The sequence below is a fragment of the Jingyaoa shaoxingensis genome (assembly GCF_014385005.1).
GTDB lineage: Bacteria > Bacillota > Clostridia > Lachnospirales > Lachnospiraceae > Marvinbryantia > Marvinbryantia shaoxingensis.
The window spans coordinates 1-57671 of the sequence record NZ_JACRSZ010000004.1; the positions used below are offsets into that span (position 1 = coordinate 1).

At 44.5% G+C, this 57671-nt stretch carries 56 protein-coding genes, 1 tRNA gene, 1 rRNA gene, 1 other RNA gene and 1 pseudogene (1 of these 60 running past the window's edge); 17 read left to right on the forward strand and 43 right to left on the reverse strand.

Annotated features, from left to right (window positions below; translation table 11 throughout):
• The 4 genes from H8716_RS05425 to H8716_RS05440 form a co-directional block, all read right to left on the reverse strand.
• Window positions 1–222, reverse strand: a 16S ribosomal RNA gene (locus tag H8716_RS05425); the annotation flags it as partial.
• Window positions 223–605: 383 nt separating this feature from the next.
• On the reverse strand, window positions 606–1388 hold the full coding sequence (locus tag H8716_RS05430) for a CvpA family protein (RefSeq protein ID WP_249307549.1): 783 nt from the start codon (window positions 1386–1388) through the stop codon (window positions 606–608).
• A 7-nt stretch (window positions 1389–1395) separates the two neighbouring features.
• Complete coding sequence (locus H8716_RS05435; RefSeq protein WP_249307550.1) at window positions 1396–2739, reverse strand: DUF5711 family protein; 1344 nt, start codon at window positions 2737–2739, stop codon at window positions 1396–1398.
• Between the two features lie 54 nt (window positions 2740–2793).
• Window positions 2794–3972 carry a LysM peptidoglycan-binding domain-containing protein gene (locus H8716_RS05440; RefSeq protein ID WP_249307551.1) on the reverse strand — a complete coding sequence of 393 codons (1179 nt, stop codon included), beginning with the start codon at window positions 3970–3972 and terminating at the stop codon, window positions 2794–2796.
• 162 nt (window positions 3973–4134) lie between these two features.
• On the opposite strand from H8716_RS05440, the gene yyaC reads away from it, so the two are divergent.
• Window positions 4135–4695 carry a spore protease YyaC gene (gene yyaC, locus H8716_RS05445; protein WP_249307552.1) on the forward strand — a complete coding sequence of 187 codons (561 nt, stop codon included), beginning with the start codon at window positions 4135–4137 and terminating at the stop codon, window positions 4693–4695.
• 40 nt (window positions 4696–4735) lie between these two features.
• Here the strand turns inward: yyaC and H8716_RS05450 are convergent, their stop codons facing one another.
• The 9 genes from H8716_RS05450 to H8716_RS05490 all read right to left on the reverse strand — a co-directional run bounded on the left by H8716_RS05450 (window position 4736) and on the right by H8716_RS05490 (window position 13952).
• Window positions 4736–5674: a transketolase family protein gene (locus H8716_RS05450; protein WP_249307554.1), complete on the reverse strand. Its 939-nt coding sequence runs from the start codon at window positions 5672–5674 to the stop codon at window positions 4736–4738.
• The gene (locus H8716_RS05455) at window positions 5662–6501 is read right to left on the reverse strand and encodes a transketolase (protein ID WP_249307556.1); all 840 of its coding nucleotides are present in this window, start codon (window positions 6499–6501) and stop codon (window positions 5662–5664) included. Before H8716_RS05455 ends, H8716_RS05450 begins: the two co-directional genes overlap by 13 nt.
• Before the next feature lie 142 nt (window positions 6502–6643).
• A complete protein-coding gene (gene recR, locus H8716_RS05460; protein ID WP_249307557.1) occupies window positions 6644–7240 on the reverse strand; it encodes a recombination mediator RecR in 597 nt (198 codons plus the stop codon).
• Window positions 7240–7584, reverse strand: coding sequence for a YbaB/EbfC family nucleoid-associated protein (locus tag H8716_RS05465; RefSeq protein WP_249307558.1), 345 nt, complete (start codon window positions 7582–7584; stop codon window positions 7240–7242). Before H8716_RS05465 ends, recR begins: the two co-directional genes overlap by 1 nt.
• Window positions 7585–7596: 12 nt before the next feature.
• Complete coding sequence (gene dnaX / locus H8716_RS05470; protein ID WP_249307559.1) at window positions 7597–9261, reverse strand: DNA polymerase III subunit gamma/tau; 1665 nt, start codon at window positions 9259–9261, stop codon at window positions 7597–7599.
• Between the two features lie 120 nt (window positions 9262–9381).
• Window positions 9382–10455, reverse strand: a complete 1074-nt coding sequence (locus H8716_RS05475; RefSeq protein WP_249307561.1) for a 6-phosphofructokinase — start codon at window positions 10453–10455, stop codon at window positions 9382–9384.
• Window positions 10456–10733: 278 nt separating this feature from the next.
• On the reverse strand, window positions 10734–11909 hold the full coding sequence (locus H8716_RS05480; RefSeq protein WP_249307562.1) for an NAD(P)-dependent malic enzyme: 1176 nt from the start codon (window positions 11907–11909) through the stop codon (window positions 10734–10736).
• Between the two features lie 77 nt (window positions 11910–11986).
• Window positions 11987–13117, reverse strand: coding sequence for an Ldh family oxidoreductase (locus H8716_RS05485; protein ID WP_249307563.1), 1131 nt, complete (start codon window positions 13115–13117; stop codon window positions 11987–11989).
• A gap of 124 nt (window positions 13118–13241) precedes the next feature.
• On the reverse strand, window positions 13242–13952 hold the full coding sequence (locus tag H8716_RS05490; RefSeq protein WP_249307564.1) for a FadR/GntR family transcriptional regulator: 711 nt from the start codon (window positions 13950–13952) through the stop codon (window positions 13242–13244).
• 172 nt (window positions 13953–14124) lie between these two features.
• On the opposite strand from H8716_RS05490, the gene H8716_RS05495 reads away from it, so the two are divergent.
• Window positions 14125–14210, forward strand: a tRNA-Ser gene (locus tag H8716_RS05495).
• A gap of 66 nt (window positions 14211–14276) precedes the next feature.
• Window positions 14277–14912 carry an HAD family hydrolase gene (locus H8716_RS05500; RefSeq protein WP_249307565.1) on the forward strand — a complete coding sequence of 212 codons (636 nt, stop codon included), beginning with the start codon at window positions 14277–14279 and terminating at the stop codon, window positions 14910–14912.
• A 40-nt stretch (window positions 14913–14952) separates the two neighbouring features.
• Here the strand turns inward: H8716_RS05500 and H8716_RS05505 are convergent, their stop codons facing one another.
• The 5 genes from H8716_RS05505 to H8716_RS05525 form a co-directional block, all read right to left on the reverse strand.
• A complete protein-coding gene (locus H8716_RS05505; RefSeq protein ID WP_249307566.1) occupies window positions 14953–15810 on the reverse strand; it encodes a putative manganese transporter in 858 nt (285 codons plus the stop codon).
• 116 nt (window positions 15811–15926) lie between these two features.
• Window positions 15927–16188: signal recognition particle sRNA large type (gene ffs / locus H8716_RS05510), an RNA gene on the reverse strand.
• Between the two features lie 107 nt (window positions 16189–16295).
• Entirely contained in the window at window positions 16296–16787 is a 492-nt protein-coding gene (gene tadA, locus H8716_RS05515) for a tRNA adenosine(34) deaminase TadA (protein ID WP_249307567.1), read from the reverse strand.
• Complete coding sequence (gene pepT, locus H8716_RS05520) at window positions 16784–18010, reverse strand: peptidase T (protein WP_249307568.1); 1227 nt, start codon at window positions 18008–18010, stop codon at window positions 16784–16786. Before pepT ends, tadA begins: the two co-directional genes overlap by 4 nt.
• Window positions 18011–18028: 18 nt before the next feature.
• Window positions 18029–18559 (reverse strand): cob(I)yrinic acid a,c-diamide adenosyltransferase, encoded by a 531-nt coding sequence (locus H8716_RS05525; RefSeq protein ID WP_249307570.1) that lies wholly within the window; start codon window positions 18557–18559, stop codon window positions 18029–18031.
• Window positions 18560–18724: 165 nt separating this feature from the next.
• Between H8716_RS05525 and H8716_RS05530 the strand changes: the two genes are divergently transcribed.
• Both H8716_RS05530 and H8716_RS05535 read left to right on the forward strand, forming a co-directional pair.
• A complete protein-coding gene (locus tag H8716_RS05530; RefSeq protein ID WP_249307571.1) occupies window positions 18725–19879 on the forward strand; it encodes a serine hydrolase in 1155 nt (384 codons plus the stop codon).
• Between the two features lie 25 nt (window positions 19880–19904).
• On the forward strand, window positions 19905–20168 hold the full coding sequence (locus tag H8716_RS05535; RefSeq protein WP_249307572.1) for a hypothetical protein: 264 nt from the start codon (window positions 19905–19907) through the stop codon (window positions 20166–20168).
• 65 nt (window positions 20169–20233) lie between these two features.
• Here H8716_RS05535 and H8716_RS05540 read toward each other — a convergent pair whose 3' ends face one another.
• From H8716_RS05540 to H8716_RS05610, 15 genes are all read right to left on the reverse strand, one after another.
• The gene (locus tag H8716_RS05540; RefSeq protein ID WP_249307574.1) at window positions 20234–21190 is read right to left on the reverse strand and encodes a D-2-hydroxyacid dehydrogenase; all 957 of its coding nucleotides are present in this window, start codon (window positions 21188–21190) and stop codon (window positions 20234–20236) included.
• A gap of 126 nt (window positions 21191–21316) precedes the next feature.
• Window positions 21317–22666 (reverse strand): glucose-6-phosphate isomerase, encoded by a 1350-nt coding sequence (locus tag H8716_RS05545; RefSeq protein ID WP_249307575.1) that lies wholly within the window; start codon window positions 22664–22666, stop codon window positions 21317–21319.
• Between the two features lie 86 nt (window positions 22667–22752).
• Window positions 22753–23541 (reverse strand): hypothetical protein, encoded by a 789-nt coding sequence (locus tag H8716_RS05550; protein WP_249307576.1) that lies wholly within the window; start codon window positions 23539–23541, stop codon window positions 22753–22755.
• 188 nt (window positions 23542–23729) lie between these two features.
• The gene (locus H8716_RS05555) at window positions 23730–24434 is read right to left on the reverse strand and encodes a 5'-methylthioadenosine/adenosylhomocysteine nucleosidase (RefSeq protein ID WP_249307577.1); all 705 of its coding nucleotides are present in this window, start codon (window positions 24432–24434) and stop codon (window positions 23730–23732) included.
• Window positions 24435–24563: 129 nt separating this feature from the next.
• Window positions 24564–26084 carry a DUF6382 domain-containing protein gene (locus H8716_RS17695; protein WP_249307578.1) on the reverse strand — a complete coding sequence of 507 codons (1521 nt, stop codon included), beginning with the start codon at window positions 26082–26084 and terminating at the stop codon, window positions 24564–24566.
• A 5-nt stretch (window positions 26085–26089) separates the two neighbouring features.
• Window positions 26090–26536, reverse strand: a complete 447-nt coding sequence (locus H8716_RS05565; RefSeq protein ID WP_249307579.1) for a TadE family protein — start codon at window positions 26534–26536, stop codon at window positions 26090–26092.
• A 23-nt stretch (window positions 26537–26559) separates the two neighbouring features.
• Window positions 26560–26997, reverse strand: coding sequence for an A24 family peptidase (locus tag H8716_RS05570; protein ID WP_249307581.1), 438 nt, complete (start codon window positions 26995–26997; stop codon window positions 26560–26562).
• A gap of 12 nt (window positions 26998–27009) precedes the next feature.
• Complete coding sequence (locus H8716_RS05575) at window positions 27010–27966, reverse strand: TadE family protein (protein WP_249307583.1); 957 nt, start codon at window positions 27964–27966, stop codon at window positions 27010–27012.
• Window positions 27967–27992: 26 nt separating this feature from the next.
• On the reverse strand, window positions 27993–29549 hold the full coding sequence (locus H8716_RS05580; protein ID WP_249307584.1) for a DUF5702 domain-containing protein: 1557 nt from the start codon (window positions 29547–29549) through the stop codon (window positions 27993–27995).
• A gap of 10 nt (window positions 29550–29559) precedes the next feature.
• On the reverse strand, window positions 29560–29730 hold the full coding sequence (locus H8716_RS05585) for a Flp1 family type IVb pilin (RefSeq protein ID WP_249307586.1): 171 nt from the start codon (window positions 29728–29730) through the stop codon (window positions 29560–29562).
• A 62-nt stretch (window positions 29731–29792) separates the two neighbouring features.
• Window positions 29793–31181, reverse strand: a complete 1389-nt coding sequence (locus tag H8716_RS05590; RefSeq protein WP_249307587.1) for a type II secretion system F family protein — start codon at window positions 31179–31181, stop codon at window positions 29793–29795.
• Window positions 31182–31183: 2 nt separating this feature from the next.
• Window positions 31184–31921, reverse strand: a complete 738-nt coding sequence (locus H8716_RS05595; RefSeq protein WP_249307589.1) for a type II secretion system F family protein — start codon at window positions 31919–31921, stop codon at window positions 31184–31186.
• Window positions 31922–33145 carry a CpaF family protein gene (locus H8716_RS05600; protein WP_249307590.1) on the reverse strand — a complete coding sequence of 408 codons (1224 nt, stop codon included), beginning with the start codon at window positions 33143–33145 and terminating at the stop codon, window positions 31922–31924.
• Window positions 33142–34155 carry a P-loop NTPase family protein gene (locus H8716_RS05605; protein WP_249307591.1) on the reverse strand — a complete coding sequence of 338 codons (1014 nt, stop codon included), beginning with the start codon at window positions 34153–34155 and terminating at the stop codon, window positions 33142–33144. The genes H8716_RS05600 and H8716_RS05605 overlap by 4 nt, the downstream gene beginning before the upstream one ends.
• Complete coding sequence (locus tag H8716_RS05610) at window positions 34152–34655, reverse strand: prepilin peptidase (protein WP_249307593.1); 504 nt, start codon at window positions 34653–34655, stop codon at window positions 34152–34154. The genes H8716_RS05605 and H8716_RS05610 overlap by 4 nt, the downstream gene beginning before the upstream one ends.
• Before the next feature lie 324 nt (window positions 34656–34979).
• Here H8716_RS05610 and H8716_RS05615 point away from each other — a divergent pair, with 324 nt between their 5' ends.
• A complete protein-coding gene (locus H8716_RS05615) occupies window positions 34980–35690 on the forward strand; it encodes a FadR/GntR family transcriptional regulator (RefSeq protein WP_249307594.1) in 711 nt (236 codons plus the stop codon).
• Between the two features lie 80 nt (window positions 35691–35770).
• Here the strand turns inward: H8716_RS05615 and rpe are convergent, their stop codons facing one another.
• The 10 genes from rpe to H8716_RS05665 all read right to left on the reverse strand — a co-directional run bounded on the left by rpe (window position 35771) and on the right by H8716_RS05665 (window position 46927).
• On the reverse strand, window positions 35771–36445 hold the full coding sequence (rpe, locus tag H8716_RS05620; protein ID WP_249307595.1) for a ribulose-phosphate 3-epimerase: 675 nt from the start codon (window positions 36443–36445) through the stop codon (window positions 35771–35773).
• Between the two features lie 52 nt (window positions 36446–36497).
• A complete protein-coding gene (gene rpiB, locus H8716_RS05625) occupies window positions 36498–36968 on the reverse strand; it encodes a ribose 5-phosphate isomerase B (protein WP_249307597.1) in 471 nt (156 codons plus the stop codon).
• A gap of 177 nt (window positions 36969–37145) precedes the next feature.
• Window positions 37146–37904 carry an SDR family NAD(P)-dependent oxidoreductase gene (locus H8716_RS05630; RefSeq protein WP_249307600.1) on the reverse strand — a complete coding sequence of 253 codons (759 nt, stop codon included), beginning with the start codon at window positions 37902–37904 and terminating at the stop codon, window positions 37146–37148.
• A 30-nt stretch (window positions 37905–37934) separates the two neighbouring features.
• On the reverse strand, window positions 37935–38894 hold the full coding sequence (locus H8716_RS05635) for a transketolase family protein (RefSeq protein ID WP_249307601.1): 960 nt from the start codon (window positions 38892–38894) through the stop codon (window positions 37935–37937).
• Window positions 38895–38920: 26 nt separating this feature from the next.
• Complete coding sequence (locus H8716_RS05640; RefSeq protein WP_249307602.1) at window positions 38921–39754, reverse strand: transketolase; 834 nt, start codon at window positions 39752–39754, stop codon at window positions 38921–38923.
• A 101-nt stretch (window positions 39755–39855) separates the two neighbouring features.
• Window positions 39856–41139, reverse strand: a complete 1284-nt coding sequence (locus H8716_RS05645) for a TRAP transporter large permease (protein WP_249307603.1) — start codon at window positions 41137–41139, stop codon at window positions 39856–39858.
• Between the two features lies 1 nt (window position 41140).
• Window positions 41141–41602, reverse strand: a complete 462-nt coding sequence (locus tag H8716_RS05650; RefSeq protein ID WP_249307604.1) for a TRAP transporter small permease — start codon at window positions 41600–41602, stop codon at window positions 41141–41143.
• 12 nt (window positions 41603–41614) lie between these two features.
• Window positions 41615–42670, reverse strand: a complete 1056-nt coding sequence (locus H8716_RS05655) for a DctP family TRAP transporter solute-binding subunit (RefSeq protein ID WP_249307605.1) — start codon at window positions 42668–42670, stop codon at window positions 41615–41617.
• A gap of 324 nt (window positions 42671–42994) precedes the next feature.
• On the reverse strand, window positions 42995–44149 hold the full coding sequence (locus H8716_RS05660; protein ID WP_249307606.1) for an alanyl-tRNA editing protein: 1155 nt from the start codon (window positions 44147–44149) through the stop codon (window positions 42995–42997).
• 18 nt (window positions 44150–44167) lie between these two features.
• Entirely contained in the window at window positions 44168–46927 is a 2760-nt protein-coding gene (locus H8716_RS05665; RefSeq protein ID WP_249307607.1) for a glycoside hydrolase family 3 protein, read from the reverse strand.
• A 260-nt stretch (window positions 46928–47187) separates the two neighbouring features.
• Between H8716_RS05665 and H8716_RS05670 the strand changes: the two genes are divergently transcribed.
• The 11 genes and pseudogenes from H8716_RS05670 to H8716_RS05720 all read left to right on the forward strand — a co-directional run.
• Window positions 47188–48411, forward strand: coding sequence for an ABC transporter substrate-binding protein (locus tag H8716_RS05670; RefSeq protein ID WP_249307608.1), 1224 nt, complete (start codon window positions 47188–47190; stop codon window positions 48409–48411).
• A 100-nt stretch (window positions 48412–48511) separates the two neighbouring features.
• Window positions 48512–49390: a carbohydrate ABC transporter permease gene (locus H8716_RS05675; RefSeq protein ID WP_249307609.1), complete on the forward strand. Its 879-nt coding sequence runs from the start codon at window positions 48512–48514 to the stop codon at window positions 49388–49390.
• A 1-nt stretch (window position 49391) separates the two neighbouring features.
• Window positions 49392–50237, forward strand: coding sequence for a carbohydrate ABC transporter permease (locus H8716_RS05680; RefSeq protein ID WP_249307610.1), 846 nt, complete (start codon window positions 49392–49394; stop codon window positions 50235–50237).
• A 21-nt stretch (window positions 50238–50258) separates the two neighbouring features.
• Window positions 50259–51377: a phosphotransferase enzyme family protein gene (locus tag H8716_RS05685; protein ID WP_249307611.1), complete on the forward strand. Its 1119-nt coding sequence runs from the start codon at window positions 50259–50261 to the stop codon at window positions 51375–51377.
• Window positions 51378–51583: 206 nt separating this feature from the next.
• Window positions 51584–52507, forward strand: coding sequence for a nucleotidyltransferase family protein (locus H8716_RS05690; protein ID WP_249307612.1), 924 nt, complete (start codon window positions 51584–51586; stop codon window positions 52505–52507).
• Window positions 52508–53620, forward strand: coding sequence for a phosphotransferase enzyme family protein (locus tag H8716_RS05695; protein ID WP_249307613.1), 1113 nt, complete (start codon window positions 52508–52510; stop codon window positions 53618–53620).
• A gap of 163 nt (window positions 53621–53783) precedes the next feature.
• A pseudogene (gene dnaK / locus H8716_RS05700) lies at window positions 53784–55292 on the forward strand (molecular chaperone DnaK); the annotation flags it as partial.
• 51 nt (window positions 55293–55343) lie between these two features.
• Entirely contained in the window at window positions 55344–56159 is an 816-nt protein-coding gene (locus H8716_RS05705) for a DUF5685 family protein (protein ID WP_249307614.1), read from the forward strand.
• Window positions 56156–57046: a DnaJ domain-containing protein gene (locus H8716_RS17595; RefSeq protein WP_283242988.1), complete on the forward strand. Its 891-nt coding sequence runs from the start codon at window positions 56156–56158 to the stop codon at window positions 57044–57046. Before H8716_RS05705 ends, H8716_RS17595 begins: the two co-directional genes overlap by 4 nt.
• Before the next feature lie 17 nt (window positions 57047–57063).
• A complete protein-coding gene (locus tag H8716_RS05715) occupies window positions 57064–57468 on the forward strand; it encodes a hypothetical protein (protein WP_249307615.1) in 405 nt (134 codons plus the stop codon).
• Window positions 57469–57542: 74 nt separating this feature from the next.
• On the forward strand, window positions 57543–57671 hold the 5' portion of the coding sequence (locus H8716_RS05720; protein ID WP_249307616.1) for a LysR family transcriptional regulator. It continues 777 nt past the right edge of the window; only the first 129 of its 906 coding nucleotides appear in the window; its start codon is at window positions 57543–57545; its stop codon lies off the right edge, out of view.

Sequence of the window (57671 nt, forward strand, 5' to 3'; positions counted from 1 at the left end):
TCACACGGTGCCATGCGGCACTGTGCGCTTATGCGGTATTAGCAGTCATTTCTAACTGTTATCCCCCTGTATGAGGCAGGTTATCCACGCGTTACTCACCCGTCCGCCGCTCAGTCACAAAAGAATTCATCCGAAGAATCTTTCTTAAGTGCTTCGCTCGACTTGCATGTGTTAAGCACGCCGCCAGCGTTCATCCTGAGCCAGGATCAAACTCTCAAAATAAATGTTTGATTCCGGGATCAAAATTAACGTCTAGCTAATTTTTGCTAATTGAACTGCTAATGTTCAATTAGATATCCCTTTTACTGTTTTATAAGGTCAGTTCCTTGAATTAACTTTTAGAATCTTTCAAGGTTGTTTCACTGTTCAATTATCAAGGTTCTTGCTGTTCTCTCTCACGAATCAGCTTCATTATTTTACCAAAGCTTTTTTCATTTGTCAAGAACTTTTTTTATTTTTTTGAATTTCTTTTTTCAAAGAATTCAAACTGCTTTGCTCTGTTTTCAAGAAGTTTTGTTCTCTCAAACAGCTTGTTTATAATAGCATTCTATTTTCACTTTGTCAACAGCTTTTTTGATTTTTTTTATTTTTTTCTATCAGAGTTTTCACTTCATCTGAAGCAGCTTCAGGAATACATTTCCATTATAGATCTGACTGAGCAATATGCTCTTTTCGATCATCTCCATAAGCTGTTTTCCAATTGCTGTGCTTGCAATTACTGTAATTGCAAGAAATATAATCCAGACAATCACCAGCGCCTGACCTGCGCCCAGAACCAGCCCAAGCATCTGATTCACGCCATGAATAATTGGAAGATTGGCAATCACATCCAATGTCATTACTGCCAGCCAGATAAAGCTTGCCACTATAATCCATGTTACAATAAAAGAGATGATATTCATAATCAGATTAGCCATGAACTTGGGCACGTAATCATTAAAGCTGTTCACGGCCAGTTCTTTATAAGTTTTTTCTGTGTTATTACGAATCAGCAGATTTTTGAGAACATTTGGCAACGGAAGTTCCTCAATTGCACTTTTCTGTATCTGACTGCTAATTGTACCTGCCGCATTTCCGACTGTATCATTGTTCTTTTCTGTTTTCAGGGTAACATCCCCCTCTTCTGTCTCTGTTCCGGCTTCTGTTACATTCTCATTTACTTCATCCTGTGTTACTGTAAAGGACTCCTGACATTTTTCCATAACATATGTGTACACCGGAGTCTGTTCCTGCAGAAACTGAGATACATATGGTGTCACAAAGGATACCAGCGCCAGAGACGCAACAAGAGATATCACAGAAGCCAGACTCTTTATCAATCCTCTTCGATATCCTCTTATCATAAACAATAAAAATATTATAATTACAATTCCTGTCAAAATATTCATACTGTACCTATCCGATCTTTATAATATCTACGCTGTCCGGAGTGATAATCATGTATTTCCCCAGTCCCTCTGCCGGTATTACCTCTGAAATCTGTTTATCATATGCTGCAGAATATTTTAATTTGCCGGCTGTTGTATAAATCATGGTTTCTGAACTGTTGTACAAAAATACTTCTTCTCCATGAATCTTTACTTCTGAATATTCCATATCAAAATATGTCTGGAAACATTTTGTCCCATTTTTCCGATACAGTTCCATCTTATACCTATGGGTCTGTTCTTCCTCATCGCTCTCTGTAATGATGCCAAAGTAATCATCATCATAAAATGTACTGACAATTTCCTGCCCTACAGCGATATTCTTCTTTTCCTCCGGTACATGTTTTCCGCTAAAAACAGTCACGCCGTCATCTCTGAAGGCTACCGCATAGTCTCCTCCCAGAAACTGTACCTGAGGGATAACACTGTTCTCATACTCCACTTCTTTCACCAGATTGTTTTCCTGATCTTTTCCCACAGAAGAGAAATTGTAAAAATCAACTTTAAAATTCAGCATCTGATTCTGAATTCCTGCAAAGGATACTGCCATCTTCAGTCCATCGGAGGAAATATCCATATCCAGCGGATATCCTGCTTTACCAATGGATGTCTTGTTCTTTACAATAATATTCCCCTGTGAATCATATACATTGATCCAGGTAACATCACCATCTTCCAAAACTGCAGCCACTACTCCCTGCTTTGCCACTCTAATTTTGGTCAGCGTATATTCTACTTTGAAGTTCCCTACAAGGCCATTTTCATTAAAAATATAGACCTCATTGCCTCTCTGGTCAGCAACTGCCACAGTGGTTCCGCAGATATCCAGAATTGGATTCTGCATGGTAAATGTTGTATTCCACTGTACCTCATTGGACTTGTTCACACATGTCACACCGTTTGGGTTACATTTTAGTATACATCCCTTTTTCAGAAATACATATTGCGTAGCATTATCATCGGAACGTTCCTCACCGGAAACCAGTGTATAATGCCGATATACCTTTACATGATGATATACCCCATATCCCACAGATGCCACCAGTACAATAGTCAGGATCACTGCCGTTCTGATCCTGACTTTATTCTTATGCAGACGAAGCTTAGACGACAGATCCAGCATTTCATCACTCTGCATATTCTGATCCGCTTTCTTTTTATACAGTTCTTTGATATTTACTGCTTTTCCAAAGACAGCCGATCTCAGATTCCCAAGTGCATCCTGGAAAGAAAATTTACGTTCAGAATGTATCGGTTTTACTTTTTCTGCGTCTGTCTCTTTTTCTTTTTTTAATTTATTTAAAAAATTCATCTCTTGTTCCTCATTCAGACATCATTATTCTTCATCATAACATGCCAGAAAATATTATGGAAGAAGAATTTTCTGCCCTGGCAGGATCGGATCTTCGTCGGTAATGCCATTCAGACTGCAGATCTCCTGCACTTTTTCTGTCGTTCCATAATACATCTGGCTGATTCCTGCCAGAGTATCTCCCATCTTCACAGTATAAGATGCCCGCGCTGTCACATTCCCTATGGTGTTTTGTGCATCCTGCGATTCTGTCTCTGCTGCTGTTTCCTTTTCTGATACTGCTTCTGTCTCAGGCTCTGTTTTTTCCTGCTCTGTCTGATTCCAAAATGTAGCTCCTGTAAAAGTCTCTTCTTCCACTGTTATATCTTCCAGAGAAACGGTTTCTGTCTCTTCTGTCACATCTTTTATATGAGAGATCACCTCTTCTGCTGATTCTGGCTGATCCGTCACATACTCTTTCTGGCTGTCTACGTGATTGGACAGAATTGCCAGACTCTGTTCCACCTGCTTCATCCGGTCATAACTGTATATAATAGTAACTCCCAGCGCAAGTATGGTCATAACCAGAAAACCGCTGGCTATGTAGCTCAGCCAGCCATTCTTTTTCTCCTCTTCTGTTTCTTTTTCTGTCTTTTTCAGCTTCACCAGTTCCCTGAATCGATGAATGGCATCATCCTTGTTTTCCGCTCCTTTTTCCCGGGATTTTCCTATATTCTTCTCAATCAGCCTGTTCTGCATTGGCAGATTCTTCTCATAATAGATCTGATATCCCGGCTGTTCTGTCAGCATCTCGTCTTCCATAAAAAACGCATTCAATTCTTCTTCCAGTGGATCTGATACCAGCAATACCTGATTTTCTTCTGCAAAATACTGGCGGTAAGTATCTAATACCTCCTGATTATAGATCACCGGCCCTTCCTTCGAGGAAAGGAACCAGCCCATAATCTTGCGTATGCCAAATTCCATCTCGATCTTTTTCTCAAATTCCTCCCTCTGTTTCTCATCCATATGGTAGTCTTCCACCTCTACTGCTCCATCTATAAAAATATAGGGATACAGGTTCTGTTCTTTTACCGTACCGATCAGGATCGCTCTGGCCACATCCTTCTCATTTGCCAGCCGGTTTAAGTATGTCACAACATAGTCTTCTACATAGAGTCTTTTTTCTCCGATTTCTTCTCCTATCTGCCTCGTATTCTTGGGCAGTTTCCATTCTTTTTCTGTTTCTGACATATCTGTGCTCACTCCTTTTTGGATTCAGAGTAGCATTTTTTCTGCGCAAATTTTATCAAAATGTTTTGCAAAATAACAGATTTTCGTCGACAAATTCTGTCGTATACTTTTCCGTTTTCTGGATAGACTGTACAAAAAAACAGTGATTCAGAAAGGATTTTTATGAGCATATCCTTATCCTCTAAAACACGTTATATTGATGGTCACTCTGATCTCGCTCCTTATCTTCTGTCCAGACAGCTTACACAGCTTCTGGGAGCATGCTGCCCGGATGCTTCTGCGCCGGTATTCGTCTGCATCGGAACAGATCTGGTAACCGGTGACAGCCTCGGTCCTATGGTAGGCAGTGTTCTTCGCTGTTCTCCCGATTTTCCCTACACAGTCTATGGGACACTTTCACGCCCGGTTCATGCCGTGAACCTGTCAGACACCATGGCCGAAATTGCCAGCCGTCACCCTGGCAGTCCGGTGATTGCCATTGACGCTTCTCTGGGAACCAAAAAACATCTTCATTATATAACAATAGCTCCTGGAGCGCTTTCTCCCGGAGCCGGTGTGAATAAATTCCTTGGGACGGTAGGTGATATCTCTATCACAGGTATTATTAATATATCCGGAGAATACGCACACATGATTCTCCAGTCCACCCGTCCTTCTACCGTCATGAATATGGCACAGTGTATTGCCAAAGGAATCCTTCTGGCATGCTGCCAAATGTCATAACGTTAAAAAGTGCGCGGATCTCTCCGCGCACTGTAATATCTTAAAGAAAAGCTTTGATTTTATTGTAGATACCTTCTGCATCCAGACCATATTTGTGAAGCAGATCTTTTGCAGGACCTGATTCTCCAAATACATCATTGATACCGATTCTCAGCATCTGTGTTGGTGCTTTTTCGCAGAGGCATTCTGCTACTGCTCCGCCCAGTCCACCGATTACGGAATGTTCTTCTACTGTTACGACTTTTCCGGTCTTCTTAGCTGATGCTACAACCAGATCTTCATCCAGTGGTTTGATTGTGTGGATATTGATCACTTCAGCATCCACTCCGTCTTTTTCCAACATCTCTGCCGCTTCCAGACACTCTGCTACAGGAAGTCCTGTTGCAATAATCGTAAGGTCTTTGCCCTCTTTTAAGGTAACACCCTTGCCGATCTCGAACTTATAATCTGGTCTGTCGTTGATTACAGGCACTGCAAGACGTCCAAAACGCAGGTAAACCGGTCCTTCGTATTCTACTGCTGCTTTTACGGCTGCCTTTGCTTCTACATCATCAGACGGACAGATCACTGTCATACCAGGGATGGTTCTCATCAGTGCGATATCTTCGTTGCACTGGTGGGTAGCACCATCTTCACCTACAGAGATACCTGCATGTGTCGCGCCGATCTTTACATTCAGATGCGGATATCCGATGGAGTTACGGATCTGTTCGAAGTTACGTCCTGCTGCAAACATAGCAAAGGAGCTGATGAACGGGATCTTTCCGGTGGTGGCAATACCTGCTGCGATACCGGTCATGTTACATTCTGCAATACCACAGTCGAAATGACGTTCCGGAAATGCTTTTTTGAATACACCTGTCTTGGTAGCTGCTGCAAGGTCTGCATCCAGTACTACTACATTCGGATTCTCTTTTCCAACTTCTACGAGAGCGTTACCGTAACTTTCTCTGGTTGCGATCTTCTTTACTTCTGACATAATGCTTCACCTGCTTTCTCTAATTCTGCCATAGCGATTGCGTATTCTTCATCATTCGGAGCTTTTCCGTGCCATCCTACCTGGCCTTCCATGTAGGAAACCCCTTTTCCTTTTACAGTCTTGGCAATAATAGCTGTCGGCATACCCTTTGTCGCTTTTGCTTCATCAAATGCAGCTTTTAACTGATCGAAGTCATTACCATCTTCTACGTTAATTACATGGAAATTGAATGCTTCAAACTTCTTGTCGATCGGGTATGGAGTATTTACTTCTGCAACCGGTCCGTCAATCTGTAAGCCGTTGTTGTCTACGATAACAACCAGGTTGTCCAGCTTCTTGGCACCTGCGAACATAGCTGCTTCCCATACCTGTCCTTCCTGGATCTCTCCATCTCCAAGGAGTGTATAAGTTCTGTAGCTGTCACCACTGATCTTTGCAGATAATGCCATACCAACTGCTGCTGAGATACCCTGTCCCAGTGATCCGCTGGACATATCAATTCCAGGAGTATGCTGCATACATGGATGTCCCTGAAGATGAGAACCAATCTTACGTAAAGTCTTCAGATCTTCTACCGGGAAATATCCTCTTTGTGCCAGAGCAGAATACAGACCTGGTGCTGTATGTCCCTTAGATAATACAAATCTGTCTCTGTCAGCCTTCTTCGGGTCTTTCGGATCCACATTCATCTCTTCGAAATATAAATATGTAAATATTTCTGTTGCAGACAGGGATCCGCCCGGATGACCTGCTTTTGCACTGTGAACTGCCGTGACGATACCTTTACGGATCTCATTAGCAGTTTTTTGTAACTCTAATTTGTTCATGATGCCCTCCATATTTCTTTATTTGTGCGTATCTGTTCAATATCTTCACAGATACATCCGTCTTTTAGTATACCACACTTTAATGCATTACCTCAAGGTGTGATTGTCCTCAGAAAAAAACATTTTTGCATATCTCATCCGGCTACAGTTCCACTCTTCCTTCCAGTGCACGCAGAAGTGTAACCTGGTCGATATATTCCAGATCACCGCCCACCGGCACACCACTGGCTATTCTGCTGACTTTGATACCGGTTGGCTTAATCAGTTTGCTGATATACATAGCCGTAGTCTCCCCTTCCAGGCTGGAATTCGTGGCAATAATCACTTCTTTGACATCTCCCTGCAGACGCTGGATCAGTTCTTTTAGCTTGATATCATTCGGTCCGATTCCCAGCATCGGAGATATGGCTCCGTGCAGTACATGATAAACTCCATCGTATTTTCCTGTTTTCTCATAAGCCGCCAGATCTCTGGTATTCTCTACTACCATAATGGTAGACGCATCCCGCTCAGGATTGCTGCAGATTGGGCATAATTCGCTGTCTGTCAGTGTATAACACTGCTTACAGTATCTCACATGTTCTTTTGCCTCTATAATGGCATCTGACAGACTTTTTACCTCCTCAATCGGACGGTTGATAATATGAAAAGCCAGTCTCTGTGCGGACTTCGGTCCGATACCGGGCAGCTTAGAAAATTCTTCAATCAGTCTGCTGATTTGACTGCTATAGTAATCCATTAGAACGGGAATCCTCCGCCAAGTCCACCTGTGAGTTTGGACATCACTGCACTGGACTCTTCTTCAACTTTACGAAGTGCTTCATTGGTAGCTGCCACAATCAGGTCTTCCAGCATCTCGATATCATCCGGATCTACCACTTCTTCTTTCAGTGTTACCTTTGTCACTTCTCTTTTACCGCTGACTGTTACTTCTACAGCTCCACCGCCTGCCGCTGCGGTGAACTCTTTTTCCTCAAGCTGCTTCTGGTTCTCTTCCATCTGCTTCTGCATTCTCTGTGCCTGCTTCATCAGATTATTCATGTTTCCCGGCATTCCTCCAGGGAATCCTCCTCTTTTTGCCATATCCTTTTCCTCCTAATCTTCAATCTCTATATTGTCAAAATGTACCTGCTGCCGGATCTTCTCTTCTATTGAGACATTTGTGAGTCTCACCTGAGATACCTGTGCCTCCTGCTGCAGCATCATTTTCACTTCCACTTTTTTGCCGATCTGATCGGCAATCACTCTCTCCAGCAGTTCCTTGGTTGCCGGATCATTCACATAACGTTCTCCCAGAAAATCCTGAAAAACCACATAAAGACGCGCATCTTCCCCAGATGCATTATACTGCACTCTGGCGCTGACCAGAACACTTTTCAGCCGTCCACTGGTGGCATTGACGATATTCCGCCACTTACTGACTACCTGCTGCAGATCTTCCGGTGCCGCACTTTCTGCCACCATTCCCGTCATTCCTGCCCCCGGCTCTGTCTGATCCGCATCACCTCCCGCTGATAGCTCCGGAACTTTTCCAGGTTGGAAGTTCTGTTTCTCGCCGCCGGAAGCGGAGCCATAACCGAAATTGTCTGTCCTTACCGCCACAGTACCTTCCTGTACTATCTGTTCCAGCCGTCGTATCCGGTCCAAAAGCGATGTCTCATCCCGCTCCATCTCCGGTCTGCACAGCTTGATCAGTGCTACTTCCAGTGCAATCCGCTTAGACGATTCATACTTAATCTGGCCGGACAATTCCGAAAAGATCCGGATATAACGGATCAGCGTATCTTCCCTGACCATGCCAGCTTCTTCCTGCAAGAGCTTCAGATTGTCTGATGACACATCCAGCACATCTTCCAGATCATCCGATGCCTTCAAAAGCAGAAGATTACGCATATACCAGGTGAAATCGGTCACAAACTGTCCCAGTTCACGCCCCTGCATTACCAGTTCTTCCAGCATCTTCAGAAGTTCTGCCACATCATTTTTCAGGATCAGCCGGAGCATTCTGCTGAAGATCTCTGTGTCTACTGCACCCAGCACATCCAGAACGTTATCATAGGTCAGCTTCTTTCCAAGATAAAAGGCAATACACTGATCCATCAGGCTCAGAGCATCTCGCATGGATCCGTCCGCTTTTCTGGCGATATAACGAATTGCTTTTTCCTCTACGTCTACCTGTTCTTCTTTCATTAACTGAGTCAGCCGGTCCGCTATAGTGAGAATCGAGATTCTCTTAAAATCATACCGCTGACATCTGGATAGAATCGTGATCGGTATCTTATGTGCTTCTGTGGTAGCCAGAATGAAAATAACATAAGATGGCGGCTCTTCCAGTGTTTTCAACAATGCATTAAATGCACCGATGGAAAGCATATGCACCTCATCGATGATATATACTTTGTATTTTCCTTCCGTCGGAGAATAGGTAGTCTCCTCCCGGATCTCACGAATGTTGTCCACACCATTATTAGATGCCGCATCAATCTCGATCACATTCATGGAACTTCCCGCAGCAATTGCCCTGCAGGTCGCACATTCGTTACAGGGATTGCCGTCTACAGGATGTTCACAGTTCACCGCTTTGGCCAGAATCTTCGCCACGGTTGTCTTACCGGTTCCCCTGGTTCCGCAGAACAGATAGGCATGACCGATTCTGTCTGCGTTAATCTGATTTTTTAATGTCTGTACAATGGCATCCTGCCCCTTTACATCCGCAAATGTATCCGGCCGGAACTTTCGATACAGAGCTGTATATCCCATTTTCCAATCTCCTGTCAGTTTTCATGTTATCACGGCATCTGCGTTCCATTTCGATCGCTGCCCGCGTAAAAGATGCGGCCGAATCTGTCTCCAGGCTCTGCCGCTTCTTCTTATTTACTCTTAATCACCAAAACTGATACCGATCAGTTTTGCTTCTTTGATAATCTGATCATCTGGTGATACGGACTTTAACTTTCCTGCCACATCTTCCAGTGGTACCTTCTTGACTTTGCCGTTCACAATACCGATCATGTATCCATATTCGTTATGAAGGATCGCATCAGCACCTGCCGCTCCCAGTCTGGTAGAAAGCACACGGTCATACGGACATGGACTTCCTCCACGCTGTGTATGTCCCGGCACCGTCACGCGCACTTCTGTTCCGCTCTTTTCCTGAATGGCTACTGCCAGCTCATAGGAAACAGAAGGATGCTTCTTGTTCTCCATATATTTTTTCTGTTCTTTTTTGCTCATGGCCGCCACTTCCTTGGAAATGGCTCCTTCTGCTACGGCAAGCACGGTAAAGCCCTTGCCTTGCTGGGTACGCTTGTCGATTGCTTCAATCACCTTATCAATATCATACGGGATCTCAGGAATCAGAATGATATCTGCACCACCTGCAATACCGGCATACAGACAAAGCTGTCCAACCTTGTGCCCCATAATTTCAACAATGAACACACGGTTATGGGAAGATGCCGTGGTGTGAATACAGTCAATTGCCTCTGTAGCAATATTCACCGCACTGTAAAATCCAAAGGTCATATCCGTTCCATATATATCGTTGTCAATGGTCTTCGGAAGATGAATGATATTCAATCCTTCCTCACGAAGCAGGTTTGCTGTTTTTTGTGTACCGTTGCCACCGAGAATCACCAGGCAGTCCAGGCGCAGCTTGTAGTAATTCTGCTTCATGGCCTCTACCTTGTCCAGTCCGTTCTCATCCGGTACACGCATCAGCTTAAATGGCTGTCTGGATGATCCGATAATCGTGCCGCCCTTGGTCAGGATACCTGAAAAATCCTTTGCTGTCAGCAGCCTGTAATCTCCATAGATCAGTCCCTTATATCCGTTTATAAATCCGTATACTTCCAAATCCTGTACATTGGACGATAATGCCTTTACCACGCCTCGCATGGTTGCATTCAGTGCCTGACAGTCACCGCCACTGGTAAGCATGCCCACTCTCAACATATTCCATACCTTCTTTCATCATTCTTACAGATTCCAGTCAAAATCTGCACGTACAAATTTACTATACTACATTTTTTTTTGTATCACAAGAAAAAAGAATCCGCCGGGAATGACGGATTCTGTTCACTCCGTTCACAGCAGTCCGCTTCGCGATGCACAGAAATCATGCATTGTATGATTTCTGTGCAGTATGTCTCGGGTTTTCTGTGACCTTCGCTCACAAAAAACACCTCGCGGGATACTGGCTATGAACAGTATCTTTTATATATATGGCATAATTAGATGCGTGCTACACCTGTCTTCTTTGCAGCTTCTGCAACGGCTTTTGCAACGGCTGCTCCTACTCTCTTGTCGAATGCCTTCGGGATGATGTAATCCGGTGAGAGTTCTTCGTCTGTGATCAGACCTGCCAGTGCTTCGGATGCAGCGATCTTCATTTCATCATTGATATCTTTTGCTCTGACATCAAATGCTCCGCGGAATACTCCAGGGAATGCAAGTACGTTGTTGATCTGGTTCGGGAAGTCACTTCTTCCGGTTGCGATTACTTTTGCTCCGCCTGCCTTGGCATCATCCGGGAAGATCTCAGGTGTCGGGTTTGCACATGCAAAGATAATGGCATCCTTTGCCATGGTCTTAACCATATCTATGGTAACAGCACCCGGTGCAGACACACCGATGAATACGTCTGCGCCCACCAGCATATCAGCCAGGGAACCGGACTTTTTCTCCAGGTTGGTGATCTTACTCATCTCATCTTTTACCGGATTCATGCCTTCCTTACGTCCTTCGTAAATGGCACCCTTACGGTCGCAGAGTGTGATATTCTTTACTCCTGCTTTTAATAACAGACGTGCGATAGAGATGGCTGCTGCTCCGGCTCCGTTCATAACCACACGTACTTCTTCTTTTTTCTTTCCGACTACCTTCAGTGCATTGGTCAGACCTGCCAGTGTGATGATAGCAGTTCCATGCTGGTCATCATGGAAAATCGGAATATCACACTTTTCTTTTAATTTCTTTTCGATCTCAAAACATCTCGGTGCAGAGATATCTTCCAGATTGACTCCGCCAAAAGATCCTGAAATCATATAGATGGTATTGACAATCTCATCCACATCATGGCTCTTGATGCACAGCGGGAAAGCGTCTACATCACCAAATGCTTTAAACAGTACACATTTTCCTTCCATAACCGGCATACCTGCTTCCGGTCCAATATCTCCCAGTCCCAGTACAGCGGAACCGTCTGTAACAACCAGACACATATTCCATCTTCTGGTCAGTTCGTAAGACTTATTCACATCCTTCTGAATTTCCAGACAAGGCTGTGCAACACCTGGTGTATATGCAAGGGAAAGGTCGTCCTTATTTTCAACCGGCACTCTGGTTACTACTTCGATCTTACCTTTCCATTCTCCATGTAACTTTAATGATTCTTTTGCGTAATCCATCCTGTTCTCCTCCCTGAGATCCTCAAATTTCATTTGATATGAATTCTATCACTGTATGATGATAACTGTCAAAGTTTTTAATAATTTCCGGTAAAGAACTTGCTGTCTGACGGCAGTTTGTAACCTGGGAAATACTTCTGGAAATCCAGCTTCAGATAGCTGCACAGATTGCCAAGCTCTACCATAGTATTATCATTTACCGGAATGCCATGTTCCATACGCTCTTTTTCCGCCAGCACTTCTTTTTCCCCATGGGTGTAAATACGTTCCTGACCTTCTGCTTTCGGGCTTTCCCGAAGTGCTTCCAGATAATCTGAAAAATGCTTACGGATTTCATCCGGATTGCCAAAGACAGCCGGGTTGATCGCGATAAATCCGTGGCAGATTCCTGTCTTATCCGGGAAGGTACAACAGTGGTCTGATGTTACACCCATGGATAAAATGGAGCTGAATAATTCACAAAGCATACCATAGCCATATCCTTTGTGGCTTCCGGTTACTTCTTTATTTCCTCCGAGCGGCATGATTCCTCCGCCCTTTTTGGCAACAATATTAGATAAAACATCCGGGGCATCTGTGCTGGCGTGTCCATCTTTATCCAGTGCCCATCCTTCCGGGAGCGGCTTATCCATCTTGTTGTACATCTCCAGTTTTCCTCTTGTAACTACTGTAGTAGAGCAGTCAAAGAAAAATGGATATGGATCTGCCGGCATTGCCACTGCAATCGGATTGGAGCCGAGCATGGCTTTGCGTCCGAAAGTCGGCACCATGATGGCTTCTGAATTTGTGCATGCCATACCAAGAAGTCCTTCTTCACTCGCCATCTTTGCATAATACCCTGCAATTCCAAAATGATTGGATTCTCTTACACTTACCATACCCACACCAGTCTGTTTTGCCTTCTCGATTGCCTTTTTCATAGCAAAAATGCTGATGAGCTGTCCCATTCCGTTATGTCCGTCTATCACTGCTGAAACAGGTGTCTCGAATACGACTTCCGGCACTGCATGAGGATGAATCGTTCCTTTTTCAATTCCTTTATGGTAACGAACCATTCTCTGCATTCCGTGACTCTCAATGCCATACAGATCTGCTGTCAGAAGCACGTCTTTGATCTCACTGCTCTCTGTCTCTGAAAATCCGAATGCCTGAAATACATCTTTGCAAAACTGATTTAAAATATCATATGACCATGTAACATATCCCATTGTAAAAGTCCCCCTTCATCCTGGTCTTCCAATTTGTTTTGTTGGTATTACCAATTTCAAAATTGATTATACCATTGGTCTTACCAAATTTCAAGAGAACATACATACGTTAATTTTTTATCTTTTATCCCTGTTCTTTCTGCATCTCTTCCATGTATTTTTCAATGGTTTCCATATGTTCTGACATGCACATTTCTGCTTCTGTCACATTGCCGGCCACAATTGCTTCCACCAGGCGCTGATGCTGGTCATCCACTTCTCTGGCAGACTGCTTTTTCTTCATAATATAGCTGCGTGTCCCGGAAATTATACTTTCGGTCAGCTGATCAGCGGCTGTCAGCACACTGTACAGCATTGGATTGTCTGCAATCTGGGCAATTTTCTGATGAAGCTGCTTGTCCAGTTCCCCGCGGTCACTCTCCTGTTCTGCCGCATCAAGCCTTGCCAGAATCATCCTCAGTTCTGCCACATCCAGCGGTGTACATTTCTTTGCAGCCAGAATCGCGGTCTCTCGTTCCAGTGCCGCACGGAGCTGCTGATTCTGCTTCAGATAACCATTATTTAAACGAAACATCAGGGACAATGGTCCAATCAGCCAGGTATCCAGCCTGTCCGTAATATAATTACCGCCTCCCGGAACTGACTTCACAATTCCCAGAAGCTCCAGTGCACGGAGTACTTCTCTTACCGCTGGTCTGGATACTCCCATACTCTCTGCCATGGACCGTTCTGCGGGGAGTGCGCCCCCTGCTTTCAACTCTCCTGTCTGAATATTCTCTATGATCTGTCCGAGGATGGCATCAAATGCCCTTTCCTCTCCTATCTTCGTAAACATCTCTTTTCCTCCACATCCTGCCGTATTTTCGGCTTACTTTTCATAGTATCATTTCCACATGACTTCATCAATGGGCTTTTTGATTGTTTTTCTTTACAGACATTCGTAAATCTGGTATACTGAAATACGCAAATTGCTGTTCACCAAGTGATCAGTCATATGCGCAATCTGTGGAGAGTTGTCCGAGTGGTTTAAGGTGCGGCTCTCGAAAAGCCGTGTGGCTAATACCCACCGAGGGTTCGAATCCCTTGCTCTCCGTTTTGCTGTCGGTTGGAATGTACTTGTTTCAACCGGCTTTTTCATATACTTTAACTGGAGGTACTTATGATTTCAAATACAGACAGTATTATCTTTGATGTGGATGGAACTCTGTGGGATTCCACTGAGATCGTTGCCATCGGCTATAACCGGGCACTTGAAGCTTACACTGATCTTCCCATCCGTGTAGACGGGGCCCGCCTGATGACTTTATTCGGAAAACCTATGGATCAGATCTTTGCAGAACTTCTGCCTGAGTTATCCGGGGAACAGCAGCATTTTATTTCCGAAAAATGTGTCATTCTGGAAGAAGAAGAACTGGAAAAAGCAGACCCGGCATCTTTACTGTATCCGGGCATTGAAGAAATGTTTCAGAAGCTGTCCAAAAAGCTTCCGCTTTTTATTGTCAGCAACTGTCAGTGTGGTTATATTGAACAGTTTCTGCGTAAAAATCACTTTGAATCTTATATCACCGATCATCTCTGTTTTGGTCAGACCGGTACTTCCAAGGGACAGACTATCCTGCGTCTGATGAAAGAAAATCATCTGAAAAATCCGGTTTATGTGGGTGATACACAGGGTGATGCCAATGCCTGCCGGGAAGCCGGAATTCCTTTTATTCTGGCTGAATATGGCTTCGGTGACGTCCCGGATCCGGATGCACGTATTCAGAAGCCTCTGGATCTGATATCTATGTTTTAATGTGAAAATCTCGCAGGTGCGATCCCTGCGAGATTTTTTATTAAAACAATATTCCACTCATTTCAATGACAATTCCCCAGAACACACCAAGTGCATACAGCATTCCGACAATACACAGATTCTTTTTCCAATGACGGTTCAGACGGAAGAGAATCAGAAGCCCAACACCTGCATTGACCAACAACCCACTCATTAAGGCACCTGCGCTGATGATATTCTGCAGATAAAGCTGTGTGATCACTACGGAAGATGCACAGTTCGGAATCAGCCCCACCAGTGCCGCTACCGCCTCGCCAACTATCGGAGTGCTCTGGAATACTGCCGCAATGCTTTCTTCTCCCACGAATCCGATCAGCAGATTCAAAGCTGCCGAGATCAGGAAAATAAAGAAAAAGATCTTTATTGTATGCTTCATTGCAGACTGCAGGACACCATCTTCACAGCTACAGTGTTCTTCCTCGCACACTGTGTGTATATCCAGATCTTTTTCTCTGTGATGGATCAGATGCAGATAGGCAAATTCCACTGCAAATCCTGAGATCACAGCTATCACCACTTTGACGGCCAGTATTTTGAATATTGTCTCCATCGGTACTTTCTCTGACAGAAAAATGGGCAGCATTTCGTCAGATGTGGACAGATATACCGAAAAAAGTGTTCCAATAGTAATGACTCTTCCTGCATAGAGACTGGACGCAGCTGCTGAGAAGCCACACTGGGGCAGTATTCCCAAAACACCTCCCCAGAGAGGTCCCAGATTGCCTGCCTTACGGATTCTCTGCTGTGCCTTTCCTCCGGTATGATGCTCCAGTTCTTCCATGATAAAATAGGTCAGAAGCAAAAACGGAACCAGTTTCATGCTGTCCTGCAGGGCATCCAGTAAACTGTCTATGATCATTTTTTACCATTCCTTTCTACGATTGTTCATATGTTCATAATTCCCATTGCTAAGAAAAACAGAGCTTATGTATGACCCTTCTCTTACGAATCATACATAAACTCTGTTCTTTTTTACCACGCACCGCACTTCGAATTCCGGCCATGGACGTTACCTCTACAGTTAACTCGATCCAGGCACCCTCGCATCACACAAGAGCTTCTGCTTAGTGCTGCTCCATTCCTGACCTGACACGGTTCACAGATTCCTGTTGTGCAAGACCCAGACGTCAACGCCACTTATAAAGGGCAGCTCCACAGCCAAGAACCCTCGGATTGGTATCACCCCTGCTGTAGCGGATTGCAGGTGCAGGGCACCGCTATCTCCCCGGCTGCGTGGATAGTTCATACTATACCTTGTTTCCTTGATTTTGTCAATGAGAGATTATCACCTGATTTGTTACTGTTCACTCCGTGACCAGCAACACGCTTCGCGATGCACAGAAATCATGCATTTTCCTGAACAGTTTCACGCATTGCTTTCTTCTTTTCCCGGAGTTCCCGGAAAAACTGACTCATCATCTGGCTGCACTCTTCCTCCAGAACGCCTCTGGTAACCTGAACTTTGTGATTGAAACCGTCCATCTCCAGGATATTCAACACGGATCCGGCACAGCCTGCTTTGGGATTCATACACCCAATCACCGCCTCCGTCAGCCTGGCCTGCATCATGGCTCCTGCACACATCTGACATGGCTCCAGCGTCACATACATGGTGCACTCTTCCAGTCGCCAGTCTCCCAGCTTTTTGGACGCCTTTTTTATGGCAGTCATTTCCGCATGAGCCAGGGTGTTCTTATCTGTATTTCTCCGGTTGTATCCTCTGGCAATGATCTTTCCGTCGTGTACAATCACACATCCAATAGGCACTTCTTCCAGCAGATATGCCTTTTTCGCCTGCCGTATGGCTTCTCTCATGAACTTTTCCTGATCGGTCATGCCTTCTGTTCTCCGAATGCCTTTATGATACCTTTTAAAATATTCACGGTATAATCCATGCCTTCTGTCGTGATATGCTCAAACGGTCCGTGGAATGCATAACCGCCGGTTCCCAGATTCGGGCACGGCAGTCCCATAAAGGAAAGACGTGCTCCGTCTGTTCCTCCGCGGATTGCCACTTCCTTCGGCTGCAGCCCTGCTTCCTGCACTGCCTGTTTTGCATAGTCAATTAAAAACATACAGTCTTCAATCTTCTCTCTCATATTGCGGTACTGATCCTTGATGGCCAGCTTCACTGTTCCCTGTCCGTATTTTTCATTCAACAGATCTGCAATATGCTGCATCTGTTCCTTGCGGACCTCAAAATGTGCTGCACTGTGGTCACGAATAATATAAGATAATTTTGCTTCTGAAACATCCCCGCTCATATCCGTCAGATGAAAAAATCCTTCATATCCGCTGGTTCCCCGTGGTGTCTCACCGGATGGCAGCATCTGATTGAATTCCATTGCCACCAGGGCCGCATTGATCATAGTATCCTTGCTGTCACCTGGATGCACAGACAAACCGGTAATCTCGATCTGGGCTCCTGCCGCATTAAAGTTCTCATACTCGATCTCATTTTCAGCACCGCCATCTACGGTATAGGCGTATTTTGCTCCGAATCCTTCCACGTCAAAATGATCTGCACCTTCTCCGATCTCTTCATCCGGAGTAAATGCGACACAGATTTTTCCATGAGGAGTTTTTTCCCGAATGAGCTGCTCTGCCATCGTCATGATCTCTGCCAAGCCCGCTTTGTCGTCGGCACCCAGAAGTGTAGTGCCATCTGTGGTAATCAGTGTTCTTCCCTTTAATTCACACAGATCCGGGAAAGCCTTACAGCTCAGCACTCTTCCGCTCTGTCCAAGCTGAATATCATTTCCGTCATAGTCTCCGATGATCTGTGGTTTTACGCCTTCCCCGCAAAAGTCCGGTGCAGTATCCATATGGGCTATAAAGCCCAACGCCGGTACCTGTTCATATCCTTGAGTTGCCGGGATCTCTCCATATACATAACACTGCTCTGTGATCCGTACATTCTCCACACCGATTTCTTTCAGTTCTTCTGCCAGAAGATTGCCAAGATCAAATTCTCTCTGTGCAGATGGTGTGTTTCCGCTCTCTTCATCACTGGTGGTATAGATTTTTACATATTTTAAAAGTCTCTCGTATGCCCGCATGTTTTCTTCTCCTGCTCTTTATCGTTCAATTCCCGGTCTTGCCGGAATTCCTTTCTCGTATGGATGCTTTCTCATACAGATCTCTGATACATAGTCTGCACGTTTTATCAGTTCTTCATCCGGTCCCTGGCCGGTTAAGATCACTTCCAGCTTTTCCGGCTTGTGATCCAGAAAATCCAGTAAGAGCTGCTCATCCAGGAGACCTGCGCGGATGGTATAGATGCTCTCATCCAAAAACAGTACATCATAGTCTCCATCTACCGCTTCTTTTGTCACTTTTTTGAGCTGTTCGCCGTAAAAAACACGTCTTTCTGCCTTTTCTTCTTCTGTCATCTGAAAACTGAATTTTTCCTGATCCAGTCCGTTGATCCAGGTAATGTTATCTACCACTTCCAGAATCTTTCTTTCGCTGGTCTTATTATTCTTCATAAACTGATAAATCAATACACTGTATCCATATCCGGCAGCTCTGGTACAAAGTCCCATCCCCGTCGTCGTCTTTCCTTTTCCGTTTCCACAATAAATGTGAACTAATCCTGTTGTCATCATGGAATCTCTCATTCCTCCTTTTTTCGTCAGCCGGAGATCTTCCCTCCTTTACTGATACACTTATCTTTTTTATTTTACAACGAAAAGTTACCAGTTTACAATCTTTTTTCTTTCGTGTAAGATGAAATGGATAAAAAGGATATTTTCCGGAAGGATAAAATGAAAATGATGAAAAAAAGAATCGTTCCACTGTTTGTTGGTGGTTTGTTTACAATAATATCCTGCCTGGGCTGTGGCACCGGCGTGGATGCCAGTGAAATACTCACCTGGCCTGAGTTCCCGGTCTCTTCCGAAGCGGAATCTGAGACAGAGTTTTCTTCTGAAACAGAGACAGAGTCCCTGAACTCAGACTGGCACAGACTGTCCGAGTCTGAACTGGATCAGATATTCGGAGATCTTCCACGATATCTGGATCTTGGATCCTTTACTCTAAATCAGTTGAATAATGTACCAATTCCACAGCTCACTCCAGACGGCATGATTATCCGTGACCGTTTCGGTCATGCTTACCGCATCCGCATGACCTGGAATTCCCTGGAGGATAAAATCACTTCCATACTTTCTGGTTATCAGGGGGACTGGAGTGTCTATCTGAAGGATCTGAAAAGCGGCAATACGATGGAGATCAATGAACATGCCATGCAGTCTGCCAGCCTGATTAAGCTGTATATTGCCGGAGCTACCCTGGAACTGATTGAAAATGGTGAACTTACTGAGACAGACACGATTACTCATGCCCTTCACGAAATGATTACGGTAAGTGACAATGAGTCTTCCAATGTTCTGGTACGCAGTTTCTGTGATGAATCAGACGACTTCCAAACAGGTCTGGCAAAAGTCAATGATTTCATCCAGCGCATGGGCTTTACGAACACTGTACAGGTTAACGGTATTGCCGATCCCAGCCTGTGGGTATCGGATGGACGCATCAACGAAACCTCTGCAGCAGACTGTGGAAAATTGCTGGAAATGATCTACAATCGGGAACTGATCTCACATTATGCTTCTTATCGATTTGAAAATCTTTTGAATAACCAGGAAGTAAATTATAAGATTCCGGCAGGTTTGCCAGAGGGAACGCATATTTCCCACAAGACCGGGGAAGTAGATAACACTGAAAATGATGCAGCGATTATTTATACGCCATATGGAGATTATATCTTCTGTATTCTGTCCACTGATCTGAGTGATACCGGATCTGCCGTAGACCATATTCATGAAATTACCACTATGGTTTATGACTGGTTCACCAGCCCGATTATGGAAGTAGACAGCGATACACTGCTTCCACTGGGAACTTCGGAAAGCGAAGCTTCCTGATTTTAAAATAAAAAGGGGGTATTCTATGCGTATCTGGGGAAAAATATGGAAAAATAACCATCTTCTGAGAGATACTACCATCGAAGATTTTTCAGACGATACCAGAACTCACAAGGTCTTCCATGCATTGGATGAGATCTGTCTGGAGTTTGATCTCGGGAAACCCATCTGGCTGGATTCCAATATCAGGGAATTCCAGAAGCACAGTTCTACCAAGTTTCGTCAGGATAATTTTATTGAAGAAATTGAATTTGATTTTCTGGAGCTGCATGTCATCGAGGAAGATTAATCGGGGCATGCAGCTCCTTCCTTTTTCGTATCTGTTCAGTACCTTCACAAATACTCTTTTTCTTACTATGGAATCAGATTTCTCTTTTCACCTTTTAAGAACGCTTCAATATTCAGGTATGTCTCATCTGCCACACGCTGCCTTGCTTCCCCTGTTGCCCATGCAATATGCGGAGTCACAATCAGTTTGCCGCTGTCCTGTATCTCGAGCAGCGGATTATCTGACTTCATTGGTTCTACTGAGATCACGTCCAGTCCGGCACCGGCAATCATACCTTCTTTCAATGCCGTTACCAGATCTTTTTCATTCACCACAGGACCTCTTGCCACATTGATCAGAATGGCTGTGGATTTCATCTTTTCAAACTTCTCCAGATTCATAAAGTTCTCTGTTGCAGCATTCAGCGGTGCGTGAAGAGATATCATATCAGATGTGGAAAGCAGGGTATCCAGATCCACACTGGTATACTCTGTGTTATGATTTTTACCTGATGTAGAATAATAGATCACCCGACATCCAAAGCTTTTTGCTATCTCGGCTACTTTTCTGCCAATTGCCCCCAGACCTACAATTCCCCAGGTCTTTCCTGCCAGTTCAAAAATCTTTTTGTCAAAATGGCTGAAAATATCAGATTTTACATATTCGCCGCTCTTGACATACCGGTCATAATAAGCAAGCTGATTTATCAAATACAGTGCCAGTGCGAAGGTATGCTGTGCTACGGAATCTGTAGAATATCCCCTGACATTTGCCACAGCAATCTTTCTGCTGTCTGTATACGCCTTGTCCACAATATTGTAGCCGGTTGCTGTCAGAGCAATCATTTTCAGATTCTCTGCTCCGGCAAGGGTCTGTTCATTCATCGGCACTTTGTTTACCACAATAATATCTGCGTCTTTTATTTTCTCCGGGGTATCCTGCATATTGGACTGACCATATACTGCGACCTCCCCCAGCTTTTCAAAAGCACTCAGATCCACATCTGCTCCCAGTGAATTGGCTTCCAGTATCACAATCTTCATTCGTTTTCTCCTCCTGTTGTAAAAACGGCTGCACCACGGCATTCCCGCCGCAGCACAGCCGCTGAACTTTTTATTTTGCTGCTGCCTTACTTCGTTCACAGCAACAGTCTGATTATAAACATCTCATTACAGACGTTTCATTAATTCTTCTCTCTCTGCTTCATATCCCGGTTTGCCAAGCAATGCAAACATATTCTTCTTGTAACTCTCTACACCTGGCTGGTTGAATGGATTCACACCCAGTGTGTATCCGCTGACACCGCAGGCAAATTCAAAGAAATAGAAAAGCTGTCCAAGAGAATATTCATCCTGTCCCGGAACAGTGATCATCAGATTCGGCACATTTCCGTCTGTATGTGCAAGAATGGTTCCGTTCATGGCGCTCTTATTTACAAAGTCCATGTTCTTTCCAGCAAGATAGTTCAGGCCATCCAGATCTACCGGTTCTTCACCGATCACGATCTCAGCTTCAGAATCAGTCACATTCAATACTGTCTCAAACAGATTACGTGATCCGTCCTGAATAAACTGACCCATAGAATGAAGGTCTGTGGTCAGATCTACAGATGCAGGGAAGATACCCTTCTGGTCTTTTCCTTCGCTTTCACCATAAAGCTGTTTCCACCATTCAGATACATAATGCAGACTCGGTTCATAGTTTGCCAAAACTTCAATCTGTTTACCTTTTCTGAGCAGGATGTTACGAACTGCTGCATACTGCATTGGGCCATTTTCTGCGAATGGTTTTTCCAATGCATCTTTTCTTGCATCAGCCGCACCTTCCATTAACTTTATAATATCTGCACCGCTTACAGCGATCGGAAGCAGTCCTACTGCAGTCAGTACGGAGAAACGTCCACCCACATCATCCGGTACTACAAAAGTCTCGTATCCTTCTTCTGTAGCCAGCTTCTTTAAAGCTCCTCTGGACTTGTCAGTTGTTGCATAGATTCTCTTTGCAGCTTCTGCTTTTCCGTATTTCTTTTCCAGCATTTCCTTGAATACACGGAAAGCAATCGCAGGTTCTGTGGTAGTTCCTGACTTGGAGATTACATTTACAGAGAAATCTCTGTCACCGATTACCTGAATCAGGTCGCTTAAATATCTGCCACTGATACTGTTACCTGCAAAGTAGATCTCCGGAGTCTTGCGAACTTCCTTTGATACCACATTATAAAAACTGTGACGAAGGAATTCTACTGCCGCACGTGCCCCAAGATAAGATCCGCCGATACCGATCACTACCAGCACTTCACTGTCAGAAGTGATCTTCTCTGCTGCCTTCTGGATTCTTGCAAACTCTTCTTTGTCATATGCGACCGGAAGATCAATCCATCCAAGGAAATCATTGCCGGCACCGCTCTTGGATACCAGAACTTCCTTAGACTGTTCTACGATTCTTTCCATAGATTTTACTTCGTCAGCACTGATGAATTTTGCTGCCTTTGAATAGTCAAACGTAACTTTGTTTCCCATACCAATTGCTCCTTTGTTATCCGTTTTTTCCTTGTTTTATGTCCAAAAACTTATCGTATTTATTCTACCAAGTAAGCGGTTCCTTTTCAAGCCAAAAATTCCGCCAGCACCTCTCGGATTATTCGTTCCTGCTCCTTCGCATCCATCTGTTTCAGAATCTCCCGGTTTCGTTCCCGTCCCCAGTCTTTTTCCGTTCCCGCCGCAGTCTCCCGTTCTCCGGATTTCATGCGGGCCAGACTCTCCTGAAGCTGCCGCTTGTCCCGCTCTGCCCTTGAATCTCCTTTTGCAGCCTTTTTCTTTCCTGTTTCTGCAAGCATGGCAGCCTGTGTTCCCTCTTCTTTCCACTCATCCAGACCGGTATTGCTTATATCTGCTGAGATTCCGGAATGGCACAGATAATCCTGCATCTGCACTGTCAGCCTGCTCTCCTTATAACGGCTGTCACACCATAAAACTGTCAGAGCCGTGACAACTGTCACTGCAGCTGCCATTCGAAGCATAAGCATCAGATCTGCCTGGTTATGCTGTGCCTGGTTATACCAACAGCCCAGTGCCGCAATTGCCATGCTTCCAAGATACCATCCGGCCGCCATTCTTCTCCACTGGTGCAGTGTCAGCTTCCGGTATCTGTAGTCCAACAGCATTCTCTGCACAAATACCGGTATATTTACATTTCCCTGACAGCACCGGCTGTCAATCTGATACCGGTATCTCATCCGCTTCATAAATTCACCTTTTTCCGGCTGTGTATCTGCAGCCTCCCGTATGAGCTGTCTGCAGCATCTGTTGCTGATTATCTGGCAAAGTATTCCGAGCAATCCTGTTGCTGTCATCAAAGAGAGTAACACTTTTGACTGTAACAAAATATGTAACATAGTGATCCCCTTTCTTTTTTCTCAGACGCAGTTTCCTCTCCCCGGGCACGGTCCCTGCTCCTGTTAATTGCAGAGTATAAATCAAATTTTCCAGTTTGCAAAGTAAAATCGTTCGACAGAAAAAGCCCATAAACGGCATATTTACGGGCTTTTGGGGTTCATGTTCTTTGTAAGCATCTCCCTTTATGTTACTTCTGAATTCTCTTTAAGAATCCACGAGTCAGGCGCACACTGTGCTCTACTGCCTGCTTTTCAAAGGTCGGATAATCCATAGTGGCACTGTCATCTGCCTTATCAGATATCGCACGAATAATGACGAACGGAATCCGGTTCAGATACGCAGTCTGAGCGATTGCTGCTCCTTCCATCTCAGTGCAGTATCCATCAAAATTACTCTTAATGCGGTCTTTCACTTCTCTGCTTGAAATAAACTGATCTCCACTGACGATTCTGCCTTCAAATACCTGAATCTCAGGATTCACAGCTTCACACACTTCTTTTGCGATGGTACGCATCCTTTCATCTGCTTCAAATGAGAATACATTCATCTGTGGAATCTGACCCAGATCATATCCAAATCCAGTCGCATCCATATCATGATGCAGCACATCGGTAGATAACACAATATCTCCAATATTGATCTCTGCCTTTAAGGAACCTGCAATACCGGTATTAATGACTCCGTCTACCCCAAATTCATCTACCAGAATCTGCGTGCAGACTGCTGCATTCACCTTTCCGATTCCGCTTCTGACTACTACTGCCTGACAGCCTTCCAGTTCTCCTTCCAGGAATTCCATCTGGGCTTTATTCAGCATTCTGCTGACCTTCATGGCACTTTTCAATGCCGCCACTTCCACTTCCATTGCTCCGATAATACCTATTTTCTTCATATATAAATGCTCCTGTTCCTGTCTTTTTGTATCTGTTCAGTGCCTTCACAGATACAGCGGGTTCTGAACAGTTACTGTTTTTTCATCATAACATCATAATTTTTAACAGGCAAGAGCTTTTCCGTAATCTCAGCAGTTCCCGATATAATATTCCGTCCTTGCAAATGCAATTTCATCTGACACATGAAGTGGTACTTTTTCATTCACTCCCAGTCTTCTTCCGTTGATAAATGTCCCATTCGTGGAATTCATATCACACAGATAATATTCCTCTCCCTCTTTCTGAATTTTTGCATGAATCCTGCTAATTTCCTCTTCTTCCAGGCAAATATCTGCTTTTGTCTTCAATTTACCAATCAAGTAACTGTCTTTCACCAACACAATACTGTTTCTTTCTCTCGGATTCATACTGATCAGTGTCAGATGTGGCTCATATTCCTCCTCCCCTTTCCAAAGAAGCGTAGTTGCTCCCACATTTTCTTCTTCCTGCTGTGACAGATTCTGGCTATTCGTCTGCACTTTTGCCATCTTCTGCATGGATTTTCCCCCTGATACTGCCTCCGTGTTTTGTTTCCGTTCATCTGTCTGATGGATTTCTGCATTCTCATTTCTGTCTTTCATCAGCCATGGTTCTTCTTCGCTCTCTGGCAATTCCCATCGAATTCCTGTTTCTTTTTTCTTTTTTTCCCGGCCGTTATTCTTTTCTCTGGCCTTTTCCCAGGAGAGCACATACGCCAGTGCCGCAGTTATCAGGAACGTGATTCCGCCCGCCTGTGTAACAGTGAGAAAATCCATCCACGCTGCTATTCCTGTGATCCCCATTACCACAAGATATACCATACCCGTCAGCATCTGCATCTTTCTCTCTGAATGCTCCTTCCGGGTCTCTATTTTCTTTGTTTTCTGATTTTTCTCTTTTTGCGTCTGCTTCTTTTTTGTTTCTCTTTTCCACTCACTTTTGGATTCTTTTTTGTCTTTCTCTGTACGCAATTCTGCATTCTTGTCTTCTGCCAGAAAATCGGTCTGCACATCCACCGGCTTCTTCCTCTCCCTGTCAGGACTCTGCCCAACAGTTTTTCCAGGTTCTTCTGATGTCTCCGGTTCTTCCTGCAGAATCTCAAGCAATGCATAATTCTTCTCCTGTACCTTACGGTTGATCTCATATACCCGCAGAACAGCCTCTGTATCTGCCTGGTTCAGATGATAAAGAAGATAAGATGCAAAACTGCGAAAACTCTCCTGTATATTTTTCTTATAAGATGGAAGATAACAGAATTCCGCATCTCTGCTTTCAATATCCAGATAGATCAGCATAGGATCCAGTACCATCTTATTGCCATCCAGAAGATATTGCTCCATCTGCTGCATGGCGCCATGCAGGCATCCCAGAATCTTCTGAATATCCCCACAGCGCAGTGCATCTGTCTCACAGATCTGTGCCAGCGAGTGTTTGGAAGTAATCTCATAGTAATACTGCGTTTCTCCATTGATCCTTTTTCTGATACACCTCATAAATCCCCGAATCTGATTTTCTTCCAGCATATGAACTTCATAATCCATCTCACTTTCTTCTGAAAGATTCTCTTCCTCATTCTCCGGTTCCGGTATCATATAATTATGGGATATGTCATGTTCAAATCTGATCTTCACAGTGCTCACCCCCTGTTTCTTTCAAATATATGGTGCCCTATCTTTACCAACTGACGCACCTTCTGTATTCTGCTCGACGGACGCTGCGTGGATATCTCACAGCTCTCCTTCATTTTCAATTGATTTTCCTGAAAAAACGCTTCCATCATCCCGGGAATCCGAAAGGTTCCACGATAAAAGACAGATGCTTCTTTTTCTGTAGTCTGACATTCTGCGGATAACCCCGTCGTGCCAAGCAATCTTCCTTCTGTAAGACTCCTGGCTGCACCGCTGATTTGATAGCTCTCATCATCTGCTCTCAGGCTGGCTGTACAAGCCGCCTCATATGCCGCATTTTGCAAAAAATTCCTGTCATGATACCAGAATCCCAGATAAATCACTGAAACCAGAATCGACAGCAAAACGCCCATCAGTAAAGATGCCTCTACCGTATAACTTCCTTTCTGTCTCATTATTAATCCTCCCTTATTCACAACTATTTCTGCATCAGCCAACACAGATATGCCGCCAGCAAAAAAGGAGCAAATGGCAGTTCTGCCCTACGATCTGACTTTCCTGACAATAACAGTATCAGGGATACCGGAAACATCAGAAACAAACCCGACATGAACAGAAGTATGGCATTTTTCCCGCCCAGGCACAGCCCGCATACCAAAAGCAATATTCCGTCTCCATATCCTATCTCCTGCCTGGTTATTTTCCCGATCAGCAGCAATACACAGCCCGGCAGTATGGCTGTCAGGAGAAACTGTACTGCATCTGCCTGTGGTCTTAACAGTCCCATTGCAATTCTCAGTAAAAGGGCAGCACTTCCACAGATAAAAGAACTTATCACTGATATTTCTTTTTTTCGGATATCACTGCCGGTTTCCACACTCAGATATCCCAACAGCCACACATATAATTTCCACATCTACTGTCCCTGTCACTTTCCGCATTTGCTGCATGGTCTTAGTTTCTCTGCTTCTGATAATGGTACTTTATTCACGGTTCTTTTCAGCCCACTGCAGCTCAATGAAGAATGGTATTTATCACCATAAGGGGAAACATACACTCTGTCACCGCATCCTCCCCTGCACCGCTCACAGGCATGATATTTTCCACCGTTTACGTTACGAATTCCTTTTAACTGATTCTTCGATACACTGCGAATGGACAGCCGGATATGAGTACAGTCCGGATCTTTGTGATAGACCGTTCCTGTCTCTGTCACATATACCTCTTCTGCCTCTTCATCGTTTTCTTCCTCTGCGTCCTCTCCTGCTCCGGCTCCACCACCGGTTCTTCCTGTCCACGCCCGCACTCTTGCCCGAAAAATGCTTTTCACTTTTTTCACCGGAAGTATGGTCCAGGTATGAGCCGGCTGAAATGTCCCTGTCAGATCCAGAATCTCACTGCCAGTAAACCTGGACTGCAGGAGACTAAAAGTTCCTATATCTTTTCCAACCCCTGATCTCTGCCTGATCTGGCTTCTGGCATATCCTGCCGACAGACCGCCTTTTAACAGTTCTGACGAAATCCCTGCTTTTTCTGCTGCTCCCATATTCTGTATGTAGGCATACGCCGCCATCTCCTTCGCTGTATCCTGTGCACCTGCCAGCAGTGCGGAAGATGCATTCTCTACCGTTGCAAACTGCAGCATGGCAAGCATTGCAAACAGAAACAGCGGTAAAACGATTGCCATTTCCAGTGTAAGACTGCCCTTATTAAATTTGTGAAATGAGATAAATTGAAATATTCCTTCCAGGTCAGACTGCTCCTGATATCTCGCCGCCGGGAATAACATCCTTCCTTTCTTCGCTAATATATATGTTTTTTGAATAACTCTTTTATAACCTTTATAAATCTGAATGACAAAGCGGTCTGTTCCAGGAAAGAACATTTCACGCCACCTCCTTATTGCCTGCCTTAATAGGCAAACGTTCCTTTTGTTTCGTAACTTATCTTCTTCTGCCCTGTTTTGAGAAAAGCTCCTGTCACTCTCAGAAAAACAGGCGGAATCAGATACTCTGCTTTTACTGCCATTTTGACAATTGCATGATCCACACGGAACTTTACGTTGTCTGTTGTTTTCCGTATATCTCCTTCTATCAGATCCAGTGCCCTCATAGAATAGGACGACGTATTCCCCATAGTGAACAGAATCTGAAGATATCCCTGATAATCCAGTCCTTCTTTCCCTGCCGTGTCGGGAGATTCCAGCATCTCCAGAAGTGACGGAATATTTTTCAGATCCAGCCTCCATGTAGCCTGTGACTTCCATACCGGCACCTTTCCACCTGCCAGAAGGCTGTGCAGATCCAGAAGGCTCTCTCCATAGGCCCATACCAGAAGCAGTGCATAGGACGTAGCCACCTGTAACCCCGGGACCGGTATTGCACCGGTAATCAGTGCTGCCAGACTGTCTGCCTGTGCTTTCTTCGCCGGATCACTGGCAAGATACATAAAATTTGCACCTTCTCGCAATGCCAGAAGCCTTTTTACCACACTTTTCAGATTCTTTACATCTGAATTCTTACCGCAGAGAATATATTCCAGTCCATAATTCAGCACCTGGTCTTCAGCCTCACTGTCCGTATAACATGGAAATCTTTCAAACAGATATTCCTGAAACAGCAGATTATCTGTCAGACCCGCATATTTCTTTTTGATCTCCAGATTCCCTTTGCGGCAGCTTCTTCTGGATGGCACATCGGAAGAAAGTACTTTATCTGACGCTTTCTTTTCACCGAGTACCAGTCCCAGAAGACCTTTTCTCTTAATTGCTTTGATGGTTTCCAGAGGATTCTTCGCTGCCGGATATTCTTTTTTCTCCGGCTGTATCTCCATCGGGAGGTTACCCGCTTCCTCTGCTGCTTTCTCTTGTTCTTTTCTTCGTTCTTCTTCCTGCTTTCTGAGTGTTTCCTGCTGTTGCTGCAGAGATTTCAGATTCGCTGCATTGCTACTCTGACGGTTCTGATAATCCTGCCCTGCACTATCCAGCTTCTGAGCATCTTCCTTTCTTTTCAGCCATGCTGATACCGCTTCCGTTGCCAGATTGTCATGCATAAAACCAACTGCCTGCTGATAAAATGCATTGCCCTTCTGATCTGTTGCCAGTGCAACTCCGGTGATCCCGGCTTTCTGTAAGGTAAGAGGGTACGGATCAAATCCTTTTAGCAAAATTCCTTTATTTGGAGAAACATTATATTCCATATAGGTCCGCAGTTTCTCTTCCAGTGCCTTTTGACTGTAGTTGCCTGTTCCACTGGCTCCATCCAGAAAAAACACATCATATTGTTCTAACACACGATTTTCAAATTCCCCAAATACCGAAAACAGCCCCATATCCAGTGCCGCTGCTGCTTTTGCCCTTGCCCCCTGTATTCTGGCTGATTCCATGGTTGTACAGAGAAGGGACAGAAACAGAACGCTGATCAGGCTTAAGAACACTGTAATTGTCCCTTTGCATCTGTACGTTTTCATGTTGTCTCCTTTAAATACTGTTACTCTGACTTACAATTTTCTTGAAGATTTTATTGACCAGACTGGTCAGCTGACTCTTGAAGATGATGACCAGACCAATCAGAACTACCAGAATCAGTATAATCTCCACCGTTCCAATGCCGTCTTCTTCTTCATACAGCCGTCTCAGAAACTTTCGCATTTTCCTCACCTCCTTTCAAATGACATCTCGTGTTCCAGCCTGTTGCTTCTTTCCTAAATTATTTAAAATGACAGTACTGCCGGTACAATCAGAATGACCAGCACAACCAGCAGCATCAGAATCATGGGAAACAACAGTCTTGTTCCTGCTTCTTCCCCCATCTTTTTGGCGAGCTGTCTGCGGTCTTCCATGGCTTCTTCTGCTTCATTCAACAGAAGCTCCGTCATACCTTCTGAACTTTTCTGCAATCCTCCGGACAGAATCGTGCCAAGCCGTACATAACAGGTCTGTTCACATCTTCTGCCAAATCTCTCATAGGCACGTGCCTCTGCAATTCCACTTCTCATTTCATTACAGGCTGCTACCATCTCTTCATACGCCCATCGTATCCCGCTCTGTTCTTTCATCTCCTGATATTCTCCTGCAATCCTGACAAATGCATTCTGTATCGTCAGTCCTGCATTTAGCAGCATTCCAAGCTTAAATACTACATCCGGATAATCCAAAATCAGCTGCCTTCGGCGCTGTTCTTCCATCTTTTTGTGTTCTTGCGCTTTCCCCAGGTATCCTGCTGCCGCCAGAATCAGAATTCCGGCAAGACAGATCCCTGTCAGAGATACCTGACTCTGCGTCCATACCACATCTCTTCCATCCACTTCCTGTGGAAGCTCCAGTGTCTTTTTCTCCCTGCTATTTTCCTGAGCATTTTTCAGTGCCTGGTTCAGATCATACTTCAGTTGTTCTTCTTCCGTACGGATCTGTGGAAATAAGTGCAGTGCCGTCTCATAGATCTGTTCCCGCTCTCCGCAGGACAACATAGCCGTCAATGTCAGTATCTGTCCTTTCTCCGGGAGATCTGCCACAATATTTCCGTCTCCATCCAAATACCCCTGTGGATTCTGTATCCACTGAACCGTTACCTCACCATTTTGCAGTTCCGAAGGCAGTTCTACTCTTCCCCTCACTTCATCTGCGGAAGCGTTCTCTCCCAGTATGATCTGATCGATCTCCTCCTCTGCCAGCTTTAATAATTGCAATTCTTCCTGCTCTGTATACTGCCGCTCCTGAAGTTCCACCTTCACCTGCTCTGCATCTTCCTGGTTCTGGATCTCTGCCTGCAGCGTATAAGAACTGTTTCCTTCTCCCTTTTCCGGACGTTCCAGTCTCTGAATCGCTGCCAGTTGTTTCTCTCCGCTTAAAGCACTTTCTGCAATCGGAAATAGCAGTAGTCCCAATGCAAAACACAACAGCATAGTTTCCAGTTTCTCTTTTTCTTTTTTATTCTCTTTCCTGTCCCTGTTTTTTCTCCATCTGGAACTTCTTTCCAGCAGATATTCTGCGCCTTTGTGAAACGGCTTCCGATACCACTTCACTTCAGGCTCTGTCTCCACTCCTGCTGAGAGAATCATCAGCATTCCAAATACTGCCACCAGTCCCCAGTACATCCACATCCCTACACCTCAATATCCACAATTTTTCTTCCCCAGAATACTGCACCTGCATACACTGCTAAAGATACTGTCATAATCACTATGCCTGTGGGATTGTGATACATCCCATCAAGGAATCCCGGCGATACCGTCTGCACATAGAATAAAATCAGACATGGAATGATACTCATCATATTCTGCTCCATCTTCTTGGCTGCCAGTACCACCTGTATCTCTTTTCTGGTCTCATTCTTCTGCCCTATGCTCTGTATAGTATTCCTTATAATTGCAATGAGATTCCCGCCTGAACGTTTCGCTATGGCAAAGATCTCTGCGAAATTTCTTACATCCTCGATTCCACTGCGCACGGCAAGCGACTGCAAGAGTTCTTCCAGATTCTGATTCATCTGAAGCTTGCTCACTATACCTCGAAATTCCTGAACTATCATGTCATCTTCCCGATAGATCAACGGCAATTCCTTCAGCGTATCCTCAAAAGCAGTCTCAACGGAATATCCAGCCGTCAGGGACGTGGTTACGGTCTGCATTGCCATAAGAAATTGTTCTTCCAGTTCCTGTTTTCTCTTCCGACACAGTGACTGCTTCCTCATCTTCAAGAATCTTCTCAGTAACAGAAGTCCCAGGAAAAATACCGGCACTGATCTGTAAAACAGATAGCTGATCATGGCATCTCCCAGAAGAAACAGCAGACAGTTTGCCACATATTCTTTTCTGGAAAAACGATATTCTCTGTAATCCATTTACAACAATCCTGCCCTTTCCAGTTTTCTGGTCTGCATAAGATCGCCCTTACGCACCAGTGTGCCCGCTACTTTTTCTCCCCCTTTCCCATTCTCCTCAAATTCATAGAGTGTATGGGTCTGAATCTCCTCTTTCTCATAACTGTACCCGGTAATCTCCAGAATCTCTAACACTTTTCTGGATCGGTCACGCATTCTGCCAAGATGCACCATGATATCGATTCCGGAAGCAATCTGTCTGCGGACTGCTGACACCGGCAGCTCCATTCCCATAAGTACCATGGTCTCAAGTCTTGCCAGCATATCCCTTGGACTATTTCCATGACCGGTAGAGAGACTTCCGTCATGACCATTATTCATGGCCTGTATCATATCAATGGTCTCTTCCCCTCGGACTTCCCCTACAATTACTCTATCCGGCCGCATTCGAAGACTCGCCCGGATCAGGTCACGAATGGTAATCTCATGATCTCCCTGCGTATTTCCTTTTCTGGCTTCCAGCCGCACCAGATTGGCAACACCCCTGATCTGCAGTTCCGCATTGTCTTCAATAGTTATGATCCGCTCGTCCTTCGGAATATAATTGGACAATGCATTCAGAAATGTGGTCTTCCCTGACCCGGTACCGCCGCTGATAAAAATGTTATATCCGGCAATTACCAGCTTTTTCAGGAACTGTACCGCTTCTTCCGTCACTGCTCCCCATTCTATGAGCTGCTGCATCTCTATGGGATGTACTGGGAACTGCCTTATGGTAATGATCGGTCCATTTAAGGCAATCGGTGGCAGAACCATGCTGACTCTGGCGCCATTTTCCAGTCTGGCATCCACAATCGGAACCGTAGCATTGACAATCCGGTTACTTTTCGCTGCAATCCCCTGCACCAGATCTTCAATTTTATCTCTGCTGTGAAAGCCTTTCTCCCACTTCCGTATTCGCCCGTTCTCTTCTATGAAGATTCCGTCCAAACCATTTACCATAATCTCTGTTACCTGATCGTCATCTACCAGTTCCTGCAGAATATCCAGCTTCCTTACTGAATTGAACAGCTCTGTCCGAAGCTGTGCACGCCTTCTCAAACTGTAATAATGCCCGCTGTTCTTCTCCATCAGCAGCTTATCAATCTGTTCACAGATTACCTCATCCGGTAATTCCTGCGAGGTGTCCAGCCGGTCCATCAGTTTTCTCTGTAACTCTAAAAATTCATTCTGTTCCCTGTTCATTTCTTCCATTCCTCACTGCACAGTAATGTACGCACAAAGTTCCCCATCTCACTGTTTACCAGCTGTTCCAGCGCATATTCCCCCACTGCTGCAGGCTCTGCATAAGGAAGGTGCAGACAGGATGTTTCTTTCAGAATCTCTTCCGCATCGAGCTCCGTCAGCAGCTTCTTATACTGTTCCATCCGGGCTTTGGCGATAACCCCATCACAGACCGGGGTATAGATATGTGTACATGCTGCCAGTAGCCCCAGTTGTTCTTCCACCGTTCCCTCCAGATCCAGAATCACCGTTTCATATCCTCCGATGGAAGTCACTGCATCCAGAAGCTTCATCCATTCTTCCTGGGTCACTTCCCTTAAATCTGCTGCTGAATACGCCGGCGGTATGTATGCCATCTCCCCCAGATGCTGTACAATTGCCTGCACCTTAAAAATCACATTCCCCTTATTCTGACGGACAAAGTACATCACATCCGAGATATCTGCACTGTATGTTTTCCCGGTCATCATACTGAATCCGGCACATTCTTCCAGATTCAGGTATAATACAGACTGACGTTTTGCCAGAATCTGCCCCAGTGTCAGTGCAAAACATGTCTTTCCACAGCGCTTCACCGGTGAGTATACTCCGATAACATTTGCCTTCTGCTTCATAAAATATGGCGTATGTTCACTCATATCTGCCGCATAATAATTCATGACTTCTGCTACCAGATGATCCGAAGACTGGTACTTATATACCGTGGGATACTCCACGTATTCCGGTCTTACTTCCCCCTCTGACAGAATCACGGTTCGGTTAATGTCCATCATACGAACTTCCTCGCACATCATCCGTGCTGAGATCAACAGCAGCTCAATCCGATGTTCCCTGGTAAATTCTCTCAGGCTTTCCACACCTGAAAATACCAGTATCTCGAAGGGAATTCTCTGTTTTTCGGTAATATAATTCATCAGTCTGCAGGCATAGACTGTCTCCAGATCGCATATTGCAAAATTAAGTTTTTTCATATCCAACCTCCTGTAATCAGCATACTTCCCAGAAATATCGGCAACGACAGGTGCAGATAGGCAGGGTTATCCTCCTGCACAATGTATGGGTGCCATATTCCTGTGCTGAAAAATTCTTTTAAATACTGTATGAATAGAATCAGACGTTTCCATAAAATGTGATATTTGATAACTGCTGTCAGTGAAAATACCGCAGCAATCAGAAATGAATAGCAGATACACTTCAAACTCAGTGACGGTCCGAAAAATCCTCCAACCATCATAAAATACTTCAGATCACCGGCTCCCATCATCTTAAAATAATGAAGGACGCCAAGCACCAGAAGCGGCAGTAATGCTCCTGCCAGAAAATTCCCTGTTCCAGGTGGTCCATTGGCACTCCACTGCCATCCCAGTGCTGCCAGAAGTCCTGCTCCAATCAGTACATTGGGGATCCTTCCGGAATAAAAATCCCAGAAGACCGCTAGTACTCCTATACTGAACAAAAATAAAAATCTCATATTCTCTATCCTCTTTTTAAAAACAGATGCTAGGTGCAAATCATCTATCACACGGACATGAATCGTCTGTTACCCCTGTCACCCTATACACTTGTTATCTTTGAAATAGATGTCGATACGACCGATGCTTATCAGAATTGGTAAGTGATGTTATTATATATAATATGTTTCTGTTTGTCAATAGTATATTGCATAATTCTTCTTGCAATATTTATATCCTGTATTTTATCAGAAATAACTGTTGCTTTTCTGATAAAATACAGGATATAATAAAAAGAAGAACATCCAATGTTCGACCAAATGGAGAGAGAAGGAGTAAGTAAGATGCCGGAATATTTAAAGAAAATTAACAGATCATCTGTGGTGCAGCGTGTTATTGACCGGCTGACGGAAGCAATGCTGAGTGGGGAACTCAAACCGGGAGATAAGATTCCCACAGAAATGGAATTGTCAGAACAGCTCGGAGTCGCGCGCAATTCCATAAGAGAAGCAATTAAGATCCTGGTATATATTGGAGTCCTGGAGATTAAGCGTGCAGACGGAACCTTCGTCTGCAACGGATTTTCAGAGAGTCTTATTGATCCTATGATATATGGTATTATTCTGAACCAGCAGAATTCACAGGATCTGAACGAACTGAGAGCTATGGTAGAGACTGGTGTAATGCGTCTTGCCGTGGAAAAAAGCAGTGAAGAAGAGATCCGGCAGTTACACGAAAAAATGCTGGTTTTAAAAGACGCCATTTTTGCACAGACACCCGATGTGGATCAGGTTTTTGAAGCAGATAATGCATTCCATGACTGTATTACAGAGATGGGACATAATGCCATGGTGTCCAAGATCAATGCCATCACCAGAGTACTGACTTATTCCACCCGTTACGATTCCGTAAAAGGCATGCTGGAGACCGGTCGTGGAGAAGAACTATATAGTGCACATGAAAGAGTCTATCAGCTCATTGCCAGCCGTCAGCTGGAAGGACTGCACGAATCCGTAGAAGGCACCTATTTCCTGAATGTAGGAAAAAAATCCTGAAAATATAACCATGAAAAAGCATACAGCACAGAATCCAAAGAATGAATGTATATTCTGTGTCTGTATGCTTTTTATCACATCTAATAATTCTGATACTCTTTCATAATGTTCAGGTAACGTTTCACCTTCTCTGCCAGTTCACCCTTGAATACTGCGGAACCTGCAACCAGAATGTTGGCACCTGCATCCAGAACCGTATGAATAGTCTGGTCATTTACGCCGCCATCCACCTGAATATCAATATTTCTTCCAGATTCCTGAATCTTTTTCCGCAGTTCAAGAATCTTTTCTGTCATCTGCGGAATATAGCTCTGACCGCCAAATCCCGGATTCACCGTCATAATCAGAACCATGTCCAGATCATCCATTACATAATCTAACACATTCAGTGGTGTAGAAGGATTTAACGCAACAGCAGCACGGACGCCCTTCGATTTGATACTCTGAACAACGCGGTGAAGATGGGTGCATGCTTCAGCGTGAACCGTGATACTGTCAGCTCCGCAGGAAACAAAATCATCAATATAACGTCCCGGATCCTGAACCATCAGATGCACATCAAAAAAGCAGTTCTGTTCTTTTCGAATAGACTTAATCACCGGCATACCAAACGAAATACTTGGTACAAACATTCCATCCATGACATCAATATGCAGGTACTCAGCTCCTGCAGATATAACTGTCTGGATATCCTCCCCTAGATGATTAAAATTAGCAGACAAAATAGATGGTGCAAGTATATTATGTCTTGACATGGCAATCTCCTTTCATGTTATTTTATTTCGTATCTGTGAAGATACTGAACAGTTACTTTATTTCGGCATCTGAGTATCCGTAATCTTCCTCAATTTTACTAATCAGATCCACGCGTCTCTGATGACGTCCACCCTGAAATTCTGCATCAAAGAACGCATCACAGATCATTTTAGCCAATTCTTCTCCTACTACACGGGCGCCCATGGCAACGATCTGACAATTGTTATGTTCTGCAATCATTTTAGCAGTAAATGGTTCGCTGCACACACCTGCACGGATTCCAGGTACTTTATTCGCTGCAAGAGAGATACCAACACCCGTCCCACATACCAGAACCCCTTTATCGATATCGCCTCTGCGGATTGCTTCTGCAACCGTACGTCCCGGTATCGGGTAATCTACCTTCTCATCCAGACTGTATGCACCGTAATCTACACATTCAAATCCGCGTGCTTCCATATGTTCAAAAAGGCAGCGTTTTAATTCAATCGCTGCGTGGTCACTTCCAAAACCGATTTTCATAATCATTCACCTTTCTATATTCTAACAAATACTTCATTTTCTTTCAATTGTAAAAAGAACCGGTTCACCAGGTTCTTTTACAAGTTCTGATGAACCGACTCTTCCGATGCAATGGCAGCTGCATCAATGGATATTGAGAGAGATCTGAGGATCGCAAACAATACGCATGGAGGGGGCTTAGTCCATGTGGGATCCTCCGTTAATATCAATTTCTTCTCCTGTAATATAGGAGGCTTCTTTGGATGCCAGGAATACGATTGCATTGGCAACTTCCTGTGTTTCTCCAGGACGTCCCATCGGGATACCTGCGATAACAGCATCTGCCTGTTCCTTCGGCATAGATTTCCAGATTTCTGTATTAATCAGTCCAGGGCATACACAGTTTGTTGTGATACCATACTGAGATACCTCACGGGCAAGGTTCTTGGAGAAGCCCAGAACTGCTGCTTTGGATGCGGAATAATGAGCACCACCGAATACTCCGCCGCCACGTTTTCCGGAAACAGAAGACAGATGTACGATACGTCCGTATTTCTGTTTCTTCATGACTTCGCAGACTGCCTGAGTAATCAGGAACAGACCAAACATATTTACGCTGAAGATGCGCTTGATATCATCCAGAGTCATATCTGCTACCGTTACTTTCTGAGAAATTCCGGCATTGTTTACCAGAACATCGATGCGTCCGTATTTTTCTACAATCTTATTTACCAGTTCTTTTACTGCATCCGGATCTGTCAGGTTCGCTGCATATCCTGCTGCTTCAATTCCCATCTTTTTCATTTCTTCCACATTTGCATCACAGCCTGCCTGATTGATATCACAGATCACAACCTTTGCGCCCTGTTTTCCAAATGTCTGAGCGATGGTACGTCCGATTCCTTTTGGTGAACCTGCTCCTGTTACGAGAACTACCTGATTTGTAAAATCTAACATGATATTTTTCCTCCTGAATACTATATTTCATTATTTCTGCATTTCCTCTGCAGTTTTTACGATTTCCTCTACTGTTACACCATTGATTTCCAACAGTCTTTCATACGGAGCTGACTGTCCGAACTGATCCTGGATACCGATACGTTTTACAATACCTTTTCCAAGTTCTGCTGCTACTTCGCAGACTGCAGAACCAAGTCCGTTGAGAATATTGTGGTCTTCTACTGTAATGATCTTGCCGATATCATTCACACATGCAGTAACTGCTTCCACATCCAGTGGCTTAATTGTATGCATATCCAGTACACGGGCTGAAATACCTTTCTCTTCCAGAACCTTTGCAGCTTCTACTGCCAGGCGTACTGTATCTCCATTGGCAATGATAGCCACATCTTTTCCATCCTGAATCTGATGTGCTTTTCCGATTACAAATTCCACATTTTCATCATAGATCTGAGGCACCGCATCTCTTGTAAAACGCAGATACATCGGACCATAGGTTTCTGCTGCTGCTTTCGTCAGTTTCTTTGCGGAATTGTAATCTGCCGGCATCACAACTGTCATGTTCGGGATGGTACGAAGTACTCCCATGTCTTCAATTGCCTGGTGGGAAGCACCGTCATTTGCCGGTGTCACACCACCATGGGAGCAGGCAATCTTGACATTCAGATTAGGATAACAGATCTGCTGACGAATCATTTCACACATACGCAGAGATCCGAATACTGCATAAGTAACTACAAATGGAATCTTTCCGCAGGTTGCCAGTCCTGCTGCCACACCTGCTGCATTCTGTTCTGCAATTCCCACATTCACATACTGATTTTTGTCATCATGGTATTCCGCTGACAGTTCTTTACGGAATGCTCCTGTCTTACAGCTCTTTCCGATATCAGCATCTACGATTAAGATTTCCGGATTTTCCAGACCAAGTTTTAAAATTTCTTCACCAAAACCATCACGGGTTGCAATTTTCTTTAATTCACTCATTTTCTTATCCTCCTATACGCCCTGTCTTAAACTAACTGCGCTGTCAGTTCTTCCATTGCCTGATCACGTTCTTCTTTATTTGGTGCTACTCCATGCCATGCACAGGAATTTTCCATATAAGAAACACCTTTTCCTTTTATGGTGTGAGCATAAATACATTTTGGTTTACCGTTTTTAGAAGCATAACATTTATCCAGTGTCGCGCAAATTTCTTCCATATCATGTCCGTCAATTTCCATGACTTCCCATCCGAAGGATTTGAATTTTTCACCCAGATCTCCGTTTGGCATTACCTGATCACAGGTTCCGTCAATCTGAAGGTTATTAAAATCTACAAATACAATCAGATTATCCAGTTCATATTTGTGAGCAGTGTTGGCTGCTTCCCAGATTTCCCCTTCCTGGGATTCTCCGTCACCTACTACACAGAATACTTTATAATCCTTTTTGTCCATTTTGCCTGCAAGTGCCATACCTGCTGCACAGGCGAGCCCCTGTCCCAGAGAACCCGTGGAAATATCGATTCCAGGGCATTTGTTCATCGACGGATGACCCTGAAGCATGGAACCTTCTTTTCGAAGTGTATCCAGCTCTGATTCCGGAAAATACCCTAATGTGGCAAGGCATGCATACTGAATCGGGCATACATGTCCTTTGGAGAGCACCATGCGGTCTCGGTCTTCCCAGCGTGGGTTCTTTGGATCAATATTCATATATTTGAAATAGCATGCAGTTACAAAATCTGCTGCTGACAGGGATCCCCCCGGATGACCGGACTGTGCTTTGTAAATCATATCCACAACCTTCATCCTCATCTGTGTTGCTGTATTCTTTAATTCTTTTACAGATACCTCTCTCATTTTCTTTACCTCTCTTTTTATTATATGTTGATGGTTCAACGTAGGATATTATATTGTTTTTTATAAGATCGACTTTTCATCGATCCAATAAAAATAATTCTTTATACAAACATCAGTGATATTGCCGGTATGTAGGTAACAAGCAGTAAGACAATCAGCATTGCCACCAGACAAGGAATAATACCCTTGGAAATATCCTCGATGGATATCTTTCCGATACCACAGGCAACGTACAGGTTTACTCCAACCGGCGGTGTAAACAAACCAATTGCCAGGTTTACAATCATAACTACTCCAAGATGAATCGGGTCAATTCCCAGTTCCAATGCTACCGGTGCAAACAGCGGTGTGAAAATGTACAGTGCTGATGTGGAATCCAGGAAACATCCTGCAATCAGAAGCACAATATTCACGATAATGAAGAAGATGATCCCGTTACCGCCTGTCACTGCAAGCATCATATCTTTGATCGCCAGATCCAGTCTCGCACGGGTCAGTACATAAGCAAACAGGGAAGCTCCCATGGTAATAAACATTACCGTTGCAGTTGTGGAACAGGAATCTACCATAATATCAATCATTTTCTTTACATTGATTTCACGATAAATGAAAATTCCTACAAACAGTCCATAGAATACAGATACTGCAGCTGCTTCGGTTGGTGTGAAGATACCGCCGTAGATACCACCCAGGATAATAACCGGCATCATCAGTCCGAAAAATGCATCTTTTAGAGCTTTTAACCGTTCTGCACCGCTTGCCTTCGGTAATACTTTCAGATCACATTTTCTTCCCAGAATCAGTGCTACAATAATCAGTCCGGCACCCATTGCAAGCCCAGGAACCATACCTGCCTTAAACAGATTCGTGATAGATGCATCTGCGATGGATCCATATACTACAAAGGTAATGGATGGCGGGATGACTACACCGATTGCTCCGCCTGCTGCCATAAGTGCACAGGAGAATGCTGCCGGGTAACCTGCTTTTACAAGAGCCGGGATCATAATCAGACCCAGGGCTGCTACCGTTGCCGGACCGGATCCTGAAATAGCTGCAAAGAAACAGGACACTACCACACATACAATTGCCATACCGCCTTTGATATGTCCCAGACACTTCTCTGCCAGGTTAATCAGGCGGCCTGAGATACCGGCCTTTTCCATAACGTTACCGGAGATAATAAAAAACGGAATTGCCAGTAACACGAATTTACTGCTGGATGCGGAACAGATACGAGGCAGTACCGACATGACTGCTACGATCGGTTTTCCGGCTCCCTGCACCAGCATTGCTGCCACGCTGGACATACCCAGACAGACTGCAATCGGTGCTCCGAATGCTAACAGGAGGACAAACACTCCAAGTAATACTATTCCAACCATCTTACTCCTCCCCCTTTGCTGTTTTTACTGCCACACTGAGGAATGCAAGCAGTGCAAATGCTGCTCCTACAGGTACAAATAATCCGTAGATCCATTCCGGCCACTGCATGGTTGCTGTTTCCTGACCAAGTGCGTACTGGCTCATAACCATTTCAATACCGAAAATCACAATCAGCAGACAGAACACTGCTGCGATGAGATACATCAGTACCTGTACTTTTCTTGCCGCTGACGGAGAAAGCTTATCTGTTACAATCGTCAGTCCCAGATGGGCTTTTCTGCGGGCTGCAATGGCAGTTCCCATGAAACTCATCAGTACAAACAGATAACAGGACATCTCATCTGCCACAGCCAGTGGACTGTTAAATATGAATCTTGCTATTACGTTTACGAATACCAGAATTGCCATCACAGAAACACTGGCACAGGCAACGAATTTTTCAAATTTTTCTATAAATTTCATGCTCTATACCTCCTACTCTTCTGTGAATTCCACACCTTCTGTATCGATGTTAAATGCTTCACATGCTGCTTTTCCATACTCTGCTTTCAAGCCCTTCATAGCATCTTTAATCAATTCCTGGAATGGTACCAGCTGTTCTTCTGTCAGCCTGTCGACCTGCATTCCGCCTTTGATAAATTCATTAATAATATCTTCTTCTTCTTTTTCAATCTTGTATCTTCCCCAGTCACAGGATTCTGTGATACATTCCTGAAGAAGTGTCTGGGTTGCTTCATCCAGATTGTTCCATACCTTGCTGTTACAGATAATCAGGTCACAGTCATATGCGTAATTCCAGATGGTCATATAATCCTGCACTTCATACATCTTCGCCGACTTAGTGATCGGTGCCCCGTTCTCCTGTCCATCGATGGTTCCCTGCTGTATCGCCGTAAATACCTCTGACCAGCTCATAGCTGTCGGACTTGCTCCGATGGCTTCCCAGAATGTCATGTAGATCTTGGAACCCGGAATACGAATCTTCAGTCCCTTCAAATCCTCCGGCTTGGTTACCGGATGCTTACTGTTAGTCAGCTGACGGAATCCATTGTGGAATGCACCCAGGTAGGTCAGCCCCTTCTGGGATAACCGCTCCGCATAATACTCACCACCTGTGGTATCAATCACTTCCTTTGCCTGATCATACGATGTAAATGTCCATGGCATTGTTGCAATGTTCAGCTTTGAATCAATTGCTGATAATGTACTGGTTGCATATGCTGCCAGATCGGTTGAGCCTGCACAGACATATTCAATTCCCTTTGTTGCATTACCTCCTGCCAGTGTATCATTTGGAAAAACATCGATCGTAATATTTCCGCCTGATCTCTGTGAAACCAGTGTTGCCAGATACTGTCCAACCTGTGTGTCGATCTGGGTATCTGTTCCGTTCACTGCAAATGACAGGTTCAGTTTCGGATAGGTAACCGCATCCCCCTCTGCGGCTTCTCCATCTGCGTATACTGCAAGTCCCGATGTCAGCACTGCTGCCCCTGCCAGACCTGCCAGTATTCGTTTCCATTGTTTCAACAACCACACCTCCTTTTGAAATAAACACCTTCTCTTTTAACTCCCAATGTAGAATGTTCTGCATTGCTTGTTTGTATCTTTATCTTATCACTTTTCACAGAAATGTCAATATAATCAAATTTTTAACAAGTGTTTTCAGCACATCGCACAAAATCATTTGTTCTTATTTGGATATAATAGACTACGTTCAACGTCCTACATATTGTTTTTGACTTATAATACTGCTCATACCTGTTTTTTAACCTGTCAGGAAAAGCATATCAAATCAGTTTTCCTGATCCAATATGCTTTTCCTGTTTCAGTTCAAACAGATTTTTCCACTGTCTATTTCAAAAATTCTTCAATCTCTTTTCTCGTTGCACTTACGCTTCCCTGGGCGAAGAATGGCTTGCCGCCGCCACGTCCGTTCAGGGTACTGTTAAATTCTTTTACCAGTGCACGGAGATCTCCGTCTTTTTCTCCCATGGCATATTTATAACCGCTCTCATCGTCTCCTGAGCATACCACGCAGCGTCCCTCGCAGGTCTCCATGATCTCCGCTGCCAGCTTGCGCACGCTGTCTGCTGCCAGTCCTTCCTCAAATATCAGCACGCTTCCGCTGCCTTCATACTGCTTTGCCATATTCTGAAACAGTTTCTGCTCCAGCGCCCCCATGTGGAACTGTTGATCCATCTGGGTTTTCTTCAGATGCTCCACTGCCTGTGCCGTCTCCAGTGGTTTTGCGGACAGTGCCACCGAAATCTGCTGATTCTGTCTGCAAATCTCTTCCACGTATTCCATGGCTTTCCGTCCGGAGAGCATCTCCATTCTCATGCCACCTTTGAACTTCTGAAGAGAAATCAGCTTAATCAGACCGATTTCTCCCGTATAGCTGACATGGGTTCCACAGCATGCACACACATCTGCATTTGGGAACGTCACTACACGCACCATTCCGTGCAGTTCTTTTTTACTGCGGTATTCTACTGACTTCGCCTCTTCCTCTGTATAACTGGTGATGTCCACCTTTTCATTTGCCCAGACTCTCTCATTGGCAGCCTTCTCAAATTCCCACATATCTTCCACTGTGAATTCACCGTTAAAATCAATGGTCACGGTGTCTTTTCCCATATGGAATCCCACATTGTCATAGCCGAATTTACTGTGCACCAGTCCGCTGACGATGTGCTCTCCGGAATGATTCTGCATCAGGCCAAATCTCCGGTTCCAGTCTATGGTTCCGGTTACTTTGCTTCCGACTTCCAAAGGTTGTCCACAAAAATGGAGAATTTCCCCATCTTTTTCGTGGGTATCTGTGATCTCCACCTTCTGGTCACCGATTTGCAGGTAGCCGGTATCCCCAGGCTGTCCGCCTCCCTCCGGGTAAAAGGCCGTTCGGTCCAGAATGATCTCATATCCATTTTTTCCTTCCCGGCAGTCTGTTATCGTTGCTTCAAATGTCTTCTGATATACATCTTTATAAAATAATTTTTCTGTCATGTTGTTCCTCCAATTTGCCTACATCCGGTATATGCGTATCTGGTCAATCTCCAGTCCGTTTGCACCATAATAGAACTTTATGTAATGGTTTCCTGCCATCATGTGATCCAGTTCCCGGTCAGTCTCCAGCCATTTTCCTTCGCTGCCCTGTATGGATATCATCGTCTTCAGAGTATTATTACAATATACCGACACTGGAATCTGTGCCAGCCCTCCAAGCTGAGTACGCATCTTCATACAGATCCGGTAGTCACCCTCTTTTTTCAGATGAATGCCAAATACATCCGCATGACCGGACTTTGGACTAAGCATCTCTCCGTGAATCAGTATACATCCATTTGCATTATCATTAAGGTATTTCAAGTCAGATGCCAGCACATCCCCTTCTTCTTTCCTATTCATGGCATCCAGTTCTTCCTGACAGATTCTTCCGTTCAGATGAAGAAGCGCCGGACTTTTAAGCAAGAATCCCAGAATATTTTCCGCATTACGCTGTAATTCTCCGCGAGTCAGCCAGCCTGCTTCCAACTGTTTCTGCATATCATCTTCTTGCACACTGTCTATGGCATCTGCTGTTACCATGAACAGATCATTCTGTGCTGCTGCCATAGGTGCTTTTGTGTATTTGTCTCCACTTTGTCCTTCATAGTTTGCCACTGCCCACCAGTCAGTCATGACAATTCCGTCAAATCCCCATTCCTTACGCAAAATGGTAGTACACAAATCATAACTGCCAGATGTCCACAAACCATTGACTGGTCCATAAGTCGTCATCACAGACCTTGCTCCGCCTTCTTTTATGGCAATCTCAAATCCCTTAAGGTAGATCTCTCTTAAAGCACGTTCAGAAACCTGACTGTTCGCCCTGCTTCTTGCTTTTTCCTGATTATTGGCACAGAAATGCTTAATAGTTCCTGCAATACCGTGCCGGTTCATCCCCCGCACCTGCGCTGCTGCAATCTTACCGGTAAGATAAGGATCTTCTGAAATATATTCAAAGTTTCTTCCATTCAATGGGTGGCGGTGAATATTCATTCCCGGTCCCAGAAGGGAATCAATCTTATTTAACCGGATCTCCTGCCCGGTCATTGTATAAAGTTCTTCCACCAGTTCCTGATCAAAGGTGCATCCCAGCGCAGTTCCGTTTGGAAGGGAAAATGCTCTGGTTCCACAGTCCATACGGATACCGGATGGGCCATCTGCACAGCAGGCTGCCGGAATTCCATAGTTTCTCAGACTTTCTGTCAATCCACCAAAGGCCGCTGCTGTTCCCGCCGTTACCTTTGGGCTGCACATGCCCTCCCCACGAAATATTTCAATCAGATCCTCGTCAGAAAGCTGTGCTGTAAAGGTATCCAAGTCCACCTTTTCATCCAGTACATCCACCAGTTTCCATCCCGCATTCCCAGTCTGTGCCAGTTCCTCCGGCAGTTCTTCGCTTCTGCGTTCCTGTGGATCCACCGTTCTGATCGGAACCTTTTCCCAGGATATTTCCATATGGTCTTTGCTTTGCACCGGGTGTATTCTCCGGAATTCTTTTGTCGGTGCCAGTGCTTCCTGAAGCTGCTCCACAATCCTGGCATTCCTGTAGCATTCCCCTGCCTTCACTGCATCTCTCACATTGCCACCCACATAGAAAGCGTACTGTCCTTCTTCCAGGATGTAAGCTGATCTGCAACCAGTCACACCGCTTTCATCATAGGATGCCAGATCTCTGTCTGCAACCTGTATCCTTCTGACTTCAGATTCTCCCGGCTGTAACAATTCTGTTTTATAAAATGCTGTCAGACGTCGCAGCGGCTGTCCCAGTCTGCCCTGCGGAAGCTGCACATACACCTGGACTACTTCTCTTCCCGCAGTGTCTCCGGTATTGCAGACCCGGATCTCCAATTCTGTATGATTCGATTTTTCTGATTCCGGTACTATTTTTCCTTCTATAGAAAAAGTGGTATAGGAAAGTCCATATCCAAAAGGATACTGTACTTTATCTCTGGCAAAGGTCTCAAAATACCGGTATCCCACATAGATATCTTCCCGGTATTCATTTTCGATCTCACTGCCAAAGCAGGAATCAGACGGATAATCACTGATTTTCCCGGCAATCGTATCTGTCAGTCTGCCGGATGGATTCACTCTTCCTGTCAGCACATCTGCGACGGCTGCTGCCCCCTCCTGGCCCCCCTGCCATGTATACAGAACTGCATGGGGATGATACTTTTCTACCCAGCTCATATCTATAATGTTACCCACATTCAGCACTACTATCGTACGGGCATTTTTCTGACATACCTGACAGATCAATTGTTCTTCTTCCTCTGTCAGACGATATCCACCCGGCGCATCAGTGTTATCCTGATCTTCTCCCGCAGTTCTTCCTATTACAATCACTGCTGCATCGGCATCTGCGGCACAGGTCAACATCTCATCTGTCACCGGCATCTCCTTCTGTGACCAAGGAACCTTTCCCCATCCTGCCCCTTCATCAAATGGATTTTCCTGTATCCATGCTTCATATATGGAAATCAGTTTTTCATCCAGTACCAGATCCTCTGCCTGCAGCGCCTCCAGGATACTGTCTACCCTGCCGGTATTCACCAGCCCTCCTGATCCCAGTCCGCTTTTATAATAAGTAAATGCAATTCTTCCATATACTGCAATCCGTTCTTTCTTTTTGAAAGGCAGTGCCTCTGCCTCGTTTTTTAAAAGTACACAGCCGTCTGCTGCCGCCTGTCTTGCCAGCTTCCGATACTGTTCCATGTCTAATTCGAATCTGTTCATTTCTTTTCCCCATCTGCTATACCGTTTCTTAGATGTTGGGGTCAAAAGTCCCAACTATGATATCTTATCTCAGCCCTGTTCTCCCTGTCAACTTGTGTTTATTTAACAAACATTTTTCTGATCTCCAATTTTTTCATAGTTATTTTCAATAATTCTATTGACTGAAAATAATTTTCATAGTATACTTTTAACAGAAAGGCAAATCGTAGAACGAAGAGATGGACGATTTGCCACAATTCATCTTTAAGGAGGGTTTTAAAATGAAAAAAGTATTAACCGCGGGCGCAGCTATGGCAATGGTTCTGTCAATGGCATCTATGGGAGCTATGGCAGAAGACACAGTAGATGTAAACGTAATTGCTGCTCAGTATGGTCAGAACACCGCAGACTGGTGGGCACAGTTTGTAGAAGACTTTAATGCAGACAATCCTGGCATTAACCTGAACGTAGAAGTAGTATCTTGGAACGATATTTACACAGTTGTAAATACACGTATCGCCAACGGCGAAGCTCCTGATGTCCTGAATATCGACGTATTTGCTGACTATCAGGCAGATGATCTGCTGCTTCCGATTCAGGATGTTGTATCTGAAGAGACATACAGCAAGATGTATGATGCATTCCTTGACCAGTCTGAAGTAGACGGTACCGTATGGGCTATCCCGGACCTTGCTTCTGCACGTGCTCTGTACTACAACAAAGACATTCTGGAAGCTGCAGGCGTAGAAGTTCCTACTACATGGGACGAGCTGACCGCAGCATGCGAAGCTATCAAGGCTTACGATGACAGCATTTATCCATGGGGTATTGATATGACAACTGACGAAGGTCAGGCTGCATTTGCTTACTATACATGGAACAACGGCGGCGGATTCGTAGATGATGAAGGTAACTGGACACTGAACAGCCCTGAGAACGTAGAAGCTATCGAGTACGCAATCAGCCTTGTAAATGCAGGTTACACCAACAGTGATCCTGCCAACGATACACGTTACGATCTGCAGGATATGTTCGGAGCAGGCAAGATTGCCATGGTTATCGCTCCTAACAGCTTACCTACTTACATCGCAGACGGCGGCAACGAAGTAAACTACGGCGTAGCTTCTATCCCAAGCAACACAGGTGAATCTGTATCCGCAGGTGTTATGGACAGATTTATGTGCTTCGACAATGATTACACAGACGAAGAAAAAGCAGCAATCACAACATTCTTCGATTACTTCTACGATGATGCACGTTACACTGACTGGGTAGCTATGGAAGGTTTCCTGCCTGCAACCAAGACAGGTGGCGAAGCTCTTGCAGCAGCAGATCCTGATATGGCAAGCTGGATCGATATCCTTGCAAGCTGCAAGTTCTATCCAACAGCAAAAGCTGAATGGGCAGACGTAAAACAGGGCGTTATCAGCGCAGAACAGAATGCACTCCTTGGTGAAAGCGTTCAGGAACAGCTGGATAACCTTCAGGCAGAAATCGCAGGTTAAGTCAGAACCATATTTCTAAGAACAGAAAATGGGCCGGGCTATTAAGGTCCGGTCCATTTTTTAAGTCTGATATATTATATTACAGAAATGAGGCATTCTTATGAAGAAAAAATTTCGAGGTATAGAACCATATCTCTGGATTCTTCCAAGTGTACTTCTGATGGCAGTCTTTATCGTCATTCCGATTGGATTTGTATTCCGCATGTCCTTCAGCAAGATCAGTAAAGCTGGTCTGATCAAGGGCTTCTGCGGATTTGACAATTTCCATAAAGTACTGAACAGTCCGGTATTCTCCATGGTTCTGAAAAATACAATTGTATGGACTGTTGCAGTTGTAGGTTTATCTACTCTGCTTGGATTTATCCTTGCTATCATCTTAAATAATGAATTTAAAGGCCGTAAAATTGCACGTGCCGTTGTGGTATTTCCATGGGCTACCACACTGATCGTACAGGCAAGTATCTGGAAATTCATCATTGATACCGACTATGGTACACTGAATACCCTTCTTATGAAGCTTGGTATCATTGATCATGCCATCAACTGGACGCCGACAGCCGGTGCCTATTTTGCATGGGAGATTGCCTGTGGTATTTTTGTAACGATTCCATTCGTTACCTTTACTGTACTGTCCGGTCTGCAGAGTATCGACGAAGGCTTCTACGAGGCTGCTACGGTAGACGGTGCCAATTACTGGCAGAAGATGTTCCAGATCACTATTCCTCTGGTTCGTCCTTCCCTGACTGTAAGTACAGTACTGAATATTATCTATGTATTTAACTCATTCCCGATCATCTGGACTATTACCAAGGGTGACCCGGCAAACCGTACCGATACACTGGTTACTTACCTGTACAAGCTTGCATTTTACAACGGCAAACAGGGTGATGCTGCCGCTGTTTCCGTGATCGGATTCCTGATCCTGTTTATCTGTGCAAGTATTTACATGGTTTCTGTGTTAAAGAAAGGAGATGACTGATATGGAACATACAAAATCAAATAAAAAGATCGTATCACGGATATTTTTATATCTGGTTGTTATCATCATCTGCCTGATTACACTGTATCCGTATTTTGTCACCATCTGTACTGCATTAAAGAGCCGTGCGGAGATCTTCTCCACCTCCGGCACCGTTTTCCCGATCCATGCCATCTGGTCTAACCTGATCGATGTATGGTCCAGGGCACCGATGGCCAGCTACATGCGCAACTCCATTCTGATTGCAGGTGGATCCACACTTCTGGCTATGCTCTGTGGTATTCCTGCTGCATATGCATTGTCCAGAATGAAATTCAAAGGACAGACCGCTTTTCTGGGATTTGTCATTGTCTCCCAGATGTTTGCACCGGTCGTTCTTCTGATCGGTATCTACAAGGTCATGATGTCTCTGCATCTGACCAACAGTATCGTAGGTCTGATCTTTATCAATGCGGCCTTTAACCAGGCATTTGCCATCTGGCTGCTGCGTGGTACTTTTATGAGTATCTCTTCTGAAATGGAACAGGCTGCAACTATTGACGGCTGTAACCGTATACAGGCTCTGATTAAGATCCTGCTTCCTGTTGCCGCACCTGGTATTGTAACTGCACTGATTTTTGTATTTATCAATGCATGGAATGAATATACCGTAGCACTGACACTGATCTCTACAGATACTTTTAAGCCTCTGACCGTTGGTATCAATATCTTCAATGGCTACAATATGATTGAATGGCAGTATCTGTTTGCCGCATCCCTGTATGCTATCGTTCCGGTTGTGATACTGTTTGTCGGTATTGAAAAGAATCTGGTTGGCGGTCTGACATCCGGTGGTGTCAAAGGCTAAGCCTCCTGAAAGGAGTTCTTTATGGATACAAGAAAACCAACAGCCGGATTATCCCAGGCCTGCTATGGCTTTGCGATTGAAGGCACTTATAAAGACTGTGTTCCTTATGGAAACGGTCATATCAACGATACTTATCTCCTGACCTATCAACAGAATGGTCAGGAACATGCTTACATATTACAGCATATGAATAAAACTATCTTCACTGATCCGGAAGCACTGATGGAAAACATCATCGGTGTGACCGGATTCCTGAAGGAAAAGATCATGGCTGCCGGTGGTAATCCACAGAGAGAAACTCTGGATTTTGTCTTTACCGCCGATGGTAAGCCCTATTATAAGGACGGTTTCGGAGAATATTGGCGCACCTACCATTACATTGACCATGTATATGCACTGGATCAGGTAAAGGATCCGGAGGATTTTTACCAGAGTGCTTTGTCATTCGGACGTTTCCAGCAGATGCTGGCTGACTTTCCTGCGGAGACTTTGCATGAAACTATACCGAATTTCCACAATACAGCAGTCCGGTTTGGGAATTTCGAAAAAGCTGTTGCGGAAGATATCTGTGGCCGTGCTGCCGGCATTCAGGATGAAATCCAGTTCGTAAAGCAGCGTTTTGATCTTGCCTGTGCACTGGGTAACCTGCAGGATCAGGGAAAAATTCCTCTGCGCGTTACACACAACGACACCAAGTCCAATAATGTTCTGATTGATGAGGCAACCGGGAAAGGCTTATGCGTCATTGATCTGGATACGGTTATGCCGGGATTGTCTGTGAATGATTTTGGTGATTCCATCCGTTTTGGTGCCAGTACCGCTGCAGAAGATGAAAAGGATCTTTCCAAAGTAAGCTGCAGCATGGAATTATATGAAGCTTATGTGAAAGGTTTTCTGGAAGGATGCGGTGGACGCCTGACGGAAAAAGAGATCCTTTCACTTCCACTTGGTGCCAAAGTCATGACTTATGAATGTGGCATGCGTTTCCTGACGGATTATCTTTCCGGTGATACTTATTTTAAGATTCACCGCCCGGAACACAATCTGGACCGCGCCCGCACTCAGTTCAAACTGGTTGCAGATATGGAAAGCAAATGGGAGCAGATGCAGGCAATTGTACAAAAATACATCGACCAATAGCATTTCACATCTGATATAATTTATACAAAAGTGAACCCGGCAGCAAATGTCCTGTGGTTCACTTTTTGTTACTGTTCACTCCGTGACCAGCAACATGCTTCGCGGAACATTGGCTGTGAACAGTAACCACTTTTTTACTGTTCTGGACAAAGAATAGCTACAGTGTTAGAATAAAAAAGATTGTAAAGATATTAAAGGAGATTATTATGAACAAGCCTACTTTAATTATTATGGCAGCCGGTATGGGCAGCCGATATGGTGGATTAAAACAGATCGATCCTGTAGATGAACAGGGACATATTATCATGGACTTTTCCATTTATGATGCTGTCCGTGCAGGATTTCAGAAGGTCATTTTTGTTATTAAGAAAGAAATCGAAGTTGACTTTAAAGAACGCATTGGAAATCGTATTTCCAAACTGATTGATGTAGAATATGTTTATCAGAATCTGGAGCTTCCGGAAGGATTTACTGTACCGGAAGGACGTGTAAAACCTTTTGGTACTGCACACGCAGTGCTGTGTGCCCTTCCTTATGTGGATGGACCATTCGCCGTTATCAATGCGGATGACTACTATGGAAGCAAGGCTTATCAGTTAATCTATGATTATCTGACCACACATCCAGATGATGAAACTTACCGTTATGCCATGGTAGGTTACATTCTGGAAAATACGCTGACAGAGAACGGCCATGTGGCCAGAGGTGTCTGTGTAACAGATGACAACGGAGTACTTCAGACGATTCATGAACGAACACACATTGAAAAACGCGGTGACATTACTGCTTATACAGAAGATGACGGAGCTACCTGGAATGAGATTCCGAAAGGCAGCATTGTATCCATGAACATGTGGGGCTTCCAGAAGAGTCTGATGGAAGAACTGAAAAAAGGATTCCCTGAATTCTTAAAAGAGAATCTGGAAAAGAATCCTCTGAAATGTGAATATTTCCTTCCTTTTGCAGTGGATGACTTGATCCAGGAAGGTAAAGCCACTGTTCAGGTATTAAAAACCGAAGATAAATGGTACGGAGTTACATACAAAGAGGACAAAGCTTTTGTTGTAAAAGCCATCCAGTCCCTGAAGGATTCCGGACTTTATCCTCAGAAACTCTGGGAGGAGCAGTAAATGAATCAGGAAACCTTAGCTGCAGGCAGACAGGAAGCTATCTCCGGTTTTTCCATCGAAGGAAGCTTTGTAAGCTGTAAGCCATGCGGTCATGGACATATTAACGATACCTATATGATAGAATTTGAGCAGGATGGCGTCATCTGCCACTACTCTCTTCAGCATATGAACCGGGCCGTTTTTACTGACCCGGTTTCCCTTATGGAAAATATTCTTCATGTAACCGACTATCTGAAGAAGCAGATTCTGGCACAGGGCGGGGATCCTCAGAGGGAGACTCTGGATTTTGTGCACGCAAAAACAGGAGAACCTTACTTTATTGACAGTTACGGGGAATACTGGAGAGCTTATCATTTTATTGAAGATGCCTATGCTCTGGAAGAACTCAGTGGTCCGGAAGACTTTTATGAAAGTGCCGTAGCTTTTGGTCATTTTCAGAAAATGCTCGCAGATTTTCCTGCCGACACACTGCATGAAACCATTGCCGGTTTCCACGATACCAGGACACGTTTCACTGCTTTTGAAAAAGCAGTGGAATCAGATGTCTGCGGACGTGCATCCGATGTGCAGAGAGAAATTCAGTTTGTAAAAGACCGCTATGATGTGGCATGTATTCTGGGCAATCTTCTGGCTGACGGTACACTGCCCCTTCGAGTTACCCACAATGATACCAAGTCCAACAACGTCCTGATAGATGAAGCTACCAAAAAAGGCTTATGCGTCATTGATCTGGATACTGTTATGCCGGGTCTTGCCGTCAACGATTTCGGTGATTCTATCCGCTTCGGTGCCAGCACCGGTGCCGAAGATGAAAAGGATCTGTCAAAGATCTCCTGTGATTTGTATCTGTATGATGTGTATGCAAAGGGCTTCATTGAAGGATGTGAGGGGATCCTGACCGATGATGAGATTCGCTGTCTCCCTCTTGGCGCCAAAGTCATGACCTACGAATGCGGTATGCGTTTCCTGACCGATTACCTCTCCGGAGACGTCTATTTTAAAATCGATTATCCAACTCATAATCTGGACCGTGCCCGCACACAGTTCAAACTGGTTGCCGATATGGAAGATAAGTGGGATGAGATGCAGCGGATTGTTCTAAAGTATATCTGATTCTTTATAATTTTTTTCTTTTTATTTAATGGGCTGTTTATGCCCGAATATTGACATTTAATTGCTTTTCACGGTACTATAAATAAAGCATTGTATCTGTTCAGCACCTTCACAGTTGTGTCTGAAATATTGCAAATTATTTATATATTATGGAGAAGCTAATATGTCAAAACTTATTGGAATTGATTTAGGCACTACCAACTCCTGCGTCGCAGTCATGGAGGGTGGAGAAAGTGTCATTATCCCTAATGAAAGCGGCAGCAGAACCACTCCTTCTGTTGTCGCTTTTACCAAAACCGGAGAACGTCTGATTGGACAGACTGCTAAAAGGCAGGCTGTTGTAAACCCAAATCGTACCATCAGCTCAATCAAGCGTCACATGGGCAGCGATTATCATGTAAACATTGATGGGAAGTCCTATTCCCCTCAGGAGATCTCAGCCATGATTCTTCAACAGTTGAAGAACGATGCCTGTGATTATCTTGGTGAAGAAGTCACCGATGCCGTGATTACCGTTCCTGCCTATTTTACAGATGCACAGCGCCAGGCAACCAAAGATGCCGGCACCATTGCAGGGTTGAATGTACAACGTATTATCAACGAACCGACAGCAGCAGCTCTTGCCTATGGAATTGACCGTGAGGAGCCTCAGAAGATCATGGTCTTTGACCTGGGTGGCGGTACCTTTGATGTCTCTATTCTGGATATCAACAGCGGTGTCATTGAAGTTCTTGCCACTGCCGGCAATAATCATCTGGGTGGTGATGATTTTGACCAGGCTCTGGTGGATCATTTTGTTGCAGATCTGAAACGGGAATATAAATGTGATGTCCGTAAGGATATTGCTGTACTGGCGCGTCTGAAGGAAGCTGCCGAGACTGCAAAGATTGATTTAAGCTCCATGACAGAGACATCCGTCAATCTTCCGTTCCTGACCCAGAACAAAAATGGTCCTGTCAATTATGAAACAACCATAACACGCGGACTGTTCGATTATCTGACCTCCCATCTGGTTGCACAGACCATGGATCCGGTGCGCCAGGCACTGTCAGATGCAGGTCTGGCTTCTACAGATATCTCCAAAGTACTTCTGGTGGGCGGTTCCAGCCGTATCCCGGCCGTTCAGGAAGCCATCCGCAAGTTCATGGGAAAAGAGCCATTTAAGGGCATCAACCCGGATGAATGTGTTGCTATGGGTGCATCCCTTCAGGGCGGAGTACTTGCCGGTGAAGTAACCGGTCTCCTGCTTCTGGATGTAACACCGCTTTCCCTTGGTATTGAGACAGTCGGTGGCGTATATTCGAAAATTATCGACCGCAATACTACCATTCCGATTACAAAGAGCCAGATCTACACGACTGCCGCCAGTTTTCAGACTACTGTAGACATCAAAGTATTTCAGGGCGAACGCCAGATGACCAGAGATAACAAGCTGATCGGAGAATTCCACCTGAAGGGTATCAAACGTGCTATGCGCGGTGTTCCGCAGATTGAAGTCACTTTTGCCATTGATGCCAATGGTATTGTTAATGTCTCAGCCAGGGATCTGGGAACCGGTAAGAGTCAGGACATCACCATCACTGCCTCTTCCAACTTAAGTAAAGAAGAAATCGACCGTGCCGTCTATGAGGCTCAGATGTACGAAGAGGAAGATCAGAAGCGCCGGGAAGCAGCCGGGAAGAAAAAACGTCCATGGCGCCAAAAGAAAGAATAAGGAGTTTTTATGTTCGGATATATATTAGCTAATATGGAACAACTGTCTCCGGAAGACCGATATCGTTATCAATCCTATTACTGTGGGCTGTGCAGAGCGTTGGGAAACAGGCGCAATCCACTTTGCAGAATGACGCTTTCTTACGATATAACTTTCCTTGCCCTGTTTTTATCTGCTGTATATGATGCTCCTGAGTCTCTCCACAGTCAAAAATGCCGTGTTCATCCTCTGAAAAAGCAGGAATATCTGAAAAGCGAGATTCTGGATTACGCAGCGAACATGAATATCTATCTTGCCTACTATAATATGTTAGATGACTGGAATGATGACAAGAATCTCCTGTCTCTTGGAGAGGCACGGCTCTTCGAAAAAGAATGTAAAAAAGTTGAGCAGAATTTTCCTAGGCAGTGCAGGGTTATCCGTGAGAAGCTGGATGAACTTTCCAGAATTGAAAAAGCCAATGTTCTGATACCAGATATCCCGGCAAACTGTTTCGGTGATCTGATGGGCGAACTTTTTGTTCCATTTGAAGATTCTCTGGATGAACGTCTGCGTGCCTTTGGTAAAGCACTGGGAAAATACATCTATATTTTAGATGCCTGCATGGATTTAAAAAAAGATTTAAAAAAACAGAGCTATAATCCACTTGTCATCTGTCAAAAAAAGGAATTTGATGATATACTGCATATGTTGATGTCTGATGTAGTATCATCTTATCAGGCTCTGAATTTTCAAAAAGACCGTGCAATTATTGAAAACATCCTTTTTTCTGGTGTTCTCATTAAGTACGAATTATACAAAAAGAGGGGTGTAAAGAAAAAATGACACAGGATCCTTATGAGGTACTTGGCGTACCACGTGGTGCCTCTGAAGAGGAAGTCACAAAAGCATATCGTAAGCTGGCAAAGAAATACCATCCTGACCTGAATCCGGGCGACGAAGCTGCAGCGCAGAAAATGAGTGAAATCAATGCCGCTTATAATCAGATAAAAAACGGAACAGCCGGCAGTTCTTCTTATGGAAGCAGTTCCTCCTACGGAGGGTCTTCCTATGGTGGAAGTTCCTATGGCGGGTCTTCTTACGGTGGAAGTTCTTACGGAGGCGGTTCCTATGGCAATGGCAGCGGCTCTTATGGTGATGATCCGTTTGCCAGCTTCTGGGAAGCCTTTGGTGGATTTGGAGGCTATCAGCAGCAAAACTCCGGTTCCGGTCAGCCTTCTCCATATGATACGGTTCGGCATTATATCCGCAATCACTGTTATGAAGAAGCTCTTCATGTACTGAGTACCATATCCAATAAGAGTGCAGAATGGTATTTCCTCAGTGCCATCGCCAACTATAATACCGGCAATCAGGTTACTGCCCTGTCCCACATCAAGACAGCCGTTCAGATGGAACCGAATAATGCCCAGTATCGTCAGTTACTAAACCAGATGCAGTCCGGTGGACGGGTCTTCACAGAACAGAGTCAGACCTTTGGACGTACCTTCCATTCCACACATAGCTGCTGCTGGTATTACATTGTTATTAACCTGTTCTGTATGCTGTGTGGCGGCGGTGGATGCTGTGGTTTCCGTAACTATGGTTACTACAATACCACACCGAACAACAGTTATTACTACAATGTACCAGATAATAGTTCCTCACATTCCGGTGTCGGGGAATCTGCAATGGGCAATCCGGCTCAGATTGATCCGGAAGAATATTTGTAAGGAGGATTCGTTATATTATGAATAAATTAAGAGATGCTTTGAATCGCTTTCTTCAGGGACGTTACGGCATGGATCAGCTTGGTCAGGCACTGTTTTTCGCCTATCTTGCTTTTTTCGTGCTAAACCTTGTAACCAGAAGCAGCATTTTCTATACACTGGGGCTGATCGTCGTACTCTTTTTCCTGTACCGCTGCCTGTCCAGAAACTTTGAGGCCAGACAAAAAGAGAATAACTATTACATGGATCAGTACAACAAAGCAGCCCGCTTCTTCCGTCTTCAGAAAAGAAAATGGCAGGACCGCAACACTCACGTATACCGCAAGTGCCCGTACTGCCATACAACCATCCGTCTTCCAAAAGTAAAAGGAAAACATGTCACCAACTGTCCAAAGTGCCATAAAGACTTTGAAGTGAAGGTGTGACATTTATTTTTTATAGAAACTATTGTCATCAATTATCGAAAAATTTGTTATAAAGTAGTCGGAGGAGGAATGGGATGGATCGTACAGATATTGAACTTTTCTTATCCATAGTTGAGCATAACAGTATATCAAAAGCTGCAGAAATTTTACATTTCTCTCAGTCTACTGTCAGTTATCGTTTAAAATGTCTTGAAAAGGAATTA

What these genes read in the sequence shown, in the direction of transcription:
- H8716_RS05630 (WP_249307600.1), bottom strand. Translation starts at nt 37,904, where the DNA reads ATGTTAGATTTTACAAATCAGGTAGTTCTCGTAACAGGAGCAGGTTCA.
- H8716_RS05585 (WP_249307586.1), bottom strand. Translation starts at nt 29,730, where the DNA reads ATGCGAAAGTTTCTGAGACGGCTGTATGAAGAAGAAGACGGCATTGGA.
- rpe (WP_249307595.1), bottom strand. Translation starts at nt 36,445, where the DNA reads ATGTCAAGACATAATATACTTGCACCATCTATTTTGTCTGCTAATTTT.
- H8716_RS05480 (WP_249307562.1), bottom strand. Translation starts at nt 11,909, where the DNA reads ATGGATTACGCAAAAGAATCATTAAAGTTACATGGAGAATGGAAAGGT.
- H8716_RS05665 (WP_249307607.1), bottom strand. Translation starts at nt 46,927, where the DNA reads ATGAACAGATTCGAATTAGACATGGAACAGTATCGGAAGCTGGCAAGA.
- H8716_RS05715 (WP_249307615.1), top strand. Translation starts at nt 57,064, where the DNA reads ATGAATAAATTAAGAGATGCTTTGAATCGCTTTCTTCAGGGACGTTAC.
- H8716_RS05645 (WP_249307603.1), bottom strand. Translation starts at nt 41,139, where the DNA reads ATGGTTGGAATAGTATTACTTGGAGTGTTTGTCCTCCTGTTAGCATTC.
- H8716_RS05685 (WP_249307611.1), top strand. Translation starts at nt 50,259, where the DNA reads ATGGATACAAGAAAACCAACAGCCGGATTATCCCAGGCCTGCTATGGC.
- rpiB (WP_249307597.1), bottom strand. Translation starts at nt 36,968, where the DNA reads ATGAAAATCGGTTTTGGAAGTGACCACGCAGCGATTGAATTAAAACGC.
- H8716_RS05545 (WP_249307575.1), bottom strand. Translation starts at nt 22,666, where the DNA reads ATGGGAAACAAAGTTACGTTTGACTATTCAAAGGCAGCAAAATTCATC.
- H8716_RS05650 (WP_249307604.1), bottom strand. Translation starts at nt 41,602, where the DNA reads ATGAAATTTATAGAAAAATTTGAAAAATTCGTTGCCTGTGCCAGTGTT.
- H8716_RS05505 (WP_249307566.1), bottom strand. Translation starts at nt 15,810, where the DNA reads ATGATCATAGACAGTTTACTGGATGCCCTGCAGGACAGCATGAAACTG.
- H8716_RS05475 (WP_249307561.1), bottom strand. Translation starts at nt 10,455, where the DNA reads ATGTTGAGAGTGGGCATGCTTACCAGTGGCGGTGACTGTCAGGCACTG.
- H8716_RS05690 (WP_249307612.1), top strand. Translation starts at nt 51,584, where the DNA reads ATGAACAAGCCTACTTTAATTATTATGGCAGCCGGTATGGGCAGCCGA.
- tadA (WP_249307567.1), bottom strand. Translation starts at nt 16,787, where the DNA reads ATGACCGATCAGGAAAAGTTCATGAGAGAAGCCATACGGCAGGCGAAA.
- H8716_RS05610 (WP_249307593.1), bottom strand. Translation starts at nt 34,655, where the DNA reads ATGAGATTTTTATTTTTGTTCAGTATAGGAGTACTAGCGGTCTTCTGG.
- H8716_RS05635 (WP_249307601.1), bottom strand. Translation starts at nt 38,894, where the DNA reads ATGAGTGAATTAAAGAAAATTGCAACCCGTGATGGTTTTGGTGAAGAA.
- pepT (WP_249307568.1), bottom strand. Translation starts at nt 18,010, where the DNA reads ATGCGGGCATACGAGAGACTTTTAAAATATGTAAAAATCTATACCACC.
- H8716_RS05435 (WP_249307550.1), bottom strand. Translation starts at nt 2,739, where the DNA reads ATGAATTTTTTAAATAAATTAAAAAAAGAAAAAGAGACAGACGCAGAA.
- H8716_RS05615 (WP_249307594.1), top strand. Translation starts at nt 34,980, where the DNA reads ATGCCGGAATATTTAAAGAAAATTAACAGATCATCTGTGGTGCAGCGT.
- H8716_RS05430 (WP_249307549.1), bottom strand. Translation starts at nt 1,388, where the DNA reads ATGAATATTTTGACAGGAATTGTAATTATAATATTTTTATTGTTTATG.
- H8716_RS05525 (WP_249307570.1), bottom strand. Translation starts at nt 18,559, where the DNA reads ATGATGACAACAGGATTAGTTCACATTTATTGTGGAAACGGAAAAGGA.
- H8716_RS05575 (WP_249307583.1), bottom strand. Translation starts at nt 27,966, where the DNA reads ATGTTCTTTCCTGGAACAGACCGCTTTGTCATTCAGATTTATAAAGGT.
- H8716_RS05535 (WP_249307572.1), top strand. Translation starts at nt 19,905, where the DNA reads ATGCGTATCTGGGGAAAAATATGGAAAAATAACCATCTTCTGAGAGAT.
- H8716_RS05465 (WP_249307558.1), bottom strand. Translation starts at nt 7,584, where the DNA reads ATGGCAAAAAGAGGAGGATTCCCTGGAGGAATGCCGGGAAACATGAAT.
- H8716_RS05530 (WP_249307571.1), top strand. Translation starts at nt 18,725, where the DNA reads ATGATGAAAAAAAGAATCGTTCCACTGTTTGTTGGTGGTTTGTTTACA.
- H8716_RS05660 (WP_249307606.1), bottom strand. Translation starts at nt 44,149, where the DNA reads ATGACAGAAAAATTATTTTATAAAGATGTATATCAGAAGACATTTGAA.
- H8716_RS05450 (WP_249307554.1), bottom strand. Translation starts at nt 5,674, where the DNA reads ATGTCAGAAGTAAAGAAGATCGCAACCAGAGAAAGTTACGGTAACGCT.
- H8716_RS05595 (WP_249307589.1), bottom strand. Translation starts at nt 31,921, where the DNA reads ATGGATTACAGAGAATATCGTTTTTCCAGAAAAGAATATGTGGCAAAC.
- H8716_RS05455 (WP_249307556.1), bottom strand. Translation starts at nt 6,501, where the DNA reads ATGAACAAATTAGAGTTACAAAAAACTGCTAATGAGATCCGTAAAGGT.
- H8716_RS05570 (WP_249307581.1), bottom strand. Translation starts at nt 26,997, where the DNA reads ATGTGGAAATTATATGTGTGGCTGTTGGGATATCTGAGTGTGGAAACC.
- H8716_RS05605 (WP_249307591.1), bottom strand. Translation starts at nt 34,155, where the DNA reads ATGAAAAAACTTAATTTTGCAATATGCGATCTGGAGACAGTCTATGCC.
- H8716_RS05695 (WP_249307613.1), top strand. Translation starts at nt 52,508, where the DNA reads ATGAATCAGGAAACCTTAGCTGCAGGCAGACAGGAAGCTATCTCCGGT.
- H8716_RS05555 (WP_249307577.1), bottom strand. Translation starts at nt 24,434, where the DNA reads ATGAAGAAAATAGGTATTATCGGAGCAATGGAAGTGGAAGTGGCGGCA.
- H8716_RS05485 (WP_249307563.1), bottom strand. Translation starts at nt 13,117, where the DNA reads ATGGGATATGTTACATGGTCATATGATATTTTAAATCAGTTTTGCAAA.
- H8716_RS05670 (WP_249307608.1), top strand. Translation starts at nt 47,188, where the DNA reads ATGAAAAAAGTATTAACCGCGGGCGCAGCTATGGCAATGGTTCTGTCA.
- H8716_RS05540 (WP_249307574.1), bottom strand. Translation starts at nt 21,190, where the DNA reads ATGAAGATTGTGATACTGGAAGCCAATTCACTGGGAGCAGATGTGGAT.
- H8716_RS05675 (WP_249307609.1), top strand. Translation starts at nt 48,512, where the DNA reads ATGAAGAAAAAATTTCGAGGTATAGAACCATATCTCTGGATTCTTCCA.
- H8716_RS05580 (WP_249307584.1), bottom strand. Translation starts at nt 29,549, where the DNA reads ATGAAAACGTACAGATGCAAAGGGACAATTACAGTGTTCTTAAGCCTG.
- dnaX (WP_249307559.1), bottom strand. Translation starts at nt 9,261, where the DNA reads ATGGGATATACAGCTCTGTATCGAAAGTTCCGGCCGGATACATTTGCG.
- recR (WP_249307557.1), bottom strand. Translation starts at nt 7,240, where the DNA reads ATGGATTACTATAGCAGTCAAATCAGCAGACTGATTGAAGAATTTTCT.
- H8716_RS05590 (WP_249307587.1), bottom strand. Translation starts at nt 31,181, where the DNA reads ATGTGGATGTACTGGGGACTGGTGGCAGTATTTGGAATGCTGATGATT.
- H8716_RS05550 (WP_249307576.1), bottom strand. Translation starts at nt 23,541, where the DNA reads ATGTTACATATTTTGTTACAGTCAAAAGTGTTACTCTCTTTGATGACA.
- H8716_RS05500 (WP_249307565.1), top strand. Translation starts at nt 14,277, where the DNA reads ATGATTTCAAATACAGACAGTATTATCTTTGATGTGGATGGAACTCTG.
- yyaC (WP_249307552.1), top strand. Translation starts at nt 4,135, where the DNA reads ATGAGCATATCCTTATCCTCTAAAACACGTTATATTGATGGTCACTCT.
- H8716_RS05600 (WP_249307590.1), bottom strand. Translation starts at nt 33,145, where the DNA reads ATGAACAGGGAACAGAATGAATTTTTAGAGTTACAGAGAAAACTGATG.
- H8716_RS17595 (WP_283242988.1), top strand. Translation starts at nt 56,156, where the DNA reads ATGACACAGGATCCTTATGAGGTACTTGGCGTACCACGTGGTGCCTCT.
- H8716_RS05440 (WP_249307551.1), bottom strand. Translation starts at nt 3,972, where the DNA reads ATGTCAGAAACAGAAAAAGAATGGAAACTGCCCAAGAATACGAGGCAG.
- H8716_RS05705 (WP_249307614.1), top strand. Translation starts at nt 55,344, where the DNA reads ATGTTCGGATATATATTAGCTAATATGGAACAACTGTCTCCGGAAGAC.
- H8716_RS05565 (WP_249307579.1), bottom strand. Translation starts at nt 26,536, where the DNA reads ATGAGACAGAAAGGAAGTTATACGGTAGAGGCATCTTTACTGATGGGC.
- H8716_RS05640 (WP_249307602.1), bottom strand. Translation starts at nt 39,754, where the DNA reads ATGAGAGAGGTATCTGTAAAAGAATTAAAGAATACAGCAACACAGATG.
- H8716_RS05680 (WP_249307610.1), top strand. Translation starts at nt 49,392, where the DNA reads ATGGAACATACAAAATCAAATAAAAAGATCGTATCACGGATATTTTTA.
- H8716_RS05490 (WP_249307564.1), bottom strand. Translation starts at nt 13,952, where the DNA reads ATGTTTACGAAGATAGGAGAGGAAAGGGCATTTGATGCCATCCTCGGA.